General features: G+C 72.0%; 47 protein-coding genes and 1 pseudogene. 14 read left to right on the forward strand and 34 right to left on the reverse strand.

Features of this window, described 5'->3' with window-relative positions:
• The 5 genes and pseudogenes from ACZ4V6_RS32395 to ACZ4V6_RS32415 form a co-directional block, all read right to left on the reverse strand.
• Positions 1-97, reverse strand: a pseudogene (locus tag ACZ4V6_RS32395) (class I SAM-dependent methyltransferase); the annotation flags it as partial.
• 83 nt (positions 98-180) lie between these two features.
• Positions 181-876 (reverse strand): demethylmenaquinone methyltransferase, encoded by a 696-nt coding sequence (locus ACZ4V6_RS32400; RefSeq protein ID WP_467834280.1) that lies wholly within the window; start codon positions 874-876, stop codon positions 181-183.
• A gap of 23 nt (positions 877-899) precedes the next feature.
• Entirely contained in the window at positions 900-2003 is a 1104-nt protein-coding gene (locus ACZ4V6_RS32405) for an acyltransferase family protein (RefSeq protein ID WP_467834282.1), read from the reverse strand.
• Positions 2003-4246, reverse strand: coding sequence for a bifunctional polysaccharide deacetylase/glycosyltransferase family 2 protein (locus ACZ4V6_RS32410; RefSeq protein ID WP_467834284.1), 2244 nt, complete (start codon positions 4244-4246; stop codon positions 2003-2005). The genes ACZ4V6_RS32405 and ACZ4V6_RS32410 overlap by 1 nt, the downstream gene beginning before the upstream one ends.
• A gap of 19 nt (positions 4247-4265) precedes the next feature.
• Positions 4266-4661: a hypothetical protein gene (locus ACZ4V6_RS32415; RefSeq protein ID WP_467834285.1), complete on the reverse strand. Its 396-nt coding sequence runs from the start codon at positions 4659-4661 to the stop codon at positions 4266-4268.
• Positions 4662-4843: 182 nt separating this feature from the next.
• Between ACZ4V6_RS32415 and ACZ4V6_RS32420 the strand changes: the two genes are divergently transcribed.
• Entirely contained in the window at positions 4844-5860 is a 1017-nt protein-coding gene (locus tag ACZ4V6_RS32420; RefSeq protein WP_467834287.1) for a chitinase, read from the forward strand.
• Positions 5861-5866: 6 nt separating this feature from the next.
• On the opposite strand, the gene ACZ4V6_RS32425 is transcribed toward ACZ4V6_RS32420, so the two are convergent.
• The 5 genes from ACZ4V6_RS32425 to ACZ4V6_RS32445 form a co-directional block, all read right to left on the reverse strand.
• Positions 5867-6466 carry a hypothetical protein gene (locus ACZ4V6_RS32425; protein ID WP_467834289.1) on the reverse strand — a complete coding sequence of 200 codons (600 nt, stop codon included), beginning with the start codon at positions 6464-6466 and terminating at the stop codon, positions 5867-5869.
• Between the two features lie 7 nt (positions 6467-6473).
• Positions 6474-7673 carry a cyclic dehypoxanthinyl futalosine synthase gene (gene mqnC, locus ACZ4V6_RS32430; protein WP_467834291.1) on the reverse strand — a complete coding sequence of 400 codons (1200 nt, stop codon included), beginning with the start codon at positions 7671-7673 and terminating at the stop codon, positions 6474-6476.
• Between the two features lie 78 nt (positions 7674-7751).
• Positions 7752-8498, reverse strand: a complete 747-nt coding sequence (locus tag ACZ4V6_RS32435; protein WP_467834356.1) for a prepilin peptidase — start codon at positions 8496-8498, stop codon at positions 7752-7754.
• A gap of 49 nt (positions 8499-8547) precedes the next feature.
• Complete coding sequence (locus ACZ4V6_RS32440) at positions 8548-10299, reverse strand: serine/threonine-protein kinase (RefSeq protein ID WP_467834293.1); 1752 nt, start codon at positions 10297-10299, stop codon at positions 8548-8550.
• A gap of 63 nt (positions 10300-10362) precedes the next feature.
• Complete coding sequence (locus tag ACZ4V6_RS32445; protein ID WP_467834295.1) at positions 10363-11211, reverse strand: menaquinone biosynthetic enzyme MqnA/MqnD family protein; 849 nt, start codon at positions 11209-11211, stop codon at positions 10363-10365.
• Between the two features lie 288 nt (positions 11212-11499).
• Between ACZ4V6_RS32445 and ACZ4V6_RS32450 the strand changes: the two genes are divergently transcribed.
• Both ACZ4V6_RS32450 and ACZ4V6_RS32455 read left to right on the forward strand, forming a co-directional pair.
• Positions 11500-11703: a cold-shock protein gene (locus ACZ4V6_RS32450; RefSeq protein WP_003974443.1), complete on the forward strand. Its 204-nt coding sequence runs from the start codon at positions 11500-11502 to the stop codon at positions 11701-11703.
• Positions 11704-11836: 133 nt separating this feature from the next.
• Positions 11837-12481 carry a class I SAM-dependent DNA methyltransferase gene (locus tag ACZ4V6_RS32455; RefSeq protein WP_467834297.1) on the forward strand — a complete coding sequence of 215 codons (645 nt, stop codon included), beginning with the start codon at positions 11837-11839 and terminating at the stop codon, positions 12479-12481.
• Between the two features lie 14 nt (positions 12482-12495).
• Here ACZ4V6_RS32455 and ACZ4V6_RS32460 read toward each other — a convergent pair whose 3' ends face one another.
• The gene (locus ACZ4V6_RS32460) at positions 12496-14421 is read right to left on the reverse strand and encodes an AMP-dependent synthetase/ligase (RefSeq protein ID WP_467834299.1); all 1926 of its coding nucleotides are present in this window, start codon (positions 14419-14421) and stop codon (positions 12496-12498) included.
• A 346-nt stretch (positions 14422-14767) separates the two neighbouring features.
• Between ACZ4V6_RS32460 and ACZ4V6_RS32465 the strand changes: the two genes are divergently transcribed.
• Positions 14768-15622, forward strand: coding sequence for a MaoC/PaaZ C-terminal domain-containing protein (locus ACZ4V6_RS32465; protein ID WP_467834301.1), 855 nt, complete (start codon positions 14768-14770; stop codon positions 15620-15622).
• Here the strand turns inward: ACZ4V6_RS32465 and ACZ4V6_RS32470 are convergent.
• Together ACZ4V6_RS32470 and ACZ4V6_RS32475 are read right to left on the reverse strand one after the other, a co-directional pair.
• Positions 15607-16284, reverse strand: a complete 678-nt coding sequence (locus ACZ4V6_RS32470) for a TetR/AcrR family transcriptional regulator (RefSeq protein WP_467834303.1) — start codon at positions 16282-16284, stop codon at positions 15607-15609. The two genes, ACZ4V6_RS32465 and ACZ4V6_RS32470, sit on opposite strands and share 16 nt — an antisense overlap.
• Before the next feature lie 31 nt (positions 16285-16315).
• The gene (locus ACZ4V6_RS32475; RefSeq protein ID WP_467834305.1) at positions 16316-16900 is read right to left on the reverse strand and encodes a TetR/AcrR family transcriptional regulator; all 585 of its coding nucleotides are present in this window, start codon (positions 16898-16900) and stop codon (positions 16316-16318) included.
• A gap of 70 nt (positions 16901-16970) precedes the next feature.
• Here ACZ4V6_RS32475 and ACZ4V6_RS32480 point away from each other — a divergent pair, with 70 nt between their 5' ends.
• Positions 16971-17864, forward strand: coding sequence for an NADP-dependent oxidoreductase (locus ACZ4V6_RS32480; protein ID WP_467834307.1), 894 nt, complete (start codon positions 16971-16973; stop codon positions 17862-17864).
• 91 nt (positions 17865-17955) lie between these two features.
• Here the strand turns inward: ACZ4V6_RS32480 and ACZ4V6_RS32485 are convergent, their stop codons facing one another.
• The 8 genes from ACZ4V6_RS32485 to ACZ4V6_RS32520 all read right to left on the reverse strand — a co-directional run bounded on the left by ACZ4V6_RS32485 (position 17956) and on the right by ACZ4V6_RS32520 (position 23803).
• Complete coding sequence (locus tag ACZ4V6_RS32485; RefSeq protein ID WP_467834309.1) at positions 17956-19263, reverse strand: dicarboxylate/amino acid:cation symporter; 1308 nt, start codon at positions 19261-19263, stop codon at positions 17956-17958.
• Positions 19264-19342: 79 nt separating this feature from the next.
• Positions 19343-19444: a putative leader peptide gene (locus tag ACZ4V6_RS32490; protein WP_362492336.1), complete on the reverse strand. Its 102-nt coding sequence runs from the start codon at positions 19442-19444 to the stop codon at positions 19343-19345.
• 138 nt (positions 19445-19582) lie between these two features.
• Entirely contained in the window at positions 19583-19882 is a 300-nt protein-coding gene (locus ACZ4V6_RS32495; protein ID WP_467834311.1) for a DUF4229 domain-containing protein, read from the reverse strand.
• Between the two features lie 100 nt (positions 19883-19982).
• Positions 19983-20507 (reverse strand): GNAT family N-acetyltransferase, encoded by a 525-nt coding sequence (locus ACZ4V6_RS32500; protein ID WP_467834313.1) that lies wholly within the window; start codon positions 20505-20507, stop codon positions 19983-19985.
• Positions 20508-20516: 9 nt separating this feature from the next.
• Complete coding sequence (locus ACZ4V6_RS32505; protein ID WP_467834315.1) at positions 20517-21188, reverse strand: UdgX family uracil-DNA binding protein; 672 nt, start codon at positions 21186-21188, stop codon at positions 20517-20519.
• A 173-nt stretch (positions 21189-21361) separates the two neighbouring features.
• The gene (gene mqnE / locus ACZ4V6_RS32510; RefSeq protein WP_467834317.1) at positions 21362-22525 is read right to left on the reverse strand and encodes an aminofutalosine synthase MqnE; all 1164 of its coding nucleotides are present in this window, start codon (positions 22523-22525) and stop codon (positions 21362-21364) included.
• Positions 22526-22573: 48 nt separating this feature from the next.
• Positions 22574-23029, reverse strand: coding sequence for an Lrp/AsnC family transcriptional regulator (locus tag ACZ4V6_RS32515; protein WP_385472710.1), 456 nt, complete (start codon positions 23027-23029; stop codon positions 22574-22576).
• Positions 23030-23119: 90 nt separating this feature from the next.
• On the reverse strand, positions 23120-23803 hold the full coding sequence (locus ACZ4V6_RS32520; protein ID WP_467834319.1) for a UbiX family flavin prenyltransferase: 684 nt from the start codon (positions 23801-23803) through the stop codon (positions 23120-23122).
• Between the two features lie 272 nt (positions 23804-24075).
• Between ACZ4V6_RS32520 and ACZ4V6_RS32525 the strand changes: the two genes are divergently transcribed.
• Both ACZ4V6_RS32525 and ACZ4V6_RS32530 read left to right on the forward strand, forming a co-directional pair.
• Positions 24076-24930: a helix-turn-helix domain-containing protein gene (locus ACZ4V6_RS32525; protein ID WP_467834321.1), complete on the forward strand. Its 855-nt coding sequence runs from the start codon at positions 24076-24078 to the stop codon at positions 24928-24930.
• Positions 24931-24970: 40 nt separating this feature from the next.
• On the forward strand, positions 24971-25426 hold the full coding sequence (locus ACZ4V6_RS32530; protein WP_467834323.1) for a hypothetical protein: 456 nt from the start codon (positions 24971-24973) through the stop codon (positions 25424-25426).
• 227 nt (positions 25427-25653) lie between these two features.
• Here the strand turns inward: ACZ4V6_RS32530 and ACZ4V6_RS32535 are convergent, their stop codons facing one another.
• From ACZ4V6_RS32535 to ACZ4V6_RS32545, 3 genes are all read right to left on the reverse strand, one after another.
• Positions 25654-25932, reverse strand: a complete 279-nt coding sequence (locus ACZ4V6_RS32535; RefSeq protein ID WP_467834325.1) for a DUF397 domain-containing protein — start codon at positions 25930-25932, stop codon at positions 25654-25656.
• Between the two features lie 155 nt (positions 25933-26087).
• Complete coding sequence (gene mqnP, locus ACZ4V6_RS32540; RefSeq protein WP_467834326.1) at positions 26088-26993, reverse strand: menaquinone biosynthesis prenyltransferase MqnP; 906 nt, start codon at positions 26991-26993, stop codon at positions 26088-26090.
• Positions 26990-28447: a menaquinone biosynthesis decarboxylase gene (locus ACZ4V6_RS32545; protein ID WP_467834328.1), complete on the reverse strand. Its 1458-nt coding sequence runs from the start codon at positions 28445-28447 to the stop codon at positions 26990-26992. The genes mqnP and ACZ4V6_RS32545 overlap by 4 nt, the downstream gene beginning before the upstream one ends.
• Before the next feature lie 87 nt (positions 28448-28534).
• Between ACZ4V6_RS32545 and ACZ4V6_RS32550 the strand changes: the two genes are divergently transcribed.
• Positions 28535-28858 carry a PLD nuclease N-terminal domain-containing protein gene (locus tag ACZ4V6_RS32550; protein ID WP_467834330.1) on the forward strand — a complete coding sequence of 108 codons (324 nt, stop codon included), beginning with the start codon at positions 28535-28537 and terminating at the stop codon, positions 28856-28858.
• Position 28859: 1 nt separating this feature from the next.
• Here the strand turns inward: ACZ4V6_RS32550 and ACZ4V6_RS32555 are convergent, their stop codons facing one another.
• Both ACZ4V6_RS32555 and ACZ4V6_RS32560 read right to left on the reverse strand, forming a co-directional pair.
• Complete coding sequence (locus ACZ4V6_RS32555; RefSeq protein ID WP_467834331.1) at positions 28860-29162, reverse strand: hypothetical protein; 303 nt, start codon at positions 29160-29162, stop codon at positions 28860-28862.
• A 127-nt stretch (positions 29163-29289) separates the two neighbouring features.
• A complete protein-coding gene (locus ACZ4V6_RS32560) occupies positions 29290-29814 on the reverse strand; it encodes an LppU/SCO3897 family protein (RefSeq protein WP_467834333.1) in 525 nt (174 codons plus the stop codon).
• Between the two features lie 136 nt (positions 29815-29950).
• On the opposite strand from ACZ4V6_RS32560, the gene ACZ4V6_RS32565 reads away from it, so the two are divergent.
• On the forward strand, positions 29951-30550 hold the full coding sequence (locus tag ACZ4V6_RS32565; protein WP_467834334.1) for a TetR/AcrR family transcriptional regulator: 600 nt from the start codon (positions 29951-29953) through the stop codon (positions 30548-30550).
• A gap of 285 nt (positions 30551-30835) precedes the next feature.
• On the opposite strand, the gene ccsB is transcribed toward ACZ4V6_RS32565, so the two are convergent.
• The 7 genes from ccsB to hemL all read right to left on the reverse strand — a co-directional run bounded on the left by ccsB (position 30836) and on the right by hemL (position 38628).
• Positions 30836-31975 (reverse strand): c-type cytochrome biogenesis protein CcsB, encoded by a 1140-nt coding sequence (gene ccsB, locus ACZ4V6_RS32570; protein ID WP_467834336.1) that lies wholly within the window; start codon positions 31973-31975, stop codon positions 30836-30838.
• Entirely contained in the window at positions 31972-33693 is a 1722-nt protein-coding gene (resB, locus tag ACZ4V6_RS32575; RefSeq protein ID WP_467834337.1) for a cytochrome c biogenesis protein ResB, read from the reverse strand. Before resB ends, ccsB begins: the two co-directional genes overlap by 4 nt.
• Positions 33694-33697: 4 nt before the next feature.
• Positions 33698-34468, reverse strand: a complete 771-nt coding sequence (locus ACZ4V6_RS32580) for a cytochrome c biogenesis CcdA family protein (protein ID WP_467834339.1) — start codon at positions 34466-34468, stop codon at positions 33698-33700.
• A 1-nt stretch (position 34469) separates the two neighbouring features.
• Positions 34470-35111: a TlpA family protein disulfide reductase gene (locus tag ACZ4V6_RS32585; RefSeq protein ID WP_467834340.1), complete on the reverse strand. Its 642-nt coding sequence runs from the start codon at positions 35109-35111 to the stop codon at positions 34470-34472.
• Positions 35112-35177: 66 nt separating this feature from the next.
• Complete coding sequence (locus ACZ4V6_RS32590; RefSeq protein ID WP_467834342.1) at positions 35178-36473, reverse strand: polysaccharide deacetylase family protein; 1296 nt, start codon at positions 36471-36473, stop codon at positions 35178-35180.
• A gap of 137 nt (positions 36474-36610) precedes the next feature.
• A complete protein-coding gene (locus ACZ4V6_RS32595) occupies positions 36611-37258 on the reverse strand; it encodes a histidine phosphatase family protein (RefSeq protein WP_467834357.1) in 648 nt (215 codons plus the stop codon).
• 53 nt (positions 37259-37311) lie between these two features.
• Positions 37312-38628: a glutamate-1-semialdehyde 2,1-aminomutase gene (gene hemL / locus ACZ4V6_RS32600; RefSeq protein WP_467834344.1), complete on the reverse strand. Its 1317-nt coding sequence runs from the start codon at positions 38626-38628 to the stop codon at positions 37312-37314.
• Between the two features lie 304 nt (positions 38629-38932).
• On the opposite strand from hemL, the gene ACZ4V6_RS32605 reads away from it, so the two are divergent.
• Positions 38933-39559 (forward strand): hypothetical protein, encoded by a 627-nt coding sequence (locus ACZ4V6_RS32605; protein WP_467834345.1) that lies wholly within the window; start codon positions 38933-38935, stop codon positions 39557-39559.
• A gap of 446 nt (positions 39560-40005) precedes the next feature.
• Here the strand turns inward: ACZ4V6_RS32605 and ACZ4V6_RS32610 are convergent, their stop codons facing one another.
• On the reverse strand, positions 40006-40410 hold the full coding sequence (locus ACZ4V6_RS32610) for a RidA family protein (RefSeq protein WP_467834346.1): 405 nt from the start codon (positions 40408-40410) through the stop codon (positions 40006-40008).
• A gap of 531 nt (positions 40411-40941) precedes the next feature.
• On the opposite strand from ACZ4V6_RS32610, the gene ACZ4V6_RS32615 reads away from it, so the two are divergent.
• The 4 genes from ACZ4V6_RS32615 to ACZ4V6_RS32630 all read left to right on the forward strand — a co-directional run bounded on the left by ACZ4V6_RS32615 (position 40942) and on the right by ACZ4V6_RS32630 (position 44057).
• On the forward strand, positions 40942-42141 hold the full coding sequence (locus tag ACZ4V6_RS32615; RefSeq protein WP_467834348.1) for a hypothetical protein: 1200 nt from the start codon (positions 40942-40944) through the stop codon (positions 42139-42141).
• 8 nt (positions 42142-42149) lie between these two features.
• Positions 42150-42737 carry a hemerythrin domain-containing protein gene (locus tag ACZ4V6_RS32620; RefSeq protein WP_467834349.1) on the forward strand — a complete coding sequence of 196 codons (588 nt, stop codon included), beginning with the start codon at positions 42150-42152 and terminating at the stop codon, positions 42735-42737.
• Positions 42738-42858: 121 nt separating this feature from the next.
• A complete protein-coding gene (locus ACZ4V6_RS32625) occupies positions 42859-43260 on the forward strand; it encodes a DUF6153 family protein (protein ID WP_467834351.1) in 402 nt (133 codons plus the stop codon).
• A gap of 137 nt (positions 43261-43397) precedes the next feature.
• On the forward strand, positions 43398-44057 hold the full coding sequence (locus ACZ4V6_RS32630) for a DUF305 domain-containing protein (RefSeq protein ID WP_467834353.1): 660 nt from the start codon (positions 43398-43400) through the stop codon (positions 44055-44057).
• The last annotated feature ends 101 nt before the right edge of the window (positions 44058-44158 follow it).

The raw sequence follows: 44158 nt of genomic DNA on the forward strand, positions 1-44158 counted from the left end.
CCTTGAAACCCCGGTGCAGCGCCACGACGCCGCCCGTCAGGTTCCGGTGGGCCACCTTCGACCAGCCGGCCTTCCGCAGCCGCTCCGCGAGGGCCGGCCCCGCCCCGGTACGGGCCGCGGCGGGAGCCGGGCGGGTCGCCCCGCTCCGTGCGGCCCGGCCGCTCCCGGGGAGCGTGCCGCTCAGCTCTCCTTGAAACCCCGGTGCAGCGCCACGACGCCGCCCGTCAGGTTCCGGTGGGCCACCTTCGACCAGCCGGCCTTCCGCAGCCGCTCCGCGAGGGCCGCCTGGTCGGGCCAGGCGCGGATGGACTCGGCGAGGTAGACGTAGGCGTCGGGGTTGGACGACACGGCGCGGGCCACCGGCGGCAGGGCGCGCATCAGGTACTCGGTGTACACGGTGCGGAACGGCGCCCAGGTCGGGTGCGAGAACTCGCAGATGACGACCCGGCCGCCGGGCCGCGTCACCCGGTGCATCTCGCGCAGCGCCGCGTCCGTGTCCTGCACGTTGCGCAGCCCGAAGGAGATGGTGACCGCGTCGAACACGTCGTCCCGGAACGGCAACCGCGTCGCGTCGCCCGCGGTGAACGGCATCCAGGAGTGCCGCTCCTTGCCCACCTGGAGCATGCCGAGGGAGAAGTCGCAGGGGACGACGTAGGCGCCGGCGCGGGCGAAGGGCTGGGACGAGGTCGCCGTGCCGGCGGCCAGGTCGAGGACCTTCTGCGCGGGCCGGGCGTCGACGGCCCTGGCGACCTCCTTGCGCCACGCCCGGTCCTGGCCGAGCGAGAGCACGGTGTTCGTCAGGTCGTACCGTTCCGCGACGTGGTCGAACATCGAGGCGACTTCGTGCGGCTGCTTGTTCAGGGAAGCGCGGGTCACGCGCCCATTGTTGCAGGGCCGCCTCACGGCACGAGCCTCGGCCTCTTCCGCGCGGCGACGTCCTCCACCCAGCCGAAGAGGACGACGGCCACCGCGATCAGGACCCACCCGGCGCCCAGCAGGAACCACTGGCTGTCCAGCGGCAGGTGCGCCGCGAAGGCGGGCACGTCCCAGAGCCGGTCGATCAGCGGCACGGCGAGGATCAGGGCGAGTTCGTGCCAGAGGTAGATCGTCACCGCGCGGGCGTTGAAGACCCTCACCAGCCGGTCCAGGCGCGGGAAGCGGGCCGGTCCGGCGAAGTCGGTCCCGAGCCGCGCCTTCGCGTACATCAGCAGCGTCACGAACCCCGCCGACCAGAAGGCCTGCGCGAGCGGGATGTCGTCGAGGTCGTAGGTGCCGTACTCGCCCCGGTGCGCGAACGCGTACCAGGCGCCGTACGCCAGCGCGGCGAGCGCGGGCGGGACGACGGCGGCCGGTCTCAGCCGTCCCAGCACCCCCTCGTGGTGCGCGAAGCCGAGCAGCCAGCAGAAGAGGAACGTGGCGAGGTCGGTGAGGGCGCTGCCGAAGCGGCCGTCCGGCGGCTGCCACACGTACCGGAGCACGACGGCGGGGGCGAGCGCCAGCACCAGGACGGGCACGGGCGCCGCCCGGAACACCCGCAGCAGCAGCGGCGAGAGGAGGACGAACCACAGGTAGGTCCGCAGGTACCACAGGATCTCCCACGCCTGCTCGCCCCAGGCGTCGCCCGGCGGGTCGCCGAGCGGCACGATCCAGTAGACGGCCTGCCACCCCGGCATCCAGCCGTGCACCAGCATCGCACCGGTCACGAACAGGCCCCAGCACCAGAACGGCGGCAGCAGGCGCCGCAGCCGGCCGTGGATCACCGCCGGGGCCGGACGCGCGAGCGACCTGGCCATCAGGGCGCCGGCCAGGCCGAACATGATCCCCATGGAGGGCAGGACCAGTCCGGCCCAGGGCCAGCCGAGGGCGTGGTACGCGACGACGCGGACCAGGGCGACGGCGCGCAGGGTGTCGAAGCAGCGGTCCCGGCCCGGCGCCGCGCCGCCCGCCGCAGGTCCGGCCACTACCGGAGGGCGCCGCGCCGCCCCCTTGCCGTGCGCCCTCATCACCCGTTCCCCGCCGGTGTGCCCACCTCGCCCGTCCGCTTCAGTTTCTGCCAGCGCAGCCGGCCGCCGGTGAGGGCGGTGACGCAGGAGTGGATGAGGACCAGGTACATCATCTGCCGGTACGCCAGCTGCTGGAGCGGCATCATCAGCAGGTACCGGTACTTCTCCCGGTCGAGCCGGAAGGCGTAGGCCGCGCACAGGAGCTGGACGCCCAGCACCGCCAGCCAGGCGAGCAGGGCCGCGCGGAAGTCGACGAAGACCATCGAGTAGACGGTGAAGACGTCGATGAGCGGGGCGAAGACCGGCGTGACGATCTGGAAGAGCACGACCAGCGGCATGCCGACCCGCCCGAAGCGCCCCGAGGGCCCCCTGTCCGTCAGCGACCCGCGGTGCTTCCACAGGGCCTGCATGGTGCCGTAGGACCAGCGGTAGCGCTGCGACCAGAGCTGCTTCAGGGAGCCCGGCGCCTCGGTCCAGGCCCGCGCGTGCTCCTGGTAGACGACCCGCCACCCGGCGCGGTGCAGGGCGATGGTGACGTCGGTGTCCTCGGCGAGCGTGTCCTCGCTCATGCCGCCCACCTCCAGCACCGCCTCCCGCCGGAAGGCACCGATCGCGCCGGGGATGGTCGGCATGCAGCGCAGCAGGTCGTACATGCGCCGGTCGAGGTTGAAGCCCATCACGTACTCGATGTGCTGCCAGGCCCCGATGAGGGTGCGCCGGTTGCCGACCTTGGCGTTGCCCGCGACGGCGCCGACGCCGGGGTCGGCGAAGGGCTGCACGAGGTGCCGTACGGTGTCCGGCTCGAAGACGGTGTCGCCGTCCATCATCACGACGATGTCGTACCGGGCGTGGCGGACGCCGTTGTTGAGGGCGGCGGGCTTGCCGGCGTTGGCCTGCCGGACGACCCGGACACCGGGCAGGCCGAGGGCCTCGGCGATCTCGGCCGTGCCGTCCGTCGACCCGTCGTCCACGACGACGATCTCGATCGGGTGGGTGCTCGCGGCCAGCGACCGGAGGGTGTTCTCGATGCACTCCTTCTCGTTGTACGCCGGGACGATCACGCTCACCGGTCCGGTGACGGGTGGTCCCCAGCCGAAGCGGCGTCTGTTGCGTCCGCGGTGGTGGCGGCGGGCGAGGACCAGCATCAGTCCGAAGCGGCCCATCACGGCGACGCCCACGACCATGAGCCCCGCCGACAGCGCCGGCACCGTCCACTCGGCGACGGCGACGGCCGCGACGAGCGCCTTGCCCTCGTACAGGGTCGTGCCGGTGGCCCGGTGGTGGGCGGCCTGGAGACCTCCGCCCGGGGCGCCGGCCGCCTGGGCGGCGGGGCCGCCGGAGGGCTGCTGCCCGGCCTGCTGTTCGGCCATGACGCCGCTGACGGTGGTGAAGGTGTAGCCCTTCGCCCGCATCTTCTCGATGTACTTCGGCAGCGCCTCGATGGTCTGCGAGCGCTCGCCGCCGGCGTCGTGGAAGAGGACGGAGGCCCCCTCGTCGCCCTCCGGCGTGGCCCAGTCGACGATCTTCGAGACGCCGGGCCGCTTCCAGTCGTCGCTGTCGGTGTCGATGAAGACGCTGGTGTAGCCGTCCCGGCCGAGCTTCTCGTAGACGGGCCAGCTGTAGTCGTCGATGGCGTCGGTCCGCGAGGAGTACGGCGCGCGGAACAGCGTGGTGGTGATGCCTGCCGCCCCCGCGAGCGCGAGCTGGGTCTGTTCGATCTCCCGCGTGACGCGGGCGTCGCTCTGGTAGGACAGGTCGACGTGGGTGAAGGTGTGGACGCCCACCTCGCTGCCCTGCTCGACCATGTCCCGCACGATGTCCGGGTGGCGCGCGACCATGGAGCCGACCAGGAAGAACGTGCCGGGCACGTCGTACTTCTCCAGGATCTCCAGCACCTGCGGTGTCCAGGTCGGGTCCGGGCCGTCGTCGAAGGTCAGCGCGATCGTCCTGTCCGGGACGGACACCGTGGTGGCCTGTCCGCCGCGGAAGGTGAGGATCGGCCCGCCGTCGAGGACGTCGTCCGGTACGTCGCTCGTGCTCGCCCCGGTGCGCACGCGCTGGTCGCCGCCGACCTCCGCGCGCAGATAGCCGTCGAGGAGCATCACGCAGGTCAGCGCGAGCAGGAGCAGCAGGGCGAGGAGCACCCGCGGTCGTTGCAGGGCGGCGGCCCGGCCGGCGGCCCGCTCGATCCGGGTGGGGGCCCGTCGGCGGCCTCCGGAGGAGGGAGGTGTGGTCGTGGTCATGGCTGTGGTGGCGTCCCGGTCAGTCGGTGGCGGCGGAGGCGCCGGAAGAAGGGGTGGCGGACGGCGCCCGCCCGCCGGGGGTGCCGGCGGGCGGGGCGCCCGTGGGGGCGAGGCCGTCCTGCGGGCGCGTGCCGCCGGCCGGGCCCCGGCCGTCCTGGCCGCCCCCGAAGGGGAGCAGCGAGGACGGGGCGACCGAGGTGCCGACGCCCAGGAAGGCCAGGCCCAGCACGGCCGCGTAGCCGACGCAGACGGCACCGACGAGGAGTCCCAGCCGGCGCAGCAGCCTGGCCCGGCGCCCGGAGTTGTCGACGAACACGGGCCCCTCGGCGGACCCGTTGCCGCGTCGACGGCGGCGACCGCGCGCGGGCCTCTCGCCCAGAGCGGCGCGGCTTTCGAAGGCAGGCTCGGAATACATTCCCCGGACCATAGGGAGCTTGCCTGTCGCCGGCTGGGGCTCCGTTGTGGGTTCACGATGAAAAGCCGCGCAGGCTGTCCGTCCCCTGTGGGACGGGGGAAAACCGGCCCGTTTCCTCAGGAAGGCCCCAGCCGCGTGTGGAACGCTCACTCGTCCGACGACGAGAACGGGAGCGTACGCACATGAGGGCTTACCGGAAGGCGGCGGCCGGGTGCGCCCTGTCGCTCGCCCTGGCCACCGCCGGCTGCTCCGGGCAGGACGGCACGGCCGGCGCGGCCGGTGCGGCACCGTCCGGCTCCGCCGCGCCGTCCGCCGCCGCGCGGGGCACCTCCTACGCCCCCTACGTCAGCGCCACCACGGCCTCCGCCGAGGACGCGGCGGGCTCCCCGGCGACGTACAACCTGGCCTTCGTGATCGCCTCCGGCGACGACTGCGATCCCCGCTGGAACGGCACCCACGAGATCGGCGACGCCTCGGTCGCCTCCCGCGTCGCGAAGCTGAAGGAGTCCGGCGCCGCCGTCCGCGTCTCCTTCGGCGGCGCCTCCGGCACGGAGCTGGCGGCCGCCTGCGACAGCGCCGCCGCGCTGGCGGCGGCGTACGGCGAGGCCCTGGACGCGGCGGGTGCCACGCGGGCGGACTTCGACGTCGAGGGCGACGAACTGACCGACGCCGGCTCGGTCGCCCTGCGCTCGGAGGCGATCGCGCTGCTCCAGGAGGAGCGGAGCGGCCTGGAGGTCTCCTTCACCCTCCCGGTGATGCCCTCCGGCCTGGACTCCGACTCCCTCGCGCTGCTGACGTCCGCCAACGACCACGGCGTGAAGGTCTCCACGGTCAACCTCATGACCATGAACTACGGCGAGTCCTACGACGGCGACATGGGCGAGTACGCCCTCACCTCGGCGAAGGCCGCCCACACGCAGCTGAGGAAGGTCTTCGGGACGTCGGACGCGGACGCCTGGCGGGGCATGGCGCTCACCTCGATGCTGGGCGTCAACGACGTGGCCGGGGAGACGTTCACGCTCGCGGACGCGGCGGAGGTCCGCGCCTTCGCCGAGGAGAACGGCATCGCCTGGGTGTCGATGTGGGCGACGTTCCGGGACCGGCGGTGCGGGGACGACGCCTCCGCGGAGGACGCGCTGACCGGATGCAGCGGGGTGGAGCAGGAGAGCGGCGCGTTCGCGGAGGCGTTCGCGGGCTAGCGCTGCTCAGCGACGCCGGTACACGATCCGGCCCGCGACGACGGTCGCGACGCACGTGGACGCGCCGTCCCGCACGAGCGCGGCCCGGTCGGGTACGTCGAACACCGCGAACCGCGCGGGTCCCCCGGGAGCGAGCCCGGGAAGCAGCACGAGCGGCACCGGTGAGAACGACGCGGGCCCGGGCAGGCCGGCCGGACGCCCGGCCAGGGCGAGCCCCGCTCCGCGCACCGCGTCCAGGGCCGCGCGACCCCGCAGCTCACCGGCGACGGCGACCGTTCCGTGCGCCAGCATGCGCTGTACTCCGCGGCGCGCGCTGGCGCCCCGCGCAGACGGGTCGGCGGCGAGAAGCGCGAGCGCGCGCTCCCCGAAGACCGGCTCGGTACCGAGCCGGTCCGCTTCGCGCGGGTCGGGGTGGTAGGCCTGCTCCAGCAGTTCCGGACCGTAGGGGTTGAGCAGTCCGGGCGTCAGCAGTCCGGGCCACCGGCGCACCCGTGCCCGCGGGTGGCCGGCGGCCAGTGCCTCGTACGGGCCGACGGCGGCGAGATGCGCGCCGTCGACCACGACGGCCGCCTCGGGCGAGGCTTCGGCGACGTGAAGGGTCAGCACGGCGGCGTCAGTTGGAGGCGAGGAGCTTCAGCTCGGGGTGGGCCGTGCCGCCCTCGATGGCCGTGGACGAGATGTGGGAGACGACGCGCTCGTCGACGGGGTCGTTCGCCGGGTCGTCGTGCACGACGAGGTGCTCGTACGTCGTGGACCGCTGCGCCGGGACGCGCCCCGCCTTGCGGATCAGGTCGATGATCTCGAGCCGGTTGGAGCGGTGCCTGGCGCCGGCCGACGACACCACGTTCTCCTCCAGCATGATCGAGCCGAGGTCGTCGGCGCCGTAGTGCAGGGAGAGCTGGCCGACCTCCTTGCCGGTGGTCAGCCAGGAGCCCTGGATGTGGGCGACGTTGTCGAGGAAGATCCGGGCGATGGCGATCATCCGCAGGTACTCGAAGAGCGTGGCCTGCGTGCGGCCCTTCAGGTGGTTGTTCTCGGGCTGGTAGGTGTACGGGATGAAGGCGCGGAAGCCGCCGGTGCGGTCCTGCACGTCCCGGATCATGCGCAGGTGCTCGATGCGCTCGGCGTTGGTCTCGCCGGTGCCCATCAGCATGGTGGACGTCGACTCGACGCCCAGGTTGTGCGCGATCTCCATGATCTCCAGCCAGCGCTCGCCGGACTCCTTCAGCGGGGCGATGGCCTTGCGGGGCCGCTCGGGGAGCAGCTCGGCTCCGGCCCCGGCGAAGGAGTCGAGCCCGGCCGCGTGGATGCGGGTGACGGCCTCCTCGACCGACACCCCGGAGATCCGGGCCATGTGCTCGACCTCGCTCGCCCCCAGGCTGTGGATGACGAGTTCGGGGAACTCCTTCTTGATGGCGGCGAAGTGCTTCTCGTAGTACTCGACGCCGTAGTCCGGGTGGTGGCCGCCCTGGAACATGATCTGCGTGCCGCCCAGCTCAACGGTCTCCGCGCAGCGGCGCAGGATGTCGTCGAGGTCGCGGGTCCAGCCCTTGGCGGTGTCCTTGGGCGCGGCGTAGAAGGCGCAGAACCTGCACGCCGTGACGCACACGTTCGTGTAGTTGATGTTGCGCTCGATGATGTACGTCGCGATGTGCTCGGTGCCCGCGTACCGGCGCCTGCGGACGGCGTCGGCGGCGGCGCCCAGCGCGTGCAGGGGGGCGTCGCGGTAGAGGACGAGGGCCTCTTCGGGGGTGATCCGCCCACCGGCGGCGGCACGGTCGAGGACGGTCTGAAGGTCGGCCTTCTCGGTCACCGGCGTCCCTTTCGCAAGGTTCGTAAGGGTTGTGGACGGACTCCGCCAGCCTACGCCAGCCGTTTTCCCCGGCCGCGCTCAGGCCGCGTACGCGCCCGCGAGGACGCCGAGGAGGGCGCCGCCGAGCAGGAACGGGCCGAAGGCGATGGCCGTCCCGCGCCCGGCCCGCCCCGTGACGACGAGGGCGCCCCCGTAGACCGCCCCGAGCAGGAACCCGGCGAAGGTGCCCAGCATCAGCGTCGGCCAGCCGTACCAGCCGAGGACGGCCCCGGCGCCCAGCGCGAGCTTGACGTCGCCGAAGGCCATGCCGGCGGGGTTGACGAGGAACAGCGTGAAGTAGCCGGCGCCGAGCGCGAGGGCGCCCAGCAGGGCGGTGGTCCACTCCCCGGCGTGCTCGGGCACGAGCGCGGTGACCCCGAGCAGGGCGAGCGCGGCGCCCGCGAGCGGAAGGGTCAGCGGGTCGGGCAGCCGCCGCACCCGCAGGTCGACGACGGCCAGCAGCACGCCGGCCGGCGCGAGCAGCAGCCAGACGGCCAGTTCGGGCCGGGTCCCGGTGGCGGCGGCGAGGGCGGCGCACACCAGGGCGGTGACGGCGGCGGGCCCGGCGGCACCGGGACCGTACGGCGCCGGCGCGGACCGCCCGTCCGCGCACCGCGCGCACCGCGCCGGACCGAGCCATCCCCGCAGGGGGTGCGCGGCCGGACACGCGTCGCGCCACGCCTCGCCCGAGGGGGCGGAGAAACGGTAGGCCGCCCGCGGCAGAAGCGCCCCCGCCGCGGTGCCCCAGAGCACGGCGACGAGGAGGACCGGCACATCGACGCTCAGCACGCGGACACCCTATGGGGGCGGGCCGCGCGGCCGTGGCCCTTCCCGCCTACCCGACCCTCGACAGCCGGGCCTCCGGCTTCCCCGACTCGGCGCTCTCGGAGGCGTACTCGAGGTCGTCGCCGACCGGGGTGAAGCGGACGGTGGTGGGCGACTGGTTGCAGCCGCTGTGATTGCCCTCGGCACCGGCCGACGCGGCGACGATCTGCTTCTCCGTCACCTGCTCGAGCGTCAGGACGTCGACGCAGACACCGCCCAGCTGGTCGGTCTGGCGCAGCCGCCCCAGCTCCTGGCCGACACCGACCCGTGCGATGGTGACGCGGAAGGTGCCCGCCGGCAGTGTGCCGCCGAGGGCGGCGCCCCGGCCCTCCCAGGTGCCGAGGTAGGCGTCCGGGACGGTGCCCGCGGTGCCGCCGGGGGCGGGCGTGGAGGGCGTGCCGTCGCCGTCGCCCTCGCCGCCCCTCGGGTTCTCACCGGACGGGGAGGACGAGGGAGCCGGGGCGGACGGCGAGCGGGTGTCGCGGTCGGCGCTGCCGCCGGCGGTGTCCCGGCGGTCGCCCGGCAGCAGGTCGAACAGGAACACCGAGCCGACCGTCACCGCGGCCAGCGCCCCCGCCACGGCGAGGGCCACCGTGCAGCTGAGCCTGCGTCCGCGTCCGTCACCGGCCCGCGTGGAGGCCGCCGCCACGTGCACGGAGAGCTTGCCCGGTCCTCGTCCGCCGTCCCGCTGTCCGGGCACGGCACCGGGGGGCGCGGGAGGCGCGGGGGTCCCCGGCATCACCGGCGGCGGTCCGAAGACGCCCGCGGTGGGGGTGTCCGCCCCGCCCCTTCCCGCCGTGTCCGCCCCCGCCGCCTCCGACGACCGGCTGAAGCCCACCGGCCCCGATCCCGGCCCGCCCTCCCCCGCCGCCTCCAGGTCGAGCAGCCGCACGGCGCTCCGGCTGACCTGTTCCACCAGCGCCCCCGGCAGCCAGCCGCCCGCGACCAGCCGGGCGGCGCCGTCCGGGGCGAGCCGCCGGGCCACCTCACCGGGGGCGGGACGGGCGCCGGGCTCCTTGGCCAGGCACCGGCGGACCAGTTCCCGCACCTCCCCGTCCAGGGCGCCGAGTTCCGGCTCCTCGTGGACGACCTTGTACAGCAGCGCGGCCGAGGAGTCCCCGGGGAAGGGCGGCCGGCCGGTCGCCGCGAAGGCGAGGACCGCGCCGAGGGAGAACACGTCGGCGGCACCGGTGACGCCCTTGCCGAGGATCTGCTCGGGCGACATGTAACCGGGCGAGCCGATCGAGACGCCGGTGGAGGTCAGGGAGGCGGTGCCGTCCGTGGCGCGGGCGATGCCGAAGTCGATCAGCAGGGGGCCGTCCAGGGTGAGCAGGACGTTGGAGGGCTTCACGTCCCGGTGCACCAGGCCCAGCTCGTGCACCGCGGCCAGCGCCTCGCCCAGGCCCGCGCCCAGCGCCCGGACGGTGTGGGCGGGCAGCGGGCCGCCGTCCGCGACCGCCGCCGTCAGGGACGGCCCGGCCGCGTACGCGGTGGCGACCCAGGGCACGCGCGCGTCGGGGTCGGCGTCGAGCACCGGCGCGGTCCAGGCGCCGCCGACCCGGCGGGCGGCCTCCACCTCGCGGCGGAAGCGGGCCCGGAACTCCTCGTCGAGCGCGAGGTGCGGGTGCACGATCTTCACGGCGACCGTCCGGCCGCCGGCGCTGCGGCCCAGGTAGACCCTGCCCATGCCGCCGGAGCCCAGCCGGCCGAGCAGCCGGTAGGGCCCCACGGCGGTGGGTTCGTCGCCATCGAGCGGCCGCATCGGTCCACCCCTCCCCCGTACGCCGAAACCTTCCAGCAGGGTAGTGGGCCGACGACGCGTCGCTCAGGGTTCGAGCAGCTCCACCTTCACGTCCGCCGGGAAGCCCGTCGTCGGTCCGACCCGGCGGGCGAACTCCGTGACCGCCTCCAGCTGCGGGGCGCCGAAGCGGAAGTCCAGGGTCGTGAAGTACCGCGCGAGGGTCTCCTCGTCGAAGGCCTCCCAGCGGGCCGCCTGCTCGGCGACCTTGCCGACCTCCTCCAGGGAGAGGTTGCGGGAGGCGAGGAAGGCCTCGTGCACCTTGCGGGCGATGACCGGCTCGCGCTCCACGTAGTCGCGCCGGGCCGCCCAGACCGCGAAGACGAACGGCAGGCCCGTCCACTCCTTCCACAGCGCACCCAGGTCGTGCACGTCGAGGCCGTAGCGCGGCCCGTCGATCATGTTGGCGCGCAGCGCGGCGTCGCCGATGAGGACGGCCGCGTCGGCCTCCTGCATCATCACGCTCAGGTCCGGCGGGCAGGTGTAGTAGTCGGGCCGGACCCCGAAGCGCTCGGCCAGCAGCAGCTGGGCGAGCCGGACCGAGGTGCGCGAGGTCGACCCGAGGGCGACGCGCCCGCCGTCCAGCCTGTCCAGCGGGACCTGCGAGACGATCACGCACGACATCACCGGGCCGTCGCAGCCGACGGCGATGTCGGGGAAGGCGACCAGTTGGTCCGCGTGCTTGAGGAACTCGACCAGGGTGACCGGACCGATGTCGAGATCGCCCTGCACCAGCTGCTCGCTGAGCTTCTCCGGGGTGTCCTTCGTCAGCTCGAAATCGAGGAGCGTTCCCGTTCTCGCGAGCCCCCAGTACAGAGGCATGCAGTTCAGGAACTGGATGTGGCCGACGCGCGGCCGGGTGCGAGAATTGTCCACATCGCGAGGCTAGCCCTCCCCCGCCGGCCGCCCGGCGGCACCCCCCGGCGTCAGCCGAATGGCGCGTGCGTTCAAACATCCGGGTGAAGTGATCTTGACCTCTGTTGCGCCGGGGGGCCTGCGTGCTAGGCTCACAGCAAGTTGCAGTTTGGTTTCCCTTGCAGTACAGAGCCTGCGGAGCATGTGACCGCGGGCTCTCGTCATTCTCAGACATATGCAGTTGTGCGGATCGGTCTTCACACTTGCTGGTTCTGGAGCAGGGCAACCCTTTGGGCCCAAGGAGGGCTTATGGCTACCGGAACCGTGAAGTGGTTCAACGCCGAAAAGGGCTTTGGTTTCATCGCCCAGGAAGGCGGCGGCCCGGACGTCTTCGTCCACTACTCCGCGATCAACGCTCAGGGATTCCGTTCCCTCGAGGAGAACCAGCAGGTGTCCTTCGACGTCACGCAGGGTCCGAAGGGCCCGCAGGCGGAGAACGTCACTCCTGTCTGATCGACAGCAGTACCCAAGGAGCCCCGCGCCGTTTCCGGCGACGGGGCTCCTGCCCTTTCCGGCGTCCTCGTGAATTCCCGGTGAATTCCGGCGACCGCCGCCGGCTGTCGGTGGCACCCCCTAGGGTCGCGCCATGACCCACGACACCGGCTTCCTGGACACGACCCGGACCTTCTACGACACCATCGCCGAGGAGTACTCGGCCCTCTACCGCACCGTGCTCGACGACTCCCCGCTGGACCGCGCGCTGATGGCCGCCTTCGCCGAGCTGGTGGGACCGGAGGGCCGGGTGGCCGACCTCGGCTGCGGGCCCGGCCGGGTCACCGCCCACCTCGCCTCGCTCGGCCTGCGGGTCTTCGGCCTCGACCTGTCCGCCTCGATGCTCGCCATCGCCCGCCGCGAGAATCCGGGCCTGCGCTTCGAGCAGGGCTCCATGCTGGAGCTGGACCTGTCCGACGGCGCTCTCGCGGGCGCGGTCTCCTGGTACTCGTCGATCCACACGCCGTGGGAGCGGCTGCCGGACCTCTTCGGGGAGGTGCGGCGCGTCCTGGCCCCGGGCGGGCACTTCCTCCTCGCCTTCCAGGTCGGCGACGGGCCGAGCCGGGTCGACCGCCCCTTCGGCCACGAGGTCTCCGTGGACTTCGAACGGCGGCGGCCGGAGCCGGTGGCGGAGCTGCTGGAGCGGGCCGGCTTCACCGTGCTGTCGCGGACGGTGCGCGTGCAGGAGGCGGACACCTCCGCCAAGGTCCCGCAGGCCTGCCTGATCGCCCGCCGCTGAGCCGGTCCGTCCGCCTACCCCTCGTACAGCGCCTCCACCGTCTCCGCGAAGTCCCGCATGATCACGTCGCGCCGGAGCTTCATCGAGGGGGTCAGATGGCCCTCCCACTCCGTGAAGTCCCTCGGCAGGACGGCGAAGCGGCGGATGGACTCCGGGCGGGAGACCAGCTTGTTGGCCTCGTCGACCGCCCGCTGGAGCACCGCGCGGACCTCCTCGTCGTCGGTCAGCAGCTCCGGCGGCACCGGGTGCTTGCCGTTCATCCGGCGCCAGTGGGTGATGCCGTCGGGGTCGAGGGTGAGCAGGGCGGAGACGTAGGGGCGGCGGTCGCCGAGGACCATGCACTGCGAGATCAGGGGGTGCTGGCGCAGCCAGTTCTCCAGCGGGGCCGGGGCCACGCTCTTGCCGCCCGCCGTGATCAGCAGCTCCTTCTTGCGGCCGGTGATCGTCAGGTACCCCTCGTCGTCCAGGCTGCCGAGGTCACCGGTGGGGAACCAGCCGTCGGGGGCGGCCGGGACGACGCCGCCCGCCCGGGGGTCCCAGTAGCCGTGCAGGACCTGGTCGCCGGCGATCAGGATCTCGCCGTCCGCGGCGATCCGTATCCGGGTGCCGGGCAGCGGCCAGCCCACCGTGCCGATGCGCGGTTTCAGCGGAGGCGTCACCGTCGCCGCCGCCGTCGTCTCGGTGAGCCCGTAGCCCTCGTAGACCTGGATGCCGGCGCCGGCGTAGAAGGCGGCCAGGCGGCGGCCGAGCGGGGAGCCGCCGCAGATGACGTGCCGGACCCGGCCGCCCATGGCGTTCCGGATCTTGCGGTAGACGAGGGGGTCGTAGAAGGAGCGGGCGGTCCTCAGGGCGCGGTTCGGGCCGCCGCCCGAGCCGGCCCTGTGGGCCTCCATGGCCTCGCCGTGGCGCACCGCCACCGAGACCGCGCGGTCGAAGACCGCGGCCCGCCCGCCCGCCTCGGCCTTGGCGCGCGCCCCGTTGAAGACCTTCTCCAGCATGTACGGGATGGTCAGCAGGCAGGTCGGCCGGAAGGCGGCCAGGTCGGGCAGCAGGTCCTCCGGCTTCAGGCTCGGCGCGTGCCCGAGGCGGACCCGGGCGCGGACGCAGGCCACGGCGACCATCCGGCCGAAGACGTGGGACATGGGCAGGAAGAGCAGGACCGACGGTTCCTCCGCCTGCGTCTTGAAGACGGGGTAGAGCAGCTCGATCGCGTTGTCCACCTCGGCGAAGAAGTTGCCGTGGGTCAGCACGCAGCCCTTGGGGCGGCCGGTGGTGCCCGAGGTGTGGATCACGGTGGCGAGCGTGCTCGGGCTCAGCATGCCCCGGCGTACGTCCACCTCCGCGTCCGGCACCCCCGCGCCCAGCTCGGCGAGCTGCTCCACGTGGCCCTTCTCCATGATCCACAGGTGCCGCAGGTCGGGGAGGCGGCCCAGCTCGGGGCCGAGGGCCGCCGCCTGCGCGGCCGTCTCGGTGACCAGGGTGACCGCACCCGAGTCCTGGAGGATCCAGCGGACCTGGAAGAGCGAGGAGGTCGGGTAGACCGGGACGGTGACGAGACCCGCGGCCCACGCGGCGAAGTCCAGCAGCGTCCACTCGTACGTCGTCCGGGCCATGATCGCTATCCGGTCGCCCGGCATCAGGCCCTCGGAGATCATCCCCTTCGCCACCGCCAGCACCTGCCCGGCGAACTCGGCCGCCGTCACGTCGCTCCAGCGTCCGTCCCCGGACCTGCGGCCGAGGACCACCGCGTCGGGGGCGGCGGCCGCGTTGTCGAAGGGCAGGTCGGCGAGGGAACCGTGCCGCACCGGCGGGGCGAGCGGCGGCACGTACGCCTCCCGCACGGCCCCGTCCAGGCGGCGCGTCTCGGGAGCCACCAGGGTGGGACCGGGCGAGTCGGCGAACGCGGCGGAGGGGGCGAAGGAGGGAAGCGGGGTGGACACGGGCGGCTCCTGGGACGTGCAGCGGCGGCACTGCTCGGCTGCATGACGTACGTGCCTCGCGCGCGGAGGCGTTCATCGCCGGACCCGGCGGACGAGGCCCTGCCGGGGGTCACCGGCGGTCAGGCTCGGGATCGTACGGGGCCCGCGTGGGGGGTTGGTGCGGGTTCGGGGATGGTCCGGCGCCGGGACTGTGCAGCATCGGGGGTTACCTGCGGGTAGATCACCTTCGTCCCGGAACGGGCGGCGCGCCGCACCTCTCCGCGGCGGGACGACCACGACTTACCACCGGTAACATTACTCCAGAGGACGTGCCGTTCAGGCCTGTCCACGGAGCTGGGGGTCATCCATGGCCGACGACCGTCCGCTGGCCGCCGTCCCCGCGCTCCCGCCGCTCCTCGCCCGCGGCGCCCTGCTGTCGCCCCTCAAACGGCCCCGCCCCGACGCGGACCCCCCGCGCACCCGCCTGGTGGTCCCCGGCCTGCGCGTGGACCTCGCACGGCTGGCCGCCTACGAGCGGGCGTGCGGCTTCCCGGCCGGCACGGGCGCGCTCCCGCCGACGTATCCGCACGTGCTCGGCTTCCCGCTGGCCGTGCGGCTGATGAGCGGCCGGGACTTCCCGCTGCCCCTGCTCGGACTCGTCCACACGTCGATCGACCTCACCCGGCGGGCTTCCCTGCCGGCGACCGGGTCCTACGAACTCGCCGTGCGCGTCCAGGCCCTGCTGCCGCACCGGCGCGGCACCGAGGCCGCGGTCGTGACGGAACTGCGGGCCCGCGGGGAGCTGGTGTGGGAATCGCGCAGCACCTACCTGGCGCGGCACGGCACCGGGGGGCGCGGCTCCCCCGACGCCCCGCGACAGGGGGAGACGCCGCTGCCCGTGCGCGCCGGGTGGCGGCTCGCCGGTGACCTCGGGCGGCGCTACGGAACCGTGTCCGGCGACCGCAACCCGATCCACCTGCACCCCCTCACCGCCCGCCCCTTCGGCTTCCCCCGCCCCATCGCGCACGGCATGTGGACGGTGGCCCGGTGCCTCGCCGAGCACGGCACCCCGGAGGCGGTCGCGGTGCGGGCCGCCTTCCGGGCGCCGGTACCGCTGCCGGGGACGGTGACGTACGGGGCCCGGAACGGGCGGTTCGAACTGCGCGGCGCCGAAGGCCGGCTGCACCTGTCCGGCGAGGTCGCTCCCTATCCGGCGGCGTGAGCCACCGCTTCGGCCCCGGACTCCTCGGGCGGGGTCCAGGGCCGGTCCGCCATCAGGTCGCCCAGGCCCGCCCAGGCGAAGTTCATCAGGGTCGCCGCCGCCTGCTTCGCGCTGACGCCCTCGGTGGCGTTGGCCCAGTCGGCCAGCGACTCGGCGGCACCGACCAGGGCCTCGGCCAGCCCGGCGACCTCGCGCTCGGGCAGGTGCGGGTCACGGTGGGCGTCCCGCGCGGCGGCGGCGATCAGCTGCGTCACGAACGCGACGATCTCCGCGCGCATCACGGCCACCTCGGCGGCGAACGGCTCGCCGTGGGTGCGGGCCTGCAGGTGCAGCACCGCCCAGGCGTCCGGGTTCCGGGCGGTGTGGGCGAAGAAGGCCCGCAGGCCCGACCAGAGCTGGCCGTCGGCCGGCAGCCCCGGGCGGACGCCGGCCCGCACGGCCTCGGTCAGCGCCCGCGCCTCACGGCGGATGCAGGCGGTGAAGAGGTCCTCCTTCGAGTTCAGGTAGAGGTACACCAGCGGCTTGGAGACGCCCGCGAGTTCGGCGATCTCGTCCATCGACGCCGCCATGTACCCGCGCTGCCCGAACGTGCGCACCGCGGCGTCCAGCATCTGCTGCTCACGGACCGCACGCGGCATCCGCTTGGTCTTCCCCACACCCATGAGCATCAGCGTACGGTCCGCGCGGCCGCGATCAGGACGTCCGCGCTCCGGTGGCCGCCCAGGCCGCCTCGATCATCCGGAAGATGTCGTCCACCGCCGCCCGGGGGTCGTCCGCCGTACGGGCCAGCGCGTGGGCGTCGACCACGAACCTTGCGATCGCCCGGCAGGCCGTGGTGGTCCGCGGCAGGCCGAGATCGGTGGCGACGGCCGCCGCCAGCGAGTCCGCGTGCCGCAGCCTCATCGACTCCTCGTACTGCCGCAGGGCGGGGGACGCGTCGATCATGCGCCAGACCGGGGCGGCGCCGGGCGCGGCGCAGTGCGCCACCAGGGCCTGGACCTCGCGGCGCAGCGCGGCCATGAGCGGCTCGTCCTGCCCCCGGTCGGTGACGGCCTCGGTCAGGCGCCGCTCGAAGTCCGTGTCCCGCTCGAACACCAGGGCCTCCTTGGACGCGAAGTGGGAGAAGAGCGTGGTGACGGCCACATCGGCCTCTGCGGCCACGTCACGGATGCCCACCTCGTCGTACCCGCGCTCCAGGAAGAGCCGCAGGGCGGTGTCGGCGATCTTCTGTCGGGTCGCGGCCTTCTTGCGCTCGCGACGTCCCGTCGGCACGGTCATGCTCCGACCCTATCAGGTACAAAACAATAACCGTTTCAAAACACTAACCGTTAGTGCTACGGTCCTCGGCATGAAGAAGGTGAGCTTCGCCGAGTTCGGCGGACCGGACGTGCTGCAACTGCTGGATGCCCCGGAGCCCCATGCGGGCCCCGGGCGGATACGCATCGCCGTGCGGGCGGCAGGGGTCAACCCCGTCGACTGGAGACTCCGTGAGGGCCAGGTGCTGGCGGCCCATCCGATCGAACTGCCGGCAGGGGTCGGGCTGGACGCCGCCGGGGTGGTGGACGAGGTCGGCGACGGCGTCGACGGGGTCGCGGTCGGCGATCCGGTGTTCGGCGAGGGCGCCGACACCTATGCCGAGTTCGCCGTGCTGTCGGCGTGGGCCCGGATGCCCGCGGGCCTGTCGTTCGAGGAGGCGGCCGGGTACCCGTCCGTGGTGGAGACCGCGTTGCGCGTCATCCGCGAGGTCGGGGTACGGCCCGGGCAGACGCTGCTGGTCAGCGGGGCGGCCGGGGGAGTCGGATCGGCGGTGCTGCAGATCGCCCGCGACCGCGGCATCGCGGTGATCGGCACGGCCGGCGCCCGCAATCAGGACTACCTGCGGGAACTGGGCGCCGTCCCCACGACCTACGGCGAGGGCTGGGTCGAGCGGGTGCGCGGGCTCGGGCACGTCGACGCGGCCCTCGATCTGGCCGGCTCGGGGGTGATCCGCGAGCTCGTCGAGCTGACCGGAGATCCGCGGCGGGTGCTCACCATCGCCGACCTCGGGGCCCCGCAGGCCGGCGTCCGGTTCTCCGGGAAGGCCGGGAGCATGCCGGAGGCGCTCGCCGAGGCCGTCGACCTGATCGGGCGGGGCCGGCTCCACATCCCGGTCGAGCAGGCGTACCCGCTCGCCGATGCCGCGGCGGCGCACCTCGACAGCCAGGCGGGACACACGCGCGGGCGCCGGGTCATACTCGTCTGACCGCGGCCGGCGCGGACGTGAGAACGGGCCGGTCCCCTCCCGGTGCGGATCGCACCGGGAGGGGACCGGCCCGTGAGCTGCCGGGCGTCGGTCAGGCCGCGACCGGGACGGGCTCCGCGTCCTGCTTCTCCGGCTCCGGCTCGTCCAGCGGCGAGCTGTGCGCCCGGTCGTAGGCCTTGCGGTCGAGCAGGCCCTCGCGGGCGGCGACGATCACCGGGACCAGCGCCTGGCCGGCGACGTTGGTCGCGGTGCGCATCATGTCCAGGATCGGGTCGATGGCGAGGAGGAGGCCGACGCCCTCCATGGGCAGGCCCAGCGTGGACAGGGTCAGCGTCAGCATGACCGTGGCGCCGGTGAGGCCGGCCGTGGCGGCGGAGCCGACCACCGAGACGAAGGCGATCAGCAGGTAGTCGCCGACACCGAGGTGGATGTCGAAGATCTGCGCGACGAAGATCGCGGCGATCGCCGGGTAGATCGCGGCGCAGCCGTCCATCTTGGTCGTCGCGCCGAACGGCACGGCGAAGGACGCGTACTCCTTCGGCACGCCGAGGCGCTCGGTGACCTTCTGGGTCAGCGGCATGGTGCCCACGGAGGACCGGGAGACGAAGGCCAGCTGGATGGCGGGCCAGGCGCCCTTGAAGAACTGGAGCGGGCTGGCCTTGGCGACGGTGGCGAGCAGCGTCGGGTAGACCACGAACAGGACGAGCGCGCAGCCGACGTAGATGTCGGCGGTGAAGGTCGCGTACTTGCCGATCAGGTCCCAGCCGTAGGTGGCGATGGCGCGGCCGATGAGGCCGACGGTGCCGAGCGGGGCCAGGCGGATGACCCACCACAGGGCCTTCTGGAGGAGTTCGAGGACCGACTCGCTCAGGTTCAGGATCGGCTGGGCCTTCTCGCCGAGCTGGAGGGCGGCGATACCGGCGACGGCGGCCATGAAGACGATCTGGAGCACGTTCAGCTCGGTGAACGGCGTGATGACGTCGGTCGGCACGATGCCGGTCAGGAAGTCGATCCAGGAGCCGGTGTGCTCGGGCTTGGCGCCGTCGGCCGGGGTGAGGCCGGTGCCCGCGCCGGGGTTGGTGACCAGGCCGATGACGAGTCCGATGGCCACCGCGATCAGGGAGGTGATCATGAACCAGAGGAGGGTGCGGGACGCCAGGCGCGCCGCGTTGTTGACCTTCCGCAGGTTGGTGATCGAGACGAGGATCGCGAAGAAGACGAGCGGGGCGACGGCCAGCTTCAGCAGGCCGATGAAGGTGCCGCCGATCTTGTCCAGGGTGGTGACCAGCCAGGAGACGTCCTGGCTGCGGGCCAGCCAGCCCAGCAGGACGCCGAGGACGAGGCCGGCGATTATCTGGGCCCAGAAGGGCACCTTGAAGGACTTGGTGAGGGAGGACACGGACGGGCTCCGTAGGGGGACGGGACGCGGGGACGGACGCGCAGTGCTGACGTGGAGAACGGCGGGATGAGGGGGAACGTCAGGGGCGACAGTTCGCGGACGCGCACCGACAGAGGTCCACGTGCAGGCGCGCCACGAGCCCGAGGCTCGGTGGTGTGGCGGGCGCGGCTGCTGACATCATGCGTATGACTTTAACACTTACGCTTTGAGACCCCCAAAGCCTCGCTTTGGGAGGCTGGAGTCGACTCCTGCCCGTAAAACGCAAAGCGCCCCGGTTTCCTGTGGTTCGGAAACCGGGGCGCTCGGACGTGTGAGGGGGTTACGAGGTCTGGCCCTGGGCGCGGGCGGCGTCGTCGGCGAGGTCCTCCTGGCCGCGGCTGGCCTCCAGGTTGGCCTTCATCCGGTCCACCCGCCGCACGACCTGCACGGAGGCGCGGTCGCGCTCCTTGCGCAGCGCCACGAAGCTGATGGGGGCCGAGAGCAGCAGGGACAGCAGGACGATCCACATGCCGTTGGAGTCACCGAGACCGCGCGGGAACACACCGGCGTAGACGAGGCCCCAGACGGCCACGAGGCAGGCCACGAAGATCCCGAGGCGCATCAGCGTGTAGCGGAGCATCTCAATCCACTCTTCCGTTGGGGGAGGCCGGAACGTACCCAAATGGGCACCGTCCAGTGAAGCACGCCGGGACCCGTGCGCCACAGCCGGGGTGGCGCGCTCAGGTCAGCGGCAGCAGCATCGTGATGTCGTCCCGGTCGTCGTCCGGGGCCACCCGGATCGCGTCGGGCACCCGGCCGACCTCCTTGTAGCCGCAGGAGGCGTAGAAGCGCTCCAGGCCGAGGCCGCCCCGGCAGGTGAGCCGGACCGCCTCGATGCCGTCGCAGGTGCGGGCCGCGTCGGCGGCGGCGGCCATCAGGTCCCGTCCGTACCCCCGGCCCTGGTGGCGCGGGTGGACCATCACCGTGTAGAGCCACAGCCAGTGGGTCATCAGCCGGTGCGTGTTGAGGGTGAGGAACGCGGTGGCGGCCACCCGCCCCTCCTCGTCGTGTCCGACGAGGAGCCGGGTGCGGCCCTCGGCCATGGCCACCATGTGCTTGACCAGCTCGGGGCGGATGTCCTCCCGGGTCACCGGCGGTACGAAGCCCACGGAGCCGCCGGCGTCGGACACGTCGGTCCACAGGTCGAGGACGCCGTCGCGCAGCTCGGGGGTCAGGGCGGGGTCGAGCGTGAAAGTAAGGGACACGAGGACATGTTAACTATTACCCGGCTGGCTCCCGGAAGGGTTCCGCGCCAGGACCCGCGCCGCCACCTCCAGGTCGGAGACCAGGCCCCGGTAGGCGCCCTCCCGGTCGTCCGCCCGCAGCACCGCCGACGGGTGCACCGTCGGCACCAGCGTCTCGGTCCGCCCGTGGATCTCCTCCTCCAGGACGGTGCCGCGCACCCGGGTGACCCGGAACGACGGGCCGAGCAGCGCCTTTCCGGCCGTGGCGCCGAGCACCACGATCAGCTCGGGCTCCACCACGGCGAGCTCGGCGGCCAGCCACGGCCCGCACGCCGTCGTCTCGCGCCGGGCGGGCGCCTTGTGGACACGGCGCTTGCCCGGACCGGCCTGCGTGAACTTGAAGTGCTTGACGGCGTTGGTGACGTACGCGTCCGCCGGGTCGATGCCGGCTTCGGCCAGGGCCCGGTCGAGGAGTTTGCCGGCGGGCCCGACGAAGGGCCTGCCCTGGCGGTCCTCCTGGTCACCGGGCTGCTCGCCGACGAGCATGACGCGCGCGTCCGCCGTGCCGGCGCCGAACACGGTCTGCGTGGCGTCCCGGTGCAGGGGGCAGCCGCGGCAGCCGGCGGCGGCCTTGCGCAGGGCGGCGAGGCCGCCGCGCTCCGGAACGAAGGGCTGTGCGGTGTGGTCGTCCTCGGTGGCCATGGGGTGCGGGTACCCGCAGGGCCCGGTTCGGACCCGGTGCCGGGTGCGGGCAGGGGGTGGTCGCTCGCGCGTCCCCGCGCCCCTTCGGGACCCGTGCACCGGACGTCCCCGAAAGGGGCGCGGGGCCGCGCGAACGGCCCCGCCGGCCCGCGGCCGGAGAACGACCGGGGACTTCAGACGCGCATCGGCTGCGGCGAGTCGCGACGCGCCGGGTCGGGACCCTCGTACTCCCGGATGATCTCGTAGCGCGTGTTCCGCTCGACCGGCCGGAACCCGGCGTCGCGGATCAGGTCGAGCAGGTCCTCGCGGGTCAGCTTGTTCGGCGTGCCGTAGTTGTCCGCGTCGTGCGTGATCTTGTACTCGACGACCGACCCGTCCATGTCGTCGGCGCCGTGCTGGAGCGCGAGCTGCGCGGTCTGGACGCCGTGCATGACCCAGAAGACCTTGACGTGCGGGACGTTGTCGAACAGCAGCCGCGACACCGCGAAGGTCTTCAGCGCCTCCGCGCCGGTCGCCATCTGCGTCCGCGCCTGGAGCCGGTTGCGGATCTTGCCGTCCTTCATGTCCACGAAGTCGTGCTGGTAGCGCAGCGGGATGAAGACCTGGAAGCCGTTCGTCTCGTCCTGCAGCTCACGCAGCCGCAGCACGTGGTCCACGCGGTGGCGGGGCTCCTCGATGTGGCCGTAGAGCATGGTGCACGGGGTCTTGAGCCCCTTCTCGTGCGCCAGGCGGTGGATGCGCGACCAGTCCTCCCAGTGGGTGCGGTGGTCGACGATGTGCTGCCGCACCTCCCAGTCGAAGATCTCCGCGCCGCCGCCGGTCAGGGACTCCAGACCGGCGTCGATCAGCTCGTCGAGGATGTCGGAGGCGGACATCCCGGAGATCGTCTCGAAGTGGTGGATCTCGGTGGCCGTGAACGCCTTCAGCGACACGTCCGGCAGCGCGGCCTTCAGTTCGCGCAGCGAGCGCGGGTAGTAGCGCCAGGGCAGGTTCGGGTGCAGTCCGTTGACGATGTGCAGCTCGGTGAGGTTCTCGCCCTCCATCGCCTTGGCGAGCTTCACCGCCTCCTCGATGCGCATCGTGTAGGCGTCCTTCTCCCCCGGCTTGCGCTGGAAGGAGCAGTAGGCGCAGGACGCCGTGCACACGTTGGTCATGTTGAGGTGCCGGTTGACGTTGAAGTGGACGACGTCGCCGTTCTTGCGCGTCCGCACCTCGTGCGCGAGGCCGCCGAGCCAGGCGAGGTCGTCCGACTCGTACAGCGCGATGCCGTCCTCGCGGGTCAGGCGGACGCCCGCCCGCACCTTCTCCTCCAGCTCGCGCTTGAGCCCGGCGTCCATGCGTTACCTCTTTCTCCGACAGACTCCGTCAACCGTACGCCCCGGCGACTAGACCTCTTCGGGCAGCTCGCCCACCCGGTTCTCCCACTTGGTGGAGAGCACGATGGTGGTGCGGGTCCGCGAGACGCCCTTCGTGCCGGACAGCCGGCGGATGATGCTCTCCAGGCCGTCCACGTCGGCCGCGCGCACCTTGAGCATGTACGAGTCGTCGCCGGCGATGAACCAGCAGTCCTCGATCTCCCGCAGGTCCCGCAGCCGCTGCGCGACGTCCTCGTGGTCGGCGGCGTCGGAGAGCGAGACGCCGATCAGGGCGGTGACGCCGAGGCCGAGCGACGCGGAGTCGACGGTGGCCCGGTAGCCGGTGATGACACCGGCCGCCTCCAGCCGGTTGATGCGGTCGGTGACGCTGGGTCCCGACAGTCCGACGAGGCGTCCCAGCTCCGCGTAGGAGGCCCGCCCGTTCTCCCTCAGGGCCTGGATGAGCTGCCTGTCCACCGCGTCCATGCGATCGAAGCCTTCCACTGAAGAGGTCTGAAGATACGTGTGGGGGGAGGTGGTGCTCGCGGGATGTTCTCGTGGGGTGTGCTCGCGTGCTCAGCCGGTGGTGCGCGACCCTCCGCCGAGCTCGCCGCGCCAACGGCGGTACAGGCCGTGCTCGACGCCCGCCGCGTCGAGGACGCGTCCGGCGACGAAGTCCACCAGGTCCTGGATGTGCGTCGCCCCCGCGTAGAAGGCCGGGGAGGCGGGCACCACGCTCGCGCCCGCGTCGTCCAGGGTCACCAGGTGCCGCAGCGTCCGGCCGTCCAGCGGGGTCTCCCGCACGGCCACGACCAGTGTGCGCCCCTCCTTCAGGGTCACGCTCGCCGCCCGCTGCAACAGGTCCTTCGACAGCCCCAGCGCGACCCCGGCCACGCAGGCCGTGGAGGCGGGGACGATCAGCATGCCCTTGGCGGGGTACGACCCCGAGGAGGGCCCGGCCGCGAGGTCGCCCGCGCTCCAGTGCCGCACCCGGTCGCCGTCGAGGTCGACGTCGAAGGTGTCCGGCTTGCCGTCGGCTCCGCGGGCCAGCCACTCGCGCAGGTCCTGCTGCCAGTGGGCGTCGCGGAAGGAGATGCCGGTCTCGTCGAGCAGGGTGAGCCGCGAGGCCCGGCTGACCACCAGGTCGACGCTCTCGCCGGCCGCGAGCAGCGCCCGCAGCACGGATGCCGCGTACGGCGTACCGGATGCCCCCGACACCCCCACGATCCAAGGCGCGCGCTGCGTTTCTCCTGGGTTCACAACCTTGAGCCTACCGGTGGACGGCACAGTCCTCAGGACCGGTCCGCCACTTCGAGGGCGCGGGTGCCCCTGTGACGTGTGCCACTTCGCGGTCTACGCCAGACCACGTCGATTAGCCACATGTCTTTTGGGTACAGGCTACTTGACGGCGGCTCCTCGAATGCGGCCGAATGGTCCTGCCGGAGAGCGACTGGCTGAACGAGCCTCCTAGAATGGACAGGTTTCGGCACGCCAAGTGTCGAGTGCCGCTGTCACCTAGTCGAAGGAGCACCATGCCCACGGCCGTCGACCCCAGCCTCAACCGCCGCAAGTTGCGTCTCGCCCTCAAGGCGGCCCGTGACAAAAGGGGACTCACCCAGCGGGACGCGGCGGATGCACTCGAGTGGTCCCTGTCGAAGGTGATCCGCATCGAGGCCGGAACCGTCAGCCTGTCCGTCACCGACCTGCGGGCCATGCTCCACGAGTACGGAGTCGAGGACCCGGACGTCATCGCCGAGCTGGAGGAGGCGGCCCGGGGCAGCAAGGGCCAGTCGTGGTGGACCCCGTACAACGACGTCATCTCCCCGCCGTTCGGCCAGTACCTGGGCTACGAGAGCGCGGCGAGCGACATCCGCGGCTACCACCCGAGCCTGATCCCCGGTCACCTGCAGACCGCGGACTACATCGACGCGCTCTTCGCGGTCGGCCGGCCCACCCCCAACGCCCAGCAGCGCATCGATCTCCGCCTGGCGCGACAGGAGCGGGTGCTCCAGGACGACGGCCCCATGGTGGAGATGATCCTGGACGAGGCGGCGCTGCGCCGCCAGGTGGGCGGGCCGGCCGTCATGCGCCGCCAACTGGCCTTCATCAAGGAACTGGTCACCGAGCAGAAGGCCAACCTGCGGGTGCTTCCCCTCACCTCGGGAGCGCACGACAGCCTGGACAGCAGTTTCTTCCTCCTCGGCTTCCGGGACGACGAGGACGTGCTGTACATCGCCGGACCGGGGGGCGTGTCCACGATCCGGGACGACCGGGAGGCAGTGGCCCGCTACCAGGAGTGCTTCGAGGACCTGCGGAACAAAGCCCTTTCCGAGGAGGACACCGTGACGCTGCTCGACGATCTCGTCGTCGGATACCACACCGACTGAGACCCGATCAGCGCGCCGCCGGGGCCGGGGGGAGGGAATCATGACAACGGACAAGGCACGCAACAAACGCCGCGATCAGGGACCGGACCCCGAAGCGGCCGGCGCGGACCCCGCACGTCCTGTCACCGCTCCCGGGCCCCGTCGACGGGAGGGAACCGCACTCGTCGAGCTGGTGCTCAGCAGCCGTGAGGCGTGCGGGCGCCTGCTCCGCTGGAAGAAGACGGAGGCGGACACCCGCATCCGGCGCCGCCGGGCCCATGTGAACGACGTATTGCGCGTCGCCCGCAACGTGGCGGCACTGGTCGTCTTCTTCTCAGCCGTGTCGGTCCTGGTCGCCTACGCCGGCATACGGATGGGGGTGCCGCCGGAGATCTGCTGGGCCGGTTCCGTCACCGGAGGCCCCATACTCGTCAGAACGTTCGTCAAGCTCTTCGAGACGCTGCGCTCCGCGCTGCCGGCCGCACCAGAAGATCCACCGTCCAGTGACGCGCTGTAGCCGGGGACCGCACCCACCACCAGCCCGCGGCGGCGGCCACCGCCGCCAGTACCGCCAGCCAGAGCACCGCCCGCGCCCAGGTGCTGCCGCCCAGCAGGGAGGCTCCTGCCCCGGTGCCGGACGCGACCACTCCGGTCAACAGGCAGTACCCCACCACGCCGGTGTCCCTGCCCGTCGAACACGCCTGCCGTTCGCTGCCCATAGCCCGTCCCGTTGTGTGGTCCGAGTCAATCATCGCTTCGCCCGGTGCGGCCCCGGGCCGAGAACCACGAGAGCGCGGCCCGCCATGCGTCGGGTACGAAGGTCAGCACCAAGCCGTCCGGGCACTTGGAGTCCCTTATGCGTATCTCATCCGGGAGGACGGCGACCTCGCAACATTGATCATCCGAGTTGTTGCCACCGCTGCTGTAGGTGCTCTTCCGCCAGACAACCGCGCTCTGGTCCTCGGCCAAAGCCGCCCCCTTCACACATCGCACCGGGCTGCCGCGTCCCGCCGGCAAGTGCACTTCGCCGGACCTGCGCCACCTGGCAGCCCCCGTCCCCGTGAACGCCAGGCGCGACCGAAGAACGCCGCACGTCAACGAAGGCTTACCCGTTGCCCTGCCACTTCAACAGTCGCTCCTCGGCCATGGACGAGGCGCACCGGGGCGCACGAAAGCACTCAGACGGTCAGCCCACGCACCAGCAGATCCAGCAGAGCGCACACGAACAACGCGATGCCGATGAAGCCGTTGACGCTGAAGAACGCCCTGTTCAGGCGGGACAGGTCGTGCGGCCGGACGATCGTGTGCTCGTAGACGAAGGCGCCCGCGACGATCAGCAGGCCGAGCCAGAAGAAGGCACCGGCGCCGGTGGCGACGGCGTACCAGGCGAACAGGGCCGTGGTGACCGTGTGGCAGGCGCGGGCGCCCCAGATGGCCGCCGGGACGCCGAAGCGGGCCGGGACCGACTTCACGCCGACCTGCCGGTCGGTCTCGACGTCCTGGCAGGCGTAGATCAGGTCGAAGCCGCCGATCCAGACGCCGACCGCGAGGCCGAGGATCACGGCCTCCCAGGACCACTCGCCGCTGATCGCCAGCCAGCCGCCGACCGGGCCCATGGCCTGCGCGAGCCCGAGGATGGCCTGCGGGAAGTTCGTGAACCGCTTGCCGTACGGGTAGACCACCATCGGGATCACCGCGACGGGCGCGAGGGCGAGGCAGAGCGGGTTGAGCAGGGCCGCGGCGCCCAGGAAGACGACGAGGGCGACGAGCGCGCCGGTCCAGGCGTGCTTGACCGACATCGCGCCGGTGACCAGCTCGCGGTGGGCGGTGCGCGGGTTACGGGCGTCGATCTCGCGGTCGATGATCCGGTTGACGGCCATCGCGAAGGTGCGCAGGCCGACCATGGCGACGGTGACCAGGAGCAGCCGGCCCCAGTGGATGTTCTCGTCCCACTCGTACATCGCGGTCAGGGCGGCGATGTAGGCGAAGGGCAGCGCGAAGACCGAGTGCTCGATCATCACCAGGCGCAGGAACGCCTTGGTGCGCCCCGGCTGCTGCGGCAGCGCGGCGGAAGCCGACGTCACAGTCCGTACTCCTTCCAGCGGCGGTCGACCTTCGCCGCCGTATCCGGGTCGGACAGCACCATGTCCGGCCAGCCCCCGTCCCGCGTGTACCCCTCCTCGGGCAGCTTCCTCGTCGCGTCGATGCCCGCCTTGCCGCCCCAGAACTGCTGGTAGGAGGCGTGGTCGAGGTGGTCGACCGGTCCCTCGACGACCGTGAGGTCACGGGCGTAGTCGGTGTTGCCGAGCGCGCGCCAGGCGACCTCGTGCAGGTCGTGGACGTCGCAGTCGGCGTCGACGACCACGATCAGCTTGGTCAGGGACATCATGTGCGCACCCCAGATGGCGTGCATCACCTTCTGGGCGTGTTTGGGGTACTTCTTGTCGATGGACACGATCGCACAGTTGTGGAAGCCGCCCGCCTCGGGGAGGTGGTAGTCCACGATGTCCGGGACGATGATCTTGAGGAGCGGGAGGAAGAAACGCTCCGTCGCCCGCCCCAGCGGGCCGTCCTCCGTCGGCGGGCGGCCGACGACGATCGACTGGAGCAGCGGGCGCCTCCGCATCGTCACGCAGTCGATCTTCAGTGCCGGAAAGGGTTCCTGCGGCGTGTAGAAGCCGGTGTGGTCGCCGAAGGGGCCCTCGGGCAGCATCTCGCCGGGTTCCAGCCACCCCTCCAGCACGACCTCGGCGTTGGCCGGGACCTGGAGCGGCACGGTCTTGCAGTCGACCATCTCGATCCGCTTGCCCTGCACGAAGCCGGCGAAGAGGTACTCGTCGATGTCGCCGGGGAGGGGGGCGGTGGAGGCGTAGGTGACGGCGGGCGGGCAGCCGAAGGCGATGGCGACGGGCAGGCGCTCGCCGCGCCGGGCCGCCACCTGGTAGTGGTTCCGGCTGTCCTTGTGGATCTGCCAGTGCATGCCGATGGTGCGCTTGTCGTGGCGCTGGAGCCGGTACAGGCCCAGGTTGCGGATGCCCGTCTCGGGGTCCTTGGTGTGGGTGAGCCCCAGGTTGAAGAAGGAGCCGCCGTCGTCGGGCCACGTGAACAGGGCGGGCAGCCGCTCCAGGTCCACGTCGTCGCCGTGCAGGACGACCTCCTGCACGGGCGCGCCGTCGCCCTTCACCTTCTTCGGCGGCACGTGCGCCATCGCGCCGAGCTTCCCGAACGCCTCGCGCATCCCGACGAAGCCCTGCGGCAGCTCCGGCTTCAGCAGCCCGCCGATCTTGTCGGAGATGTCGCTGTACGCCTTCAGGCCGAGGGCCTTGAGCAGGCGCCGGTCGGTGCCGAAGACGTTCATCGCGAGGGGCATGTCGGAGCCCTTCACGTTCTCGAAGAGCAGGGCGGGGCCGCCGGCCTTGTTCACCCGGTCGACGATCTCCCCGACCTCCAGGTACGGGTCCACCTCGGCCTTGATGCGCTTGAGGTCGCCCTCGCGCTCCAGCGCCCTGAGCAGGGAGCGAAGATCGTCGTAAGCCATGGGGTCCAGTATCCCCGAGCGGTTAGGCTGGCCCTGTACCTGGGGGCGGTGACGCGTCCCCGCCCACCGCTTGAGCTGGAGAGGCCCATGCTCCGGGTGCTGATGTTCCTCGTGCCACTGGCGTTGAGCGTCTACGCGTTCATCGACTGCATCAGCACGAAGGACGACGACATCCGCCACATGCCCAAGCCGCTGTGGGCCGTCCTCGTGCTGCTGTTCCCGCTGGTCGGGTCGATCTCCTGGATCATCGCGGGCAAGAAGCGGCACCTCGCCGGCGCGGGGCCCCTGCAGGGTGGCGGGCAGCGGCGGTGGGTCGCGCCCGACGACAACCCCGACTTCCTGAAGTCCCTCGGCGAGGACCGGGACAAGGACGTGGACGGCGACAAGGACGAGGATCCCCGGCGGGACTGAGTCACGCCCTGCTCCGACGCCGGGACGCGGCGCCGGACTCGCAGGGCCGTGCGGAGACACCGCCTCCGAAGGCCGGGCCGAGGCAGCCGCCGCCGAAGACGCTCGTGAGGGTGGAGACCGAGCCGGGGCGCCACAGGCGCGAACCACCGACCCCGTCGCAGTCGCCGGTGGCCACGGTCCCGCCGATCACCTTCGCGCTCGGACAGGCACCGGCGGACCGGTTCACGACCTCGGCGGTGCCGTCGCCCGCGCTCCGGAACGTCCAGGACGCCGCCGCGCCCTGCTGCCCCCTCTCCCCGTTCACCGGCCGGTCCTGTCCGGACCCGCGGCCGTGCGCTCCCCCCGGGCCGCACGGACGGACCGGGTCCGGACAGGCATCCCAGTCTGTACCATCACCGCCCCGGATTGGAAGAACTTTCTAGAAAGCCATTTCAGGTGCGTGCGTACGAGCCGAGCCCGATCAGGCAGTACACGTACTCGTTGATCGCCGCGCCGCCGAGGGCGTGGCGGCAGGAGAACGCGTACTCGGTGCGCGAGTCGCTGTCGCACCGGCTCAGGTCGGACGTCATGGGGAAGGTCCGGATCACCTGGTGGTGGGCGTCGGACGCCGAGCAGTCGACCTCCTCCACGTCGCCGGCCTCCCGCGTGGTCGTGGAGTCCGGCAGCCCCCCGTCGAGGCAGGTGCCCGAGTCGTACGGGTCGGGGGCGGCGGCGCTCTCGGTGGCGTACGGATCGCCGTCGGCGCAGGGGTCGCCGGTGTACGGGTCCTCGCCGGCCGGATCCTCGGTGTACGGGTCCTCCGTGGCGGTCTCGTAGGGCGCGGAGCCGACGGGCGGGGCGGCGTCCGGCGCATCGTTGTCGATGCTGCCGCAGCCGGTGACCGACAAGGCGAGCACCGCGGCCGCGACGGCGACCGCCGGCGCCCCCGCCCGGGCGCGCATCCCTGGTGCAGACATGCGCACAGTGTGTGCCGACAGGCCAAAGACTGGAGTAGATTTCTAGAAAATCTCTCTAGAAAATCACCTGGGTCACTACGACCGGAACGTTGCTTTACGCTGGTCGCCACGGTCCCCGGGAAAGAACGGTCGCCCCATGAGTCCCAAGCAACAACGTGGTGAGGCCACCGTCGAGCTGCTCCTCGACGCCGCCCTGCGGGTGTACGGCGAAGCGGGCGAGCAGGGGCTGACCGTCAGCGCCGTGACCAAGGCCAGCGGCGTGAGCCTGGGCAGCCTCTACCACCACTTCGGCAGCATCGACGGCCTCGTCGACGCGCTGCTGATGCGGTGGCTGGAACGGCTGCTGGGCGAGATGGTCACCGCGCTGGAACGCTCCCGCACCGCCCGGACCGGCGTCCGCGCCGTCGTGCGGGCCTACCTGTCCTTCGTCCGGGAGCACCCGGAGGCGGGCCGGCTCCTGCACTCGTCCCACGCCGACCGCCTCGGCATGGCCCAGGCCAAGCAGCTGCGCGACACCCAGGAGGCCAGACTGACGCCGCTGGCCGACTGGCTGCAGCGGTACGTCGACAAGGGAGAGCTCGCCCCCCTGTCCCCGGCGCTCATCGAGACGCTCGTCCTCGGCCCCGTCACCGGCGCGTCCCGCCGCTGGCTGACCGTCGGCGACATCGACCTGGACGAGGCCGCGCGCGTCCTGCCGGAACGCATCTGGCGGTCGGTGAGCGCCGGCGGGGAGTGAGCGGCGGGCGGTGTGCCGTTCAGGCGTCCGGGCGGATGATCCGGCCGGTCGGGGCAGCCGGTGTCCGGCGCGGCACCGATACGGGCCGTGCCCTCCTCGAAGCGGGCGGCCGGGCCCTTGCCCCCGGGGGTGCCGGCGCGCACCGAAGAGGGCCGGATCGTCGCGGGCGGCCTGGCCCCGGCACGACCGGAGTACGCGTGCTGGAGGGACCGCCGTGGCGCGAAGGCCGGTTTCCGTGACCCGGGTCACGGAAACCGGCCTTCGCGATGCTCGCGGTACTCCGGGTCAGAAGCCCACGGACTGCAGTGCGCCCAGGCCGACGTCGGCGTAGGAGTGCTTGCCGGAGACGAAGATGTTCACGCCGTAGTAGTTGAACAGCCAGCAGGCGAACGCGCCCAGGGCCAGGTAGGCGGCCTTGCGGCCCTTCCAGCCGGCCGTCGCGCGGGCGTGCAGGTAACCGGCGTAGGCGACCCAGGTGATGAAGGACCAGACCTCCTTGGGGTCCCAGCCCCAGTAGCGGCCCCAGGCGTCGCCCGCCCAGATGGCGCCCGCGATGATCGTGAACGTCCACAGCGGGAAGACGGCGGCGTTGACGCGGTAGGCGAACTTGTCGAGGGAGGCGGCGGCGGGCAGCCGGTCCAGCACGGAGCCGGCGAAGCGGCCGGGGGTGCCGCCGGTGGCGAGCTTGTTCTCGAACGAGTCCTTGAACAGGTACAGGACCGCGGCGACCGCGCCGACGTAGAAGACCGCGCCGCAGAAGATCGCCGTGGAGACGTGGATGTACAGCCAGTACGAGTGCAGCGCCGGGACGAGCTGGTCGCTCGCGGTGTAGAGGACCGTGACGGCGAGGCCGAGGTCCAGCAGGACCGTGGTGCTCAGGAACAGGCCGAGCCACCGGACGTTCTTCTTCAGCGCGAGCAGCAGGAGGTACACGCCGACGGCGACCGTCGTGAACGTGATGTTGAACTCGTACATGTTGCCCCACGGCGCCCGCTTCACCGACAGGGCGCGCGTGAGCACACCGCCGGCCTCGATGGCGAAGGCGAGCACGGTGAGCGAGATGGCGATCCGACCGTAGAGGTCGCCCTTCACCGTGCCGCCGTGGGCGCCCGGCCCGTCGGGCACGTCACGGGAGCCGGAGGCGGCCCGCACGACCACCGTCGGCCGCTCCAGTACGGCGGTGCCGCCGTTCTTCCTCGCGGTGACGACCGGCGCGCCCTTCGCCTCGCTCGTGGCCGTGAGCGCGGCGGCGGTACGGCCGACCTTGCTGCGGCTGCCGAAGAGCCACTCGGCGATGTGGGCGAAGAAGGCCAGGGTGTAGACGGCCATCGCGGAGTAGATCAGCGTGTTGCTGAGGTTCGCGAGATGCTCGTTGGTGGCGGTGGCCAACTCCGTTGCGGCCTCTGTTGCGGCGGCGAGAGTCACTTCTCAGCCCCTTCGGCAGGTACGACTCGGGGATCGGTGGTTTCGGAATCGGCGTCCGGGACACCGGGCGCCTGTTCGTACAGGACCCCGGCCAGGTCGCCCAGTTCCTCGGGCACCTTCGCGGACTCGCTGCGGCCGAGGCCGGCCATCTCCACGACCGTGACGCCGTCGGCGCCCTTGACGGCCCGCACCCACACGCGGCGGCGCTGGATGAACAGGGAGCCGGCCAGGCCGAGGATGGCGACGACGGAACCGGCGAGCGCCCAGCCGCTGGCGGGCTGCCGGGTGATCTGGAAGTTGGCCCATTCCTGGACGCCGTCGAAGGTCACCGTGCCGGCGCCGTTCGGCAGGGTCATGGTCTCGCCGACCTTGAGCTGCTTCTTGAACAGCTCGCCGTCGGAGTCCTTGAACTCCTTCAGCTTGGTCTTGTCGAGCTGGTAGATGCTCTTCGGGAAGCCCGCGTCGACGCCGAGGTCGCCGTGGTAGGCGGAGAGCGCGAGCATCGGGTTGAGCAGCGCCGGGAAGGTCGAGAACATCGCGCTGCCCTTGCCGGCGTACGTCGGCAGGAAGAACGCGTTGAAGCCGAGCTGCTCCTTGACGCCCTCGGCGTTGCGGTAGCCGTCCCGGACCATGACGGCGCCGGAGGAGGTGACGTTGGAGTCCAGCGGCAGCAGCGCCGTCGCCTCGCGGTCCATGACGACGTTGCCCCTGGCGTCCCTGACGGTGAGGACGGGCGCGTAGCCGTGGGCGGTGAGGTAGACCTTCGAGCCGTCGATCTCCAGCGGCTCGTTCACCTTGATGGTGGTCGGCTTGTCCTCGCCGTAGGCGCCCTCGCTGTAGGTGACCTTGGCCTCGTAGACGCGCGGGGTGCCGCGGTTGGGGCCGGTCGCCTCGTAGGTGCCGTGGAAGTCCTTCAGCGTGAAGCTGAAGGGGGCCAGGTCGTGGTCCGGGTCGAACAGGTTGCCGGACTTGAAGTCGTCGTACTGCGTGAGGGTGTTGGAGAAGCCGTCGCCCTCCAGGATCAGCTTGTTGCCCTCGTACTTGAACAGCTGGCCCCAGGCGAAGGCGATCAGCATCACGATCAGCGCGATGTGGAAGGCGAGGTTGCCGGCCTCGCGCAGGTAGCCCTTCTCGCCGGCGACGGCGTCACCGACGGTGTGGGCGCGGAAGCGGCGCTTCCTCAGCAGCGCCAGAGCGGCCTCGCGGACCTCCTCGGGCTCGGCCCCGGTGCGCCAGGTGGTGTGGGCGGGCAGCCGGGTCAGGTGCCGGGGGGCGCCGGGCGGACGTCCGCGCAGCTGGCCGACGAACTGCCAGGTGCGCGGGACGATGCAGCCGATGAGGGAGACGAACAGCAGGATGTAGATCGCGGAGAACCACACCGAGCTGTAGACGTGGAAGAGGCCGAGCCTGTCGTAGAGCGGGGCCAGCACGTCGTGCTTCTCGCGGAAGTCGTCGACCTTGGTGGCGTCGATGCCCTCCTGCGGGATCAGCGACCCGGGGATCGCGCCCAGCGACAGCAGCAGGAGCAGCAGGAGCGCCACCCGCATCGAGGTGAGCTGCCGCCAGAACCAGCGGCCCCAGCCGACGACGCCGAGGGCGGGGAGGTTCGGTGCCTCCTCCTGGGGGGCGGTGGAGAGCTGGGAGCCGGCGGCGCCGAGGTCCGGGTCGTCGTCGGCCCCCGGGGTCTTCCCCGGCACCGTTTTCGAAGTGCTGCTCATCGATTCAGATTCCCACGTTGAAGCCGGTGGACCAGGTCTGCATGTCCTGCACCATGCTGTCCCACGCGCCCGTCAGCAGCAGCAGACCGGTCGCGATCATCATGACGCCGCCGACGCGCATCACCCATACGTAGTGGCGCTTGACCCAGCCGAAGGCGCCGAGCGCCTTGCGGAAGGCGACCGCGGCCAGGACGAACGGCACGCCGAGGCCGAGGCAGTAGGCCACGGTCAGCACGGCGCCGCGGCCGGCGGTGCCCTGCTGGGAGGAGAGCACCAGCACCGAGGAGAGGGTCGGGCCGATGCAGGGCGTCCAGCCGATGCCGAACAGGGCTCCCAGCACGGGCGCGCCGACCAGTCCGCTCACGGGCTTGCGGTGGAAGCGGAACTCGCGCTGGGTGAGCCAGGGCATCAGGCCCATGAAGAAGACGCCCATGAGCACCATGAAGACGCCCAGCACCTTGGTCAGGACGCCCCGGTTGGCCTGGAGCGTCTCGCCGAAGTAGCCGAACAGCGCTCCGCCGGAGACGAACACGGCGGTGAAGCCGAGGACGAAGAGGGAGGCGCCGGCGACCATCCGGCCGCGCCGGGCCTCGGCGAGGTCGGTGCCGGTGACCCCGGTCACGTAGGAGAGGTAACCGGGGACGAGCGGCAGGACGCAGGGCGAGAAGAACGAGACGAGGCCGCCGAGGAGCGCGACGGGGAGGGCGACCAGCAGGGCGCCGTCGAGCACAGTGCCGTTGTAGCCGTCCGCAGCGAGCGTGGACATCGCGGTCACGTCACTTCTCCGGCTTCTCCGCGAGGACCGGCGCGAGCATCTTGCGCAGCTTCTCCTCGCTGAGCCCCTGGAGGCTGCGCGCGGCGACCTTCCCGTCCCGGTCGATGACGAGCGTGGACGGGATGGCCTGCGGGTTGAGGGTGCCCTTCTCGAACCGGAGCATCATCTTGCCGGTGGGGTCGTACAGGCTCGGGTACGTGATCCCGTAGTCCTCCTCGAAGGCACGGGCCGGACCGACGGACGGGTCACGGGTGTTGATGCCGACGAACTGGACGCCCTGGTCCTTGGTGTCCCGGTAGACCGTCTCCAGGTTCTTGGCCTCGGCACGGCAGGGCCCGCACCACGAGCCCCACACGTTGATGACGACGATCTTGCCCTTGTAGTCGGCGACGTCGACCTGTCCGCCGTCGACGGTCTTGCCGGACAGTTCGGGGGCGTCCGCCCGCTCACCCTTCTTCGCGGTGGAGATGCCGTCCGAGCCGGTGATGAAGCCGGTCTGGCCGCCACCGCCGGACGTCCCTCCCGAGCTGCACGCGGACACGAGCAGTGCGGCCACGGCTGCGCCGGTGGCCAGGGCGGCGCGACGGCGGACGCGGGCGGCGGTGCGGTTCGAGCGCAGGGGGGCGCGGCTGGCGGCACTCATGTGAAAAGTTTCGCATGTCCGTTCCGGGGATCTTGCGCACCCCCCTCACGGACGGAAACCCGCATTTCAGGCGGCGTTCCCGGTGGGTGCCGAGCCCGTGGCGGAGGCGTTGCCGCGGAGGGCGTTCCAGCCTCCGGCGGGCCGCTGCCCCACCTCGATCGCGCGGAGCCCGGCGAGCACCTCGGGCTTCTGCACGTCCAGCCAGTCGGTGAACTGGCGGAAGGAGACGAGGCGTATGTCCCCGCCCTTCTCCCTCTCCCGCGCGATGTGCTTCAAGGTGTTCTCGACGGCGTCCATGTAGATGCCGCCGTTCCACTCCTCGAAGTGGTTGCCGATGAAGAAGGGCGCCCGGTTCGACTCGTACGCCCGCTCGAAGCCTGATATGTACGCCCGGGTGGCCTGGTCGCGCCAGCCCGGGTAGTTGTGGGCGGGGGCCTTGGTCGAGTTGATCGACTGGTTGGCGAGGATGTTGTAGTCCATCGAGAGGACCTCGAAGGAGTGGCCGGGGAACGGTATCTGCTGCAACGGCAGGTCCCAGATCCCGTCCTTCTTCACCGGCCACACCTGCCGGCCGCCGGGCGAGGAGGCGTCGTAGCGCCAGCCGAGCTCGCGGGCGGTGGGCAGCAGGTTGTCCTGGCCGAGCAGACAGGGCGTGCGGCCGCCGACGAGTTCCTTGTCGTAGTCGAAGGGCAGCGACGGCAGGTCGGTCCAGCCGGTGTTGGTCCGCCACTCCTTCACGAACGACCTGGCCTGGTCGATCTCGCTGCGCCACTGCGCCGGGGTCCAGTTGCCGACCGAGCCGCCGCCCCCGCAGAAGTGGCCGTTGAAGTGGGTGCCGATCTCGTGGCCGTCCAGCCAGGCCCGGCGGACGTTCTCCAGCGTCTCCTTGATGTGGGCGTCGGTGAGGTAGCCGATGTCCGAGGCGCCGCGCGGGTTGTTCGGCGGGTCGTAGAGGCGCTTCTTCGACTCGGGCAGCAGGTACAGCCCCGAGAGGAAGAAGGTCATGTGCGCGCCGTGCTCCCGGGCGAGGTCGAGGAAGCGCGGGAAGAGCCCGTTGCCGACCTCTCCCGCGCCGTCCCAGGAGAAGACGACGAACTGCGGCGGGGTCTCGCCCGGTTCCAGCGGCACGGGCGCGTCCGGCTGGTGCGGCTGCCTGCCGGTGTACGACGTGGAGCCGTCGCCGATGGGACGGGCGGCCGGTGCCGTGCCGCCGGACGGCGAGGGCCGCCCGGCGGGACCGCCGGCCTGGTGCGAGCCGTCCGGCGTGTGGGAGCCGCAGCCCGCGAGACCGACGGCGGCCGCGGCGCCCGCGCCGAGTCCGAGCATCCCCCTGCGGGTGAGAGTGCGGGTGGAAGTGCGCATCGCAACCTCGTTCGTCACGTCCTTGGGTGGTCACTGGGTGAGAGGACGTGACGAACGGGCGGGTTCCGGATGTTTGTGCGGATTCCGTAACGAGGTTCGCGAACGGCGGCCCGCCGCCGCCGGCGGTTGCGTGACCGTCAGGCCCCGAAAGCCTTGCCCTGCCCCTTCACCGGCCTGGCCCCCGCGAGGAGGTGGGCCGGGACGAGGTCACGGGCGGGCTCCGTGTAGCCGACGGACACGATCCGGTCGCCCTGGAACGTGAACGTCGTCAGGGACGCCAGGGTGCACTGCCGCTTGCGCGGGTCGTGCCACAGCCGCCGCCGCTCGACGTACGACCGCAGGATCCAGATCGGCAGCTGGTGGCTGACGACGACGGCCTCGTGCCCGCGCGCCTTGTCCTTGGCGGCGTTCAGCGCGCCCATCATCCGCACCACCTGGTCGACGTACGGCTCGCCCCAGGACGGCTTGAACGGGTTGACGACGTGCTTCCAGTTGGCGGGCCGGCGCAGCGCGCCGTCGCCGATGCCGAAGGTCTTGCCCTGGAAGACGTTGTCGGCCTCGATGAGCCGCTCGTCGGTGTCCAGGTCCAGGCCGTGCGCCTTGGCGATCGGCGTCGCCGTCTCCTGCGCCCGCTCCAGCGGGGAGGCCACGACGTACGTCACGTCGCGCGGGGCGAGGTGCTCGGCGACCCGGTCGGCCATGCGCCGGCCCAGGTCGGAGAGGTGGTAGCCGGGCAGCCGGCCGTAGAGCACGCCGGTCGGGTTCTCGACCTCGCCGTGCCGCATCACGTGGACGACGGTCAGGTCGTCCTTCTTGTCCCCGGTCTTGTCCCCGGCGCTCACGCGGTCGCCTCCGCAGCCGCGCGGGCCGCCGCCGGAAGGGCGTCGGCGATGCGCTGGACGGCCCGCTCGTCGTGGGCGGTGGACACGAACCAGGACTCGAAGGAGGACGGCGGCAGGTAGACGCCGTTCGCGAGCAGCGAGTGGAAGAAGGCGGTGAAGCGGAAGGACTCCTGCGCCTTGGCGTCCTCGTAGTTCCTGACCGGCCGGTCGGTGAAGAAGACGGAGAACATGTTGGAGGCGGTCTGCAGCGTGTGCGCGACGCCCTCCTTGGCCAGCGCCTCGGTGACCAGGCCCTGGATCTGCTCCGACACCGCGTCGACCTTGGCGTAGGCCGCGTCGTCGAGGAGCCGGAGCTGGGCGAGACCGGCGGCGGTGGCGACCGGGTTCCCGGACAGGGTGCCGGCCTGGTAGACGGGGCCCGCCGGGGCGAGGTGCGCCATGACGTCCGCGCGCCCGCCGAACGCGGCGGCGGGGAACCCGCCGCCCATGACCTTGCCGAAGGTCATCAGGTCGGGGACGACGCCCTCGACGCCGTACCAGCCGGCCCTGCTGGTGCGGAAGCCGGTCATCACCTCGTCGGAGACGAACAGCGCGCCGTTCGCGGCGCAGGCGTCCTTGAGCCCCTGGTTGAAGCCGGGCAGCGGCGGGACGACGCCCATGTTGCCGGGCGACGCCTCGGTGATCACACAGGCGATCTCGCCGGGGTGGGCGGCGAAGGCGGCGTGCACGGCGTCGAGGTCGTTGTACGGCAGCACGATCGTGTCGCTCGCCTGGGCGCCGGTGACACCGGGGGTGTCGGGGAGCGCGAAGGTGGCGACGCCGGAACCGGCGGCGGCGAGGAGGGAGTCGACGTGACCGTGGTAACACCCGGCGAACTTGATCACCTTGGTGCGCCGCGTGAACCCGCGGGCGAGCCGGATGGCCGACATGGTCGCCTCGGTCCCGCTGGACACGAGCCGCACCTGCTCCAGCGGCGCGACCCGCTCGACCATCGCCTCCGCGAGGGCGACCTCGCCCTCGGCGGGCGTGCCGAACGACGTCCCGCGCGCGACCGCCTCCTGCACGGCGGCGATCACCTCGGGGTGCGCGTGCCCGAGGATCATCGGGCCCCAGGAGCAGACGAGGTCGACGTACTCCCGCCCGTCCGCGTCCGTCAGGTACGGCCCGGTGCCCGACACCATGAACCGGGGCGTGCCGCCGACGGCGCGGAACGCCCTCACCGGGGAGTTCACACCACCCGGCGTGACGGCCGCCGCGCGGTCGAACAGAGCCTGCGAGGCCGGTGCTTCGTATGGATATGCCAGTTCGCTCATGACCTGCGACTTCTCCGACCTTCTCGACCTTCTCCGACTTCTCGGACACCGGTTGCCCAGAGTGACCTCATTCAGGGTAGACAACCCGCCCGAACGCCGTGTCGTCTGCCAGACTGGAGCCCGTCCACGCAGCTCACGCGGGCGGCGCGGACAGGGGCCGCCGGCCCTGCGGGCATATGACGGCCGTATGACGGCCATATGTTCACCGCACGTTTCGGCGGGCGGCCGTGGGGGAGGTCACTGACACGATGATCGGGTTGCGCGGCGGGGGTCACGCGTCCTAGAAAAGCAGTCGGGTGGAGATATGCATCGCGGTGGCGGACTGGGCGAGGGGACCGACGACCTGGGTCCTCGACGTGCCCGGCGGGGAAGGCACCGGCGCGAGGCGGCGGAATCGACCGAAGCACGCCAGGCGCACGGACCCCCGGGCGAGCCCGACCGGCTCGACGCGCGGGCCGGCCGGCTGGGGGCGGGGAGCGGGAATGGTGGTCGGGTGGGGGTGACGTACAAGTACTTCGGCGCGCCCGACGGCGCGACCGCGGCCCGCGTCCCGATCTCGATGCGTCCCGAGGAGCTGGGCGGCGACGAGCTCGGGATGAACGGCATGTTCACCAAGATCAAGCCGGAGACCATGGCGGCCATGGTCCTCACCGGCATCGAGGGCGTGCCCCTGCACAAGGTGCCCCCGCTGGAACTGGTCGTCCTGCACCCCGACTACGCGGTCGTGAAGCTCCCGATGACCGTCGTCGACCCCCTGCGCGGCGTCGGCGAGGAGGCGGTCGGCGCGGCGGCCTTCATCTGGTCGACGGTCCCGGACCGGGGCGGCCCGCGGAACGCGTTCGACGTGTACCAGCTGCTGCACGAGTGGCAGGACTTCAGCCACCGGCTGCACGAGGCGGGGCACCAGCCGTACTGCCTGGTGTGGCCCTGAGCCGGGGTTTCGTGAGCGTCGGGCGGGGTCTTTCGGGCCTCGCCCTTTTCCGTGCCGGAGAGGGGCCGTCAGGCGGCCGGGGCACCGCGCGGGCGCCTTGGTTCCGCCGGGGTGCCGATGCGCCCCGGCGGGCGGACGACTCCGCTCGCCGCCTCGTGGGTGGTGACCGCCGTCGCGGCCGTCACCGTCCCGGCCGGCCCCGTGCCCCGCGTTCGGCGGACGGCCCGACCGCGTTCCGTGGGCGAAGTCGCCTGCTCCGGGCGGGCCACGCCGCCGCGGGGGGAGACAAACGCGTGGCCGCCCGTCGGGTTCACCTGTCCTGGTGATCCCGAACGGACGGCCGTGATCCGCGGGTCCGTCGAGCGGACCGCGGCCGAGGTCACCTCTCGAGCCCTCGAAAGACAGCCCTGAGTTGCATCGACGAAGGGACCGTGCCCGCCTCCCGCCTACGGCTTCACGTCGAGACGCACGAGCGCGCCGATCTCCACGAGTTGGTCCGGCAGCGCCAAGTCGGAAATGCCCATGACCGTGCTGGCGGGCCGGTGCTCCCCGAAGTACTCGGCATGGAGGCGAGCCATCGTGTCGAAGTTCTCCCGCAGATTCCTCACCAGCACAGTGGTCTCCACTATCTGGCCCCGCTCGGCCTCGAACCGCCCCAGCACCAGGTCCAGGTTCTCCAGCGTGGTCCGGACCTGCAGCGCGAAATCGCCCGCACCCACGAAGTCGCCGTGACGGTCATGGGAGAGCTGCCCCGACACGTGGACCGTGTCACCGACCTGGACGGCCTGGCTGTACCCGTACGACGACTCCCATGGCATACCGAAACCGAAGGCCTTCGCCTGAGAACTCATGACTCACTCCCTTTGAACCGCACACGGCGCCGTCATTCACAAACAGGCCTCTTTCGCGCAGACGCTACAGATCCGGCCCCATGACGTTTACCTGAAAGCGAAGTCGAACTGTCCTGCGCGCGCACGGATTTCGTCGCAGAGAGCTCTTCGGGAACGGACGCCGGCCGGTGAACCGGTCGGCGTCCCGCGACGCGCGAGACTCCTGTGCCCTTGAAAAGGGGATCGGCTTTCCCCACTCGAAAGCCCAAGCCTTCTCGGCTTTCCATCCGGCCGAAGCCGGCCTGCCGCACACCCTGGTCGAGCGGGTGCCCGTGCCCGTCGCCGCCCATGCGGGTGACCACCGCCGCGACCCCGCCCCCGGGCGTCTCCGCCCGGGCCTGAGCCGTACGGGGGAACCATGCGGACCGGGGACGCGAGCAGTGGATCAAAAGCACCCAAGGTGAACAGACTGGGGCGCACGTCCGTGCTCGTCGCCCGAAGCGGGGTACCCCGGCGGCGCGCGAGTCCCCCTCGTCCCCAGGAGGCACCCCCATGACCTTCAATCCGCTGGAGCAGCGGGGCATCCCGCTGGACCGTCAGGTGCGCAACTGGCGCGAGCTGAACGTGGATCCGATCGACCCGGACCACTGCGACCCGTACACCCGCTGCCGGATCATCACGATGAACGGGATCGAGGTGGAGGCGATCCTGTTCAGCCACCAGCTCGCCCGCCACACGGTCGACCCGGAGATCAAGCGGCAGCTGGCGCGGGTGCGCTACATCGAGGCGCAGCAGCAGAAGGCCGTGAACTGGCTGCTCCCGGGAGTGTCGTCGGTGCTGGAGACGACCATCGCCTACGAGCAGGTCGCGGTGGACCTGACGGCGTGGGTGGCGCGGATGGAGCCGGACCCGTACCTGAAGCAGGCGTACCAGTTCGGTGTGCTGGAGGACTTCGACCACCTGTACCGGTACGCGAACCTGTACGAGATGATCGAGCACCGCAAGGCGGAGTCGATCGTGGACGGCCTGACCGAGGTCATGCCGGGCCGGCCCACGCGGTACCACCACCGGGACGCGTACGACAACGTCCGCGACCCGTACGACAGGGACCGGACCGACCCGCTGTCGAAGCTGCACGCGCTGACGATCATGTCGGCCGAGCAGCAGACCATGAACTTCTACATGAACACCGGCCCCACCTACATGGAGCCGATCGCCCGCCGGCTCTACCAGGAGATCGGGCTGATCGAGGAGGAGCACGTCACCCACTACGAGTCCCTCGTGGACCCGGGTGAGACGTGGTGGGAGCAGCTGGTCAACCACGAGTACAACGAGTGCTACCTCTACCACTCCTTCATGGAGCAGGAGAGCGACCCCAGGGTGAAGGCCATCTGGGAGCTGCACCTGAACATGGAGCTGGAGCACCTCCACGCCGCCTGCGACCTCATGCGGCGACACGACGGCCGCGACCCCGCCTCCGTGCTGGCCCCCGAGCTGCCCAACGTGCTCACCTTCGAGCCGAACAAGCAGTACCTGCGCGAGCTGCTGGACACCCAGATGGACCTGACCACGCTCGGTGCCGGTTACGTGCGGGAGGCGCACGAGCGGTTCGAGAAGATGCAGGAGCAGATCCACGGCGGCGAGGCACCGCCGAGCGACCAGGTCATGGCGGAGCACGACGCGATGTTCGGCCGCGAGTACCGGGTGCAGTCCGAGGGCGAGCACCCCGACCCCGCTCAGCGCGAGAAGTGAGGGGCGAGATGTCCGAGCTGCACACCCCGCAGGCCGGGGACGACCACGCCGAGGACGACGACGTCGTCTCCCTGCTCATGCGCCAGCACGGCGACATCCGCAACCTCTTCGACGAGGTCGAGGCCACCAAGGGCGAGGAGCGCCGGGACGCCTTCCGCCGCCTGGTGCGGCTGCTCGCCGTGCACGAGACGGCGGAGGAGGAGGTCGTCCACCCCTTCTCCCGGAAGGGCTTCCCCGGCGGCGAGCAGGTCGTGGAGGAACGCCTCGCCGAGGAGAAGGCGGCCAAGGAGACGCTGGCCGCCCTCGACGAGATGGACACCGACGACCCGAAGTTCATGCCCCAGCTGCTCAAGCTGCGCAAGGACGTCCAGGAGCACGCCCGGGCCGAGGAACGCTACGAGTTCACCCACATCCGCCGCAGCACCGACGCCGCCAACCTCGCCGCGATGGCCAAGGCCATCAAGGCCGCCGAGGCGATGGCGCCCACCCGGCCCCACCCGGGCGTCGAGTCCGGGGCGAAGAACATGGCCCTCGGCCCCGTCGCCGCCCTCATGGACCGCACCAAGGACGCCGTGCGCAAGGCCATGGGCAAGTAGGTCCGGCAGCGAGCCGCGGTCCGGCCGGGCGCGCTGCCCGGCCGGACCGCGTGCCCGGTGGCCGGTGCCCGGTGCGCGGGCCGGCAGGCCGCTGTGGCGGGGTGTCCGTACGATGGGGCGCGTGTCCAGGAGCACCCGATCAAGCAGCCGCCCGGCCGGGCGGCTGTTCGTGCTGCTGGTGATGGCGGTGCTGGCCGGTGTGCTCGGCATGCACGGCCTGGCCCCCGGGGTGGCGCCGACGGCCCACTCGGCCGCCGGCCACGGGACGGTGGCGGCAGCGGCGCACGGCATGCCGCACGCGGGCGGGGCCTGCGCGCACACGGACGGCGGACCGGGCCACCTCGATCACGCCGACGGGACGTGCGCGGCTGCCGGGACCGGTTCGGCCTACGCACCGCCCGCGCTGACCGGCGCCCCGCTGGACACGCCCCCGGCCCCCGCGCCGGCCGCGGTGTTCCCGGGGGCGTCCCACGACGGGCGGTCACCGCCCGACCTCTCCGAGCTCCAGCTCCTGCGGATATAGAGCGGCCCGCCCGGCACCCCGCGCCCGGTGGTCCCGGTGATCACCGGTGGCCTCCGTGACGGGTGCCGTGGTCCCGCACGCCCTCCATCCGTTCCACCGCGCGCCGCGAACGGCGCGCGTGAAGGAGTCGTACCACCATGAACCGCAAGCGTTCCCTCGTCCGCCGCAGTGCCGCCCTCGTCGCCGCCGGTGCGGCGGCGCTCGTCCTGGCCGCCTGTGGCGGTGACGGCGACGGCGACGGCCCGGCCGGACACGGCGGCCACGACGCCGCCTCCTCCGCACCGGCCTCCGCCTCCGCCTCCGCCCCGCAGGGGCAGCACAACGCCGCCGACGTGGCCTTCGCGAAGGGCATGATCCCCCACCACCGCCAGGCCGTCGAGATGGCCGGCCTCGCGCCCGGCCGGGCCCGGTCCGCCGAGGTGAAGAAGCTCGCCGCGGACATCGAGAAGGCCCAGGACCCGGAGATCAGGACCCTGTCCGGCTGGCTCGCCTCCTGGGGCGAGGAGGTGCCCGCCGAGGGCGCCATGGACCACTCCGCGCACGGCACGGCGGGTACGGGCGGCATGGGCGGCATGATGACGGCCGAGGACATGACCGAGCTCGAGAAGTCCTCGGGCGCGGCGTTCGACACCGCCTTCATGAAGATGATGATCAGGCACCACGAGGGCGCGGTCGACATGGCGAGGACCGAGCAGGCCGACGGCGCCTACGGACCCGCCACGAAGATGGCCGCGGAGATCATCACCTCGCAGAGCGCGGAGATCGAGCGGATGAACGAGCTGCTCGGCGAGGACTGACCGCGTCGCCCCGGCTTCCTCTCCCCCTCCCGCGACCCCCGTGTCCCCCACCTCCCCGCGTCGGCCGGGCGGTCGCCGCGAACTCTTGGCGATATACCCCC

The organism is Streptomyces sp. NPDC029152, assembly GCF_055564355.1.

Coding starts and splice junctions, on each gene's coding strand:
- hemL (WP_467834344.1), bottom strand. CDS start 38,628: ATGAGCGAACTGGCATATCCATACGAAGCACCGGCCTCGCAGGCTCTG.
- ACZ4V6_RS32630 (WP_467834353.1), top strand. CDS start 43,398: ATGAACCGCAAGCGTTCCCTCGTCCGCCGCAGTGCCGCCCTCGTCGCC.
- ACZ4V6_RS32615 (WP_467834348.1), top strand. CDS start 40,942: ATGACCTTCAATCCGCTGGAGCAGCGGGGCATCCCGCTGGACCGTCAG.
- ACZ4V6_RS32530 (WP_467834323.1), top strand. CDS start 24,971: ATGACAACGGACAAGGCACGCAACAAACGCCGCGATCAGGGACCGGAC.
- ACZ4V6_RS32515 (WP_385472710.1), bottom strand. CDS start 23,029: ATGGACGCGGTGGACAGGCAGCTCATCCAGGCCCTGAGGGAGAACGGG.
- ACZ4V6_RS32560 (WP_467834333.1), bottom strand. CDS start 29,814: ATGTCTGCACCAGGGATGCGCGCCCGGGCGGGGGCGCCGGCGGTCGCC.
- ACZ4V6_RS32420 (WP_467834287.1), top strand. CDS start 4,844: ATGAGGGCTTACCGGAAGGCGGCGGCCGGGTGCGCCCTGTCGCTCGCC.
- ACZ4V6_RS32585 (WP_467834340.1), bottom strand. CDS start 35,111: ATGAGTGCCGCCAGCCGCGCCCCCCTGCGCTCGAACCGCACCGCCGCC.
- ACZ4V6_RS32545 (WP_467834328.1), bottom strand. CDS start 28,447: ATGGCTTACGACGATCTTCGCTCCCTGCTCAGGGCGCTGGAGCGCGAG.
- ACZ4V6_RS32410 (WP_467834284.1), bottom strand. CDS start 4,246: ATGACCACGACCACACCTCCCTCCTCCGGAGGCCGCCGACGGGCCCCC.
- ACZ4V6_RS32610 (WP_467834346.1), bottom strand. CDS start 40,410: ATGAGTTCTCAGGCGAAGGCCTTCGGTTTCGGTATGCCATGGGAGTCG.
- mqnE (WP_467834317.1), bottom strand. CDS start 22,525: ATGGACGCCGGGCTCAAGCGCGAGCTGGAGGAGAAGGTGCGGGCGGGC.
- ACZ4V6_RS32480 (WP_467834307.1), top strand. CDS start 16,971: ATGAAGAAGGTGAGCTTCGCCGAGTTCGGCGGACCGGACGTGCTGCAA.
- resB (WP_467834337.1), bottom strand. CDS start 33,693: ATGAGCAGCACTTCGAAAACGGTGCCGGGGAAGACCCCGGGGGCCGAC.
- ACZ4V6_RS32490 (WP_362492336.1), bottom strand. CDS start 19,444: ATGATGTCAGCAGCCGCGCCCGCCACACCACCGAGCCTCGGGCTCGTG.
- ACZ4V6_RS32450 (WP_003974443.1), top strand. CDS start 11,500: ATGGCTACCGGAACCGTGAAGTGGTTCAACGCCGAAAAGGGCTTTGGT.
- ACZ4V6_RS32565 (WP_467834334.1), top strand. CDS start 29,951: ATGAGTCCCAAGCAACAACGTGGTGAGGCCACCGTCGAGCTGCTCCTC.
- ACZ4V6_RS32505 (WP_467834315.1), bottom strand. CDS start 21,188: ATGGCCACCGAGGACGACCACACCGCACAGCCCTTCGTTCCGGAGCGC.
- ACZ4V6_RS32495 (WP_467834311.1), bottom strand. CDS start 19,882: ATGCTCCGCTACACGCTGATGCGCCTCGGGATCTTCGTGGCCTGCCTC.
- ACZ4V6_RS32595 (WP_467834357.1), bottom strand. CDS start 37,258: ATGCGGCACGGCGAGGTCGAGAACCCGACCGGCGTGCTCTACGGCCGG.
- ACZ4V6_RS32455 (WP_467834297.1), top strand. CDS start 11,837: ATGACCCACGACACCGGCTTCCTGGACACGACCCGGACCTTCTACGAC.
- ACZ4V6_RS32590 (WP_467834342.1), bottom strand. CDS start 36,473: ATGCGCACTTCCACCCGCACTCTCACCCGCAGGGGGATGCTCGGACTC.
- ACZ4V6_RS32405 (WP_467834282.1), bottom strand. CDS start 2,003: ATGAGGGCGCACGGCAAGGGGGCGGCGCGGCGCCCTCCGGTAGTGGCC.
- ACZ4V6_RS32415 (WP_467834285.1), bottom strand. CDS start 4,661: ATGTATTCCGAGCCTGCCTTCGAAAGCCGCGCCGCTCTGGGCGAGAGG.
- ACZ4V6_RS32550 (WP_467834330.1), top strand. CDS start 28,535: ATGCTCCGGGTGCTGATGTTCCTCGTGCCACTGGCGTTGAGCGTCTAC.
- ACZ4V6_RS32470 (WP_467834303.1), bottom strand. CDS start 16,284: ATGGGTGTGGGGAAGACCAAGCGGATGCCGCGTGCGGTCCGTGAGCAG.
- ACZ4V6_RS32605 (WP_467834345.1), top strand. CDS start 38,933: ATGCATCGCGGTGGCGGACTGGGCGAGGGGACCGACGACCTGGGTCCT.
- ACZ4V6_RS32620 (WP_467834349.1), top strand. CDS start 42,150: ATGTCCGAGCTGCACACCCCGCAGGCCGGGGACGACCACGCCGAGGAC.
- ACZ4V6_RS32440 (WP_467834293.1), bottom strand. CDS start 10,299: ATGCGGCCGCTCGATGGCGACGAACCCACCGCCGTGGGGCCCTACCGG.
- ACZ4V6_RS32525 (WP_467834321.1), top strand. CDS start 24,076: ATGCCCACGGCCGTCGACCCCAGCCTCAACCGCCGCAAGTTGCGTCTC.
- ACZ4V6_RS32475 (WP_467834305.1), bottom strand. CDS start 16,900: ATGACCGTGCCGACGGGACGTCGCGAGCGCAAGAAGGCCGCGACCCGA.
- ACZ4V6_RS32465 (WP_467834301.1), top strand. CDS start 14,768: ATGGCCGACGACCGTCCGCTGGCCGCCGTCCCCGCGCTCCCGCCGCTC.